This window comes from Prochlorococcus sp. MIT 0603, from assembly GCF_000760215.1.
Classification (GTDB): Bacteria; Cyanobacteriota; Cyanobacteriia; order PCC-6307; family Cyanobiaceae; genus Prochlorococcus_E.
Window position 1 is genome coordinate 54,728 of sequence record NZ_JNAW01000004.1, and the last position, 54,551, is coordinate 109,278.

General features: G+C 38.0%; 72 protein-coding genes and 4 pseudogenes (2 of these 76 running past the window's edge). 42 read left to right on the plus strand and 34 right to left on the minus strand.

The window, feature by feature from the left end:
- Positions 1–281: the end of a WD40 repeat domain-containing protein gene (locus tag EV07_RS07300; protein WP_036918993.1), read on the plus strand. It extends 790 nt beyond the left edge of the window; the window shows 281 of its 1,071 coding nt (coding positions 791–1,071); the start codon falls outside the window, past its left edge; the stop codon is at positions 279–281.
- 56 nt (positions 282–337) lie between these two features.
- Here the strand turns inward: EV07_RS07300 and EV07_RS07305 are convergent, their stop codons facing one another.
- Positions 338–1,300, minus strand: a complete 963-nt coding sequence (locus EV07_RS07305; protein ID WP_036918996.1) for an aldo/keto reductase — start codon at positions 1,298–1,300, stop codon at positions 338–340.
- Between the two features lie 88 nt (positions 1,301–1,388).
- On the opposite strand from EV07_RS07305, the gene EV07_RS07310 reads away from it, so the two are divergent.
- Positions 1,389–1,604, plus strand: a complete 216-nt coding sequence (locus EV07_RS07310) for a hypothetical protein (RefSeq protein ID WP_036918998.1) — start codon at positions 1,389–1,391, stop codon at positions 1,602–1,604.
- Between the two features lie 76 nt (positions 1,605–1,680).
- Here the strand turns inward: EV07_RS07310 and EV07_RS10140 are convergent, their stop codons facing one another.
- A complete protein-coding gene (locus EV07_RS10140; RefSeq protein ID WP_275040988.1) occupies positions 1,681–1,809 on the minus strand; it encodes a hypothetical protein in 129 nt (42 codons plus the stop codon).
- Between the two features lie 242 nt (positions 1,810–2,051).
- A complete protein-coding gene (locus EV07_RS07320; RefSeq protein ID WP_036919001.1) occupies positions 2,052–2,159 on the minus strand; it encodes a high light inducible protein in 108 nt (35 codons plus the stop codon).
- Between the two features lie 447 nt (positions 2,160–2,606).
- On the opposite strand from EV07_RS07320, the gene EV07_RS07325 reads away from it, so the two are divergent.
- Positions 2,607–2,795, plus strand: coding sequence for a hypothetical protein (locus EV07_RS07325; protein ID WP_036919004.1), 189 nt, complete (start codon positions 2,607–2,609; stop codon positions 2,793–2,795).
- A gap of 53 nt (positions 2,796–2,848) precedes the next feature.
- Positions 2,849–3,868 (plus strand): CobW family GTP-binding protein, encoded by a 1,020-nt coding sequence (locus EV07_RS07330; protein WP_052043949.1) that lies wholly within the window; start codon positions 2,849–2,851, stop codon positions 3,866–3,868.
- Between the two features lie 189 nt (positions 3,869–4,057).
- Here the strand turns inward: EV07_RS07330 and folE are convergent, their stop codons facing one another.
- Both folE and EV07_RS09945 read right to left on the minus strand, forming a co-directional pair.
- Positions 4,058–4,804 carry a GTP cyclohydrolase I gene (gene folE, locus EV07_RS07335; RefSeq protein WP_036919006.1) on the minus strand — a complete coding sequence of 249 codons (747 nt, stop codon included), beginning with the start codon at positions 4,802–4,804 and terminating at the stop codon, positions 4,058–4,060.
- Positions 4,805–5,015: 211 nt separating this feature from the next.
- Positions 5,016–5,183, minus strand: coding sequence for a hypothetical protein (locus EV07_RS09945; RefSeq protein ID WP_193742741.1), 168 nt, complete (start codon positions 5,181–5,183; stop codon positions 5,016–5,018).
- Positions 5,184–5,489: 306 nt separating this feature from the next.
- Here EV07_RS09945 and EV07_RS09440 point away from each other — a divergent pair.
- From EV07_RS09440 to EV07_RS07370, 8 genes and pseudogenes are all read left to right on the plus strand, one after another.
- Positions 5,490–5,597 (plus strand): annotated as a pseudogene (locus EV07_RS09440) (high light inducible protein); the annotation flags it as partial.
- A gap of 488 nt (positions 5,598–6,085) precedes the next feature.
- A complete protein-coding gene (locus EV07_RS10145) occupies positions 6,086–6,217 on the plus strand; it encodes a hypothetical protein (protein ID WP_275040989.1) in 132 nt (43 codons plus the stop codon).
- 39 nt (positions 6,218–6,256) lie between these two features.
- A complete protein-coding gene (locus EV07_RS07345) occupies positions 6,257–6,670 on the plus strand; it encodes a pyrimidine dimer DNA glycosylase/endonuclease V (protein ID WP_036919011.1) in 414 nt (137 codons plus the stop codon).
- Positions 6,671–6,815: 145 nt separating this feature from the next.
- Entirely contained in the window at positions 6,816–7,145 is a 330-nt protein-coding gene (locus tag EV07_RS09950) for a hypothetical protein (RefSeq protein WP_036919013.1), read from the plus strand.
- A gap of 317 nt (positions 7,146–7,462) precedes the next feature.
- Complete coding sequence (locus EV07_RS07355; RefSeq protein WP_241434028.1) at positions 7,463–7,759, plus strand: hypothetical protein; 297 nt, start codon at positions 7,463–7,465, stop codon at positions 7,757–7,759.
- Positions 7,760–8,076: 317 nt separating this feature from the next.
- Complete coding sequence (locus EV07_RS07360; RefSeq protein ID WP_036919016.1) at positions 8,077–8,457, plus strand: hypothetical protein; 381 nt, start codon at positions 8,077–8,079, stop codon at positions 8,455–8,457.
- A gap of 72 nt (positions 8,458–8,529) precedes the next feature.
- Positions 8,530–10,224, plus strand: a complete 1,695-nt coding sequence (locus EV07_RS07365) for a protein adenylyltransferase SelO (protein WP_036919018.1) — start codon at positions 8,530–8,532, stop codon at positions 10,222–10,224.
- A gap of 227 nt (positions 10,225–10,451) precedes the next feature.
- Entirely contained in the window at positions 10,452–12,263 is a 1,812-nt protein-coding gene (locus tag EV07_RS07370) for a gamma-glutamyltransferase family protein (RefSeq protein ID WP_052043948.1), read from the plus strand.
- Between the two features lie 99 nt (positions 12,264–12,362).
- Here the strand turns inward: EV07_RS07370 and EV07_RS07375 are convergent, their stop codons facing one another.
- Together EV07_RS07375 and EV07_RS09955 are read right to left on the minus strand one after the other, a co-directional pair.
- Positions 12,363–12,650: a hypothetical protein gene (locus EV07_RS07375; protein ID WP_052043947.1), complete on the minus strand. Its 288-nt coding sequence runs from the start codon at positions 12,648–12,650 to the stop codon at positions 12,363–12,365.
- A gap of 543 nt (positions 12,651–13,193) precedes the next feature.
- Positions 13,194–13,355: a hypothetical protein gene (locus EV07_RS09955; protein WP_193742739.1), complete on the minus strand. Its 162-nt coding sequence runs from the start codon at positions 13,353–13,355 to the stop codon at positions 13,194–13,196.
- 585 nt (positions 13,356–13,940) lie between these two features.
- Here EV07_RS09955 and EV07_RS09525 point away from each other — a divergent pair.
- From EV07_RS09525 to EV07_RS07385, 3 genes and pseudogenes are all read left to right on the plus strand, one after another.
- Positions 13,941–14,251: pseudogene (locus EV07_RS09525) on the plus strand (DnaB-like helicase C-terminal domain-containing protein); the annotation flags it as partial.
- Positions 14,252–14,288: 37 nt separating this feature from the next.
- Entirely contained in the window at positions 14,289–14,921 is a 633-nt protein-coding gene (locus tag EV07_RS07380; protein WP_036919020.1) for a HupE/UreJ family protein, read from the plus strand.
- 333 nt (positions 14,922–15,254) lie between these two features.
- The gene (locus EV07_RS07385; RefSeq protein WP_036919022.1) at positions 15,255–16,046 is read left to right on the plus strand and encodes an SIMPL domain-containing protein; all 792 of its coding nucleotides are present in this window, start codon (positions 15,255–15,257) and stop codon (positions 16,044–16,046) included.
- A gap of 379 nt (positions 16,047–16,425) precedes the next feature.
- Here EV07_RS07385 and EV07_RS07390 read toward each other — a convergent pair whose 3' ends face one another.
- Positions 16,426–17,373, minus strand: a complete 948-nt coding sequence (locus EV07_RS07390) for an oxidoreductase (protein WP_036919025.1) — start codon at positions 17,371–17,373, stop codon at positions 16,426–16,428.
- 86 nt (positions 17,374–17,459) lie between these two features.
- Here EV07_RS07390 and EV07_RS09960 point away from each other — a divergent pair, with 86 nt between their 5' ends.
- Positions 17,460–17,600: a hypothetical protein gene (locus EV07_RS09960; RefSeq protein WP_193742770.1), complete on the plus strand. Its 141-nt coding sequence runs from the start codon at positions 17,460–17,462 to the stop codon at positions 17,598–17,600.
- A gap of 207 nt (positions 17,601–17,807) precedes the next feature.
- On the opposite strand, the gene EV07_RS07395 is transcribed toward EV07_RS09960, so the two are convergent.
- The 4 genes from EV07_RS07395 to EV07_RS07410 all read right to left on the minus strand — a co-directional run bounded on the left by EV07_RS07395 (position 17,808) and on the right by EV07_RS07410 (position 20,358).
- The gene (locus EV07_RS07395; RefSeq protein ID WP_036919740.1) at positions 17,808–18,086 is read right to left on the minus strand and encodes a DUF3764 family protein; all 279 of its coding nucleotides are present in this window, start codon (positions 18,084–18,086) and stop codon (positions 17,808–17,810) included.
- 312 nt (positions 18,087–18,398) lie between these two features.
- Complete coding sequence (gene murA / locus EV07_RS07400) at positions 18,399–19,682, minus strand: UDP-N-acetylglucosamine 1-carboxyvinyltransferase (RefSeq protein WP_081936981.1); 1,284 nt, start codon at positions 19,680–19,682, stop codon at positions 18,399–18,401.
- A gap of 74 nt (positions 19,683–19,756) precedes the next feature.
- The gene (locus tag EV07_RS07405) at positions 19,757–20,020 is read right to left on the minus strand and encodes a hypothetical protein (RefSeq protein WP_036919031.1); all 264 of its coding nucleotides are present in this window, start codon (positions 20,018–20,020) and stop codon (positions 19,757–19,759) included.
- 2 nt (positions 20,021–20,022) lie between these two features.
- Positions 20,023–20,358: a hypothetical protein gene (locus EV07_RS07410; protein ID WP_036919034.1), complete on the minus strand. Its 336-nt coding sequence runs from the start codon at positions 20,356–20,358 to the stop codon at positions 20,023–20,025.
- A gap of 231 nt (positions 20,359–20,589) precedes the next feature.
- Between EV07_RS07410 and EV07_RS07415 the strand changes: the two genes are divergently transcribed.
- The 7 genes and pseudogenes from EV07_RS07415 to EV07_RS07425 all read left to right on the plus strand — a co-directional run bounded on the left by EV07_RS07415 (position 20,590) and on the right by EV07_RS07425 (position 24,194).
- Positions 20,590–21,171: a response regulator transcription factor gene (locus EV07_RS07415; RefSeq protein WP_036919036.1), complete on the plus strand. Its 582-nt coding sequence runs from the start codon at positions 20,590–20,592 to the stop codon at positions 21,169–21,171.
- Position 21,172: 1 nt separating this feature from the next.
- Complete coding sequence (locus EV07_RS07420; protein WP_036919038.1) at positions 21,173–22,687, plus strand: sensor histidine kinase; 1,515 nt, start codon at positions 21,173–21,175, stop codon at positions 22,685–22,687.
- A 15-nt stretch (positions 22,688–22,702) separates the two neighbouring features.
- Positions 22,703–22,879 (plus strand): annotated as a pseudogene (locus EV07_RS09460) (DnaB-like helicase C-terminal domain-containing protein); the annotation flags it as partial.
- Positions 22,839–22,985: a hypothetical protein gene (locus tag EV07_RS09965; protein WP_193742771.1), complete on the plus strand. Its 147-nt coding sequence runs from the start codon at positions 22,839–22,841 to the stop codon at positions 22,983–22,985. The pseudogene EV07_RS09460 and the gene EV07_RS09965, both read left to right, overlap by 41 nt.
- Positions 22,982–23,167: a hypothetical protein gene (locus EV07_RS09465; protein WP_036931517.1), complete on the plus strand. Its 186-nt coding sequence runs from the start codon at positions 22,982–22,984 to the stop codon at positions 23,165–23,167. Before EV07_RS09965 ends, EV07_RS09465 begins: the two co-directional genes overlap by 4 nt.
- The gene (locus tag EV07_RS09970; protein WP_193742737.1) at positions 23,168–23,332 is read left to right on the plus strand and encodes a hypothetical protein; all 165 of its coding nucleotides are present in this window, start codon (positions 23,168–23,170) and stop codon (positions 23,330–23,332) included.
- 4 nt (positions 23,333–23,336) lie between these two features.
- On the plus strand, positions 23,337–24,194 hold the full coding sequence (locus EV07_RS07425) for a PD-(D/E)XK nuclease family protein (protein ID WP_036919040.1): 858 nt from the start codon (positions 23,337–23,339) through the stop codon (positions 24,192–24,194).
- A gap of 237 nt (positions 24,195–24,431) precedes the next feature.
- Here the strand turns inward: EV07_RS07425 and arfB are convergent, their stop codons facing one another.
- From arfB to EV07_RS09975, 3 genes are read right to left on the minus strand one after another with little or no spacing between them, the layout of a single operon-like run.
- Positions 24,432–24,854: an alternative ribosome rescue aminoacyl-tRNA hydrolase ArfB gene (gene arfB, locus EV07_RS07430; RefSeq protein WP_036919043.1), complete on the minus strand. Its 423-nt coding sequence runs from the start codon at positions 24,852–24,854 to the stop codon at positions 24,432–24,434.
- 31 nt (positions 24,855–24,885) lie between these two features.
- A complete protein-coding gene (locus EV07_RS07435) occupies positions 24,886–25,752 on the minus strand; it encodes a DMT family transporter (protein WP_036919044.1) in 867 nt (288 codons plus the stop codon).
- Positions 25,753–25,755: 3 nt separating this feature from the next.
- Positions 25,756–25,905, minus strand: coding sequence for a hypothetical protein (locus EV07_RS09975; protein ID WP_193742754.1), 150 nt, complete (start codon positions 25,903–25,905; stop codon positions 25,756–25,758).
- A 516-nt stretch (positions 25,906–26,421) separates the two neighbouring features.
- Between EV07_RS09975 and EV07_RS07440 the strand changes: the two genes are divergently transcribed.
- A complete protein-coding gene (locus EV07_RS07440) occupies positions 26,422–27,609 on the plus strand; it encodes a serine hydrolase domain-containing protein (RefSeq protein WP_036919047.1) in 1,188 nt (395 codons plus the stop codon).
- Between the two features lie 188 nt (positions 27,610–27,797).
- On the opposite strand, the gene EV07_RS07445 is transcribed toward EV07_RS07440, so the two are convergent.
- The 4 genes from EV07_RS07445 to EV07_RS07465 all read right to left on the minus strand — a co-directional run bounded on the left by EV07_RS07445 (position 27,798) and on the right by EV07_RS07465 (position 29,937).
- A complete protein-coding gene (locus EV07_RS07445) occupies positions 27,798–27,977 on the minus strand; it encodes a hypothetical protein (RefSeq protein ID WP_036919050.1) in 180 nt (59 codons plus the stop codon).
- Positions 27,978–28,194: 217 nt separating this feature from the next.
- Complete coding sequence (locus tag EV07_RS07450; RefSeq protein WP_081936970.1) at positions 28,195–28,617, minus strand: DUF3804 family protein; 423 nt, start codon at positions 28,615–28,617, stop codon at positions 28,195–28,197.
- A 129-nt stretch (positions 28,618–28,746) separates the two neighbouring features.
- Complete coding sequence (locus EV07_RS07455) at positions 28,747–29,043, minus strand: DUF1330 domain-containing protein (protein WP_036919056.1); 297 nt, start codon at positions 29,041–29,043, stop codon at positions 28,747–28,749.
- A gap of 564 nt (positions 29,044–29,607) precedes the next feature.
- Positions 29,608–29,937, minus strand: a complete 330-nt coding sequence (locus tag EV07_RS07465) for a hypothetical protein (RefSeq protein ID WP_241434030.1) — start codon at positions 29,935–29,937, stop codon at positions 29,608–29,610.
- Between the two features lie 466 nt (positions 29,938–30,403).
- Here EV07_RS07465 and EV07_RS09980 point away from each other — a divergent pair, with 466 nt between their 5' ends.
- The 4 genes from EV07_RS09980 to EV07_RS07480 all read left to right on the plus strand — a co-directional run bounded on the left by EV07_RS09980 (position 30,404) and on the right by EV07_RS07480 (position 32,204).
- Entirely contained in the window at positions 30,404–30,574 is a 171-nt protein-coding gene (locus EV07_RS09980; RefSeq protein WP_193742736.1) for a hypothetical protein, read from the plus strand.
- A 143-nt stretch (positions 30,575–30,717) separates the two neighbouring features.
- Positions 30,718–30,990 (plus strand): OsmC family protein, encoded by a 273-nt coding sequence (locus tag EV07_RS10080; protein ID WP_241434031.1) that lies wholly within the window; start codon positions 30,718–30,720, stop codon positions 30,988–30,990.
- Position 30,991: 1 nt separating this feature from the next.
- Positions 30,992–31,513: a hypothetical protein gene (locus EV07_RS10085; RefSeq protein ID WP_036919062.1), complete on the plus strand. Its 522-nt coding sequence runs from the start codon at positions 30,992–30,994 to the stop codon at positions 31,511–31,513.
- Between the two features lie 148 nt (positions 31,514–31,661).
- A complete protein-coding gene (locus EV07_RS07480; RefSeq protein WP_036919063.1) occupies positions 31,662–32,204 on the plus strand; it encodes a hypothetical protein in 543 nt (180 codons plus the stop codon).
- Between the two features lie 282 nt (positions 32,205–32,486).
- Here EV07_RS07480 and EV07_RS07485 read toward each other — a convergent pair whose 3' ends face one another.
- Complete coding sequence (locus EV07_RS07485) at positions 32,487–33,002, minus strand: hypothetical protein (RefSeq protein ID WP_036919066.1); 516 nt, start codon at positions 33,000–33,002, stop codon at positions 32,487–32,489.
- Positions 33,003–33,667: 665 nt separating this feature from the next.
- On the opposite strand from EV07_RS07485, the gene EV07_RS09990 reads away from it, so the two are divergent.
- Positions 33,668–33,814, plus strand: a complete 147-nt coding sequence (locus EV07_RS09990; protein WP_193742735.1) for a hypothetical protein — start codon at positions 33,668–33,670, stop codon at positions 33,812–33,814.
- A 76-nt stretch (positions 33,815–33,890) separates the two neighbouring features.
- Here the strand turns inward: EV07_RS09990 and EV07_RS07490 are convergent, their stop codons facing one another.
- Positions 33,891–34,961 (minus strand): tetratricopeptide repeat protein, encoded by a 1,071-nt coding sequence (locus EV07_RS07490; RefSeq protein ID WP_081936971.1) that lies wholly within the window; start codon positions 34,959–34,961, stop codon positions 33,891–33,893.
- Between the two features lie 158 nt (positions 34,962–35,119).
- Here EV07_RS07490 and EV07_RS07495 point away from each other — a divergent pair, with 158 nt between their 5' ends.
- From EV07_RS07495 to EV07_RS07505, 3 genes and pseudogenes are all read left to right on the plus strand, one after another.
- The gene (locus EV07_RS07495; protein ID WP_036919070.1) at positions 35,120–35,305 is read left to right on the plus strand and encodes a hypothetical protein; all 186 of its coding nucleotides are present in this window, start codon (positions 35,120–35,122) and stop codon (positions 35,303–35,305) included.
- 71 nt (positions 35,306–35,376) lie between these two features.
- A pseudogene (gene dnaB, locus EV07_RS07500) lies at positions 35,377–36,312 on the plus strand (replicative DNA helicase); the annotation flags it as partial.
- 4 nt (positions 36,313–36,316) lie between these two features.
- Positions 36,317–37,405 (plus strand): DUF4116 domain-containing protein, encoded by a 1,089-nt coding sequence (locus EV07_RS07505; RefSeq protein WP_036919075.1) that lies wholly within the window; start codon positions 36,317–36,319, stop codon positions 37,403–37,405.
- Between the two features lie 334 nt (positions 37,406–37,739).
- Here the strand turns inward: EV07_RS07505 and EV07_RS07510 are convergent, their stop codons facing one another.
- The 6 genes from EV07_RS07510 to EV07_RS07535 all read right to left on the minus strand — a co-directional run bounded on the left by EV07_RS07510 (position 37,740) and on the right by EV07_RS07535 (position 41,435).
- Positions 37,740–38,696: a hypothetical protein gene (locus tag EV07_RS07510; RefSeq protein ID WP_036919078.1), complete on the minus strand. Its 957-nt coding sequence runs from the start codon at positions 38,694–38,696 to the stop codon at positions 37,740–37,742.
- 59 nt (positions 38,697–38,755) lie between these two features.
- Positions 38,756–39,109 (minus strand): hypothetical protein, encoded by a 354-nt coding sequence (locus EV07_RS07515; RefSeq protein ID WP_036919080.1) that lies wholly within the window; start codon positions 39,107–39,109, stop codon positions 38,756–38,758.
- A complete protein-coding gene (locus tag EV07_RS09995) occupies positions 39,102–39,941 on the minus strand; it encodes a hypothetical protein (RefSeq protein ID WP_072013344.1) in 840 nt (279 codons plus the stop codon). The genes EV07_RS07515 and EV07_RS09995 overlap by 8 nt, the downstream gene beginning before the upstream one ends.
- Complete coding sequence (locus EV07_RS07525) at positions 39,938–40,282, minus strand: hypothetical protein (RefSeq protein WP_036919082.1); 345 nt, start codon at positions 40,280–40,282, stop codon at positions 39,938–39,940. Before EV07_RS07525 ends, EV07_RS09995 begins: the two co-directional genes overlap by 4 nt.
- Positions 40,279–40,650 (minus strand): hypothetical protein, encoded by a 372-nt coding sequence (locus tag EV07_RS09285; protein WP_152557623.1) that lies wholly within the window; start codon positions 40,648–40,650, stop codon positions 40,279–40,281. The genes EV07_RS07525 and EV07_RS09285 overlap by 4 nt, the downstream gene beginning before the upstream one ends.
- Before the next feature lie 302 nt (positions 40,651–40,952).
- Positions 40,953–41,435 (minus strand): hypothetical protein, encoded by a 483-nt coding sequence (locus tag EV07_RS07535; RefSeq protein WP_036919084.1) that lies wholly within the window; start codon positions 41,433–41,435, stop codon positions 40,953–40,955.
- A gap of 259 nt (positions 41,436–41,694) precedes the next feature.
- Here EV07_RS07535 and EV07_RS07540 point away from each other — a divergent pair, with 259 nt between their 5' ends.
- Genes EV07_RS07540 through EV07_RS07550 form a run of 3 tightly spaced genes read left to right on the plus strand, consistent with a single transcriptional unit; the run spans position 41,695 to position 44,011 of the window.
- Complete coding sequence (locus EV07_RS07540) at positions 41,695–42,480, plus strand: ATPase (RefSeq protein WP_036919086.1); 786 nt, start codon at positions 41,695–41,697, stop codon at positions 42,478–42,480.
- A gap of 5 nt (positions 42,481–42,485) precedes the next feature.
- Positions 42,486–43,301, plus strand: a complete 816-nt coding sequence (locus EV07_RS07545; RefSeq protein ID WP_036919087.1) for a metallophosphoesterase family protein — start codon at positions 42,486–42,488, stop codon at positions 43,299–43,301.
- Positions 43,298–44,011 (plus strand): phosphoesterase, encoded by a 714-nt coding sequence (locus EV07_RS07550; protein ID WP_152557621.1) that lies wholly within the window; start codon positions 43,298–43,300, stop codon positions 44,009–44,011. Before EV07_RS07545 ends, EV07_RS07550 begins: the two co-directional genes overlap by 4 nt.
- Positions 44,012–44,232: 221 nt before the next feature.
- On the opposite strand, the gene EV07_RS10150 is transcribed toward EV07_RS07550, so the two are convergent.
- Together EV07_RS10150 and EV07_RS07555 are read right to left on the minus strand one after the other, a co-directional pair.
- Complete coding sequence (locus tag EV07_RS10150) at positions 44,233–44,364, minus strand: hypothetical protein (protein WP_152557619.1); 132 nt, start codon at positions 44,362–44,364, stop codon at positions 44,233–44,235.
- Between the two features lie 63 nt (positions 44,365–44,427).
- Positions 44,428–44,640 (minus strand): hypothetical protein, encoded by a 213-nt coding sequence (locus tag EV07_RS07555; RefSeq protein ID WP_036919089.1) that lies wholly within the window; start codon positions 44,638–44,640, stop codon positions 44,428–44,430.
- Between the two features lie 537 nt (positions 44,641–45,177).
- Between EV07_RS07555 and EV07_RS10000 the strand changes: the two genes are divergently transcribed.
- Together EV07_RS10000 and EV07_RS07560 are read left to right on the plus strand one after the other, a co-directional pair.
- Positions 45,178–45,351 carry a hypothetical protein gene (locus EV07_RS10000; protein WP_193742734.1) on the plus strand — a complete coding sequence of 58 codons (174 nt, stop codon included), beginning with the start codon at positions 45,178–45,180 and terminating at the stop codon, positions 45,349–45,351.
- Positions 45,352–45,508: 157 nt separating this feature from the next.
- Positions 45,509–45,916, plus strand: coding sequence for a thermonuclease family protein (locus EV07_RS07560; RefSeq protein ID WP_241434032.1), 408 nt, complete (start codon positions 45,509–45,511; stop codon positions 45,914–45,916).
- 219 nt (positions 45,917–46,135) lie between these two features.
- On the opposite strand, the gene EV07_RS07565 is transcribed toward EV07_RS07560, so the two are convergent.
- Together EV07_RS07565 and EV07_RS07570 are read right to left on the minus strand one after the other, a co-directional pair.
- Entirely contained in the window at positions 46,136–46,930 is a 795-nt protein-coding gene (locus EV07_RS07565; protein WP_036919092.1) for a hypothetical protein, read from the minus strand.
- Positions 46,931–46,964: 34 nt separating this feature from the next.
- Entirely contained in the window at positions 46,965–47,597 is a 633-nt protein-coding gene (locus tag EV07_RS07570; protein WP_036919096.1) for a hypothetical protein, read from the minus strand.
- A 240-nt stretch (positions 47,598–47,837) separates the two neighbouring features.
- Between EV07_RS07570 and arsJ the strand changes: the two genes are divergently transcribed.
- Positions 47,838–49,097 (plus strand): organoarsenical effux MFS transporter ArsJ, encoded by a 1,260-nt coding sequence (gene arsJ, locus EV07_RS07575; RefSeq protein WP_036919098.1) that lies wholly within the window; start codon positions 47,838–47,840, stop codon positions 49,095–49,097.
- Between the two features lie 186 nt (positions 49,098–49,283).
- The gene (locus EV07_RS07580; protein WP_036919100.1) at positions 49,284–49,754 is read left to right on the plus strand and encodes an EVE domain-containing protein; all 471 of its coding nucleotides are present in this window, start codon (positions 49,284–49,286) and stop codon (positions 49,752–49,754) included.
- A 26-nt stretch (positions 49,755–49,780) separates the two neighbouring features.
- Here the strand turns inward: EV07_RS07580 and EV07_RS07585 are convergent, their stop codons facing one another.
- Both EV07_RS07585 and EV07_RS07590 read right to left on the minus strand, forming a co-directional pair.
- A complete protein-coding gene (locus EV07_RS07585; RefSeq protein ID WP_036919102.1) occupies positions 49,781–50,155 on the minus strand; it encodes a DUF1818 family protein in 375 nt (124 codons plus the stop codon).
- On the minus strand, positions 50,152–50,379 hold the full coding sequence (locus EV07_RS07590; RefSeq protein WP_011125734.1) for a DNA-directed RNA polymerase subunit omega: 228 nt from the start codon (positions 50,377–50,379) through the stop codon (positions 50,152–50,154). The genes EV07_RS07585 and EV07_RS07590 overlap by 4 nt, the downstream gene beginning before the upstream one ends.
- Before the next feature lie 94 nt (positions 50,380–50,473).
- On the opposite strand from EV07_RS07590, the gene EV07_RS07595 reads away from it, so the two are divergent.
- Complete coding sequence (locus EV07_RS07595; protein WP_036919103.1) at positions 50,474–52,069, plus strand: Hsp70 family protein; 1,596 nt, start codon at positions 50,474–50,476, stop codon at positions 52,067–52,069.
- 19 nt (positions 52,070–52,088) lie between these two features.
- On the opposite strand, the gene pyrR is transcribed toward EV07_RS07595, so the two are convergent.
- Complete coding sequence (pyrR, locus tag EV07_RS07600) at positions 52,089–52,646, minus strand: bifunctional pyr operon transcriptional regulator/uracil phosphoribosyltransferase PyrR (protein WP_036919106.1); 558 nt, start codon at positions 52,644–52,646, stop codon at positions 52,089–52,091.
- Between the two features lie 150 nt (positions 52,647–52,796).
- Between pyrR and gpmI the strand changes: the two genes are divergently transcribed.
- Together gpmI and secG are read left to right on the plus strand one after the other, a co-directional pair.
- Positions 52,797–54,419 (plus strand): 2,3-bisphosphoglycerate-independent phosphoglycerate mutase, encoded by a 1,623-nt coding sequence (gene gpmI, locus EV07_RS07605; RefSeq protein WP_036919108.1) that lies wholly within the window; start codon positions 52,797–52,799, stop codon positions 54,417–54,419.
- 8 nt (positions 54,420–54,427) lie between these two features.
- On the plus strand, positions 54,428–54,551 hold the 5' portion of the coding sequence (gene secG, locus EV07_RS07610; RefSeq protein ID WP_036919110.1) for a preprotein translocase subunit SecG. The gene runs 107 nt beyond the window's last position; 124 of the gene's 231 nt are visible here — the first part of the coding sequence; the start codon lies at positions 54,428–54,430; its stop codon lies off the right edge, out of view.

The following is a 54,551-nucleotide window of genomic DNA, read 5'->3' on the forward strand; positions in this document are numbered from 1 at the left end:
TCCCTGGACAATTATCTCTTCATGCTGAATCGATTTCTAGTCTTGCGTTTTCAAATCAGGGAATGCTTCTTGCTTCAGGAGCTAGAGATGGTTCAGTTCTTGTTTGGTTTCTCAAGAGTAATGGTAATGGTGACCCACTTGGTGGAGCATTCGCAGGAGAGCTTGTCTCCGCAATTGCCTGGCGACATGATGACTGTGCTTTGGCAGCAGTAAATTCAAACGGAGGCATTAACGTTTGGAATTTCAAAATGCGTACTCAAGAGACACCTAAAGGATTTTAAGAATATAGTCCTCCTAGAAGAATGACACAGAAAAGCTTTAGCACAAAGGTAGCGTGTTAATCACTCTGAAATGGATTGTTAGGCATTCGTTCAGTGCAATCCCTACTTAAAGAATCTAATGATTGCTTTTCTTGTTTATTTAATGTCCATTTAGATGCTTTACCAGCATCTTGTGCATGTAGTGGATTACGAAGCCCGACAATCGGCATTGATTCATGTGCCCTACACCAATTCAAGGCCACTTGTGCTTGCGAAGCTCCATGTTCTATTGCGATTTTGTTTAATTCCTTTCTCAATGCAAGACTTGCAGGCAAGAGTCTTTGAAAAAGTCTCCCTCTCAAGAAAGTTGTAACTGGTCTGTTCTTCTCATTAGGAGATATTGCCAATACACCTAGTGCTAATGGACTATACGCTAATAGTTGAATATTCAGTTCTTTACACACATCTTTGATTTGCAGATACTTTTCTGGTTCAGGAGACAATAAAGAAAATTGTATCTGTAGACTCGTTAATGGAATACCTCGTATTTTGAGGCGATTATGAAACCAACGCAAACGCTTAGGCCCCATATTAGAAATACCTAACTGAAAGATAAAACCGCTTTCGCAAAGGTCACTAAGCCCATCCATCAATTGAACTTCCTGCCATGGTGCATATCTAGCTGTACTCCAATGCAATTGCACTCGATCAAGCTTCCCTTGCAACCTCGCTTTACTTGCCATAAAGGCTGACTTAAAACCCTCTCTGCCTAACCGCCATGGATATGGAGCCAGTTTTGTGGCAACTATCAAATTGCTATATTTCGAAGGTGGCAGTTTTTGTAAATACTTACCTAAAAGTTCTTCACTACGACCATTTAGAGAAGCTATTCCATACGAATCTGCTGTATCAATGAAATTTAAACCTTGATCAACTGCTTCATTGAATGTGTTCTCCAAAAGATCATCTTGTTTTTGTGGCAGGTATCCCCAAAGCACTTTGTTTCCCCAAGCCCACGTACCAAATCCTATTGAAGCCAACTTTTAATTTTACAGATACACATCAATGGTGGCATAACTCTAACCGACTAGTAAGTTGATAAGGTCACAACATGTTTAGCTTGGTGGCATGACCAGCCAAGAAACAATCGAAGAAAGAAGGAAACGCTTCAAAGCAATGAGCAGCTATGAGCGTCAAGCATTATTAAGAAAAAAGATGAAAGATGAAGGTTTAGAGGAGGGAAGTGGGGTTAAAGGGAAAGGGTTATCCTCATATGACCAACACGAAATATGGGAGCTAATTCAAGTCACAAGCTGTTTAGAACAATTGAAAGCAAAACAATGACTCCAAGTCGTATTCTTATTAGCTTGAGAGTTTCCTTGGATTTCTTGATGTACAGATTAACTATTTAGCGAGTTAATTAATAGTGAGGTGGCTTGGATTCCTCAGGAGGAAAGTATGGTTCATCCTCTTCATCAGAGCTTTGTTGCCTCCAGTATTCATCAGACGGGTCTAATGCTTCATTGTCAGGGTTGATTTTTTCATTCATAGCTTTCGGAAAATTAGCCCTAAATTCTTCTTTTAAAAATCTCTGAAAAAGATACCCCAAATAGAAAGTTAACTCTACAACCAACAGCATTTGAAAGAATGTTTCTATAAATCATTTAAATCGCTAAAAAAAAGATCCCTGCTCAAAACAGCAAGGATCTTTTTTCTCTTACGACTTACCCTTTATCTAAAAAAGAATTTGTGAAGATCTTGAAAAAAAGGCTTGAATGGATTGAATTCCATTTAGAAAATCCCTGGAATAATCTGACCAGTTACTGCGTAAGAACCAAATGCTGCTACAAAGCCAATCATTGCAGCCCAACCATTAAACTTTTCTGCTTCAGGTGTCATGTAAGTAATCAAGAATGTGACATTGAGAACATAAAGCAAATATTAAAGAAGTGTGGGTAATAATGCCTACAGTTTTGATAAGAAGTTTACGTATTATTGATTAGTTAATCTTATACCTCATAAGCTTGTCTCAATTAGCAGCAGCTTCAAAAGATATACATATCGCCTCTAAAGCACTCAAAACCCTTGCAATCAAACAGTATTTACTATAAGGCCATCACAGAACATGCCCAACCAGAAAAGCATCAGGGATAATCATGCTTAATGTTCTAATCGAATAATCCCTATCTATAAAACAAAAAGCTTATCAAGGAAATTAATAAGTAGCGTAAGCAGCCTCTGCTTAAAACGATGAATGCAAAATGACGAGCGCTAGCTTGGGCGGAGGATGGAGGGGGGTGAAAAGTTCAAAATGCTCAAAAACTTACTAGACAACAAGTGATAAAAATGATTACCATTTTAAAAGAAAAAGAACTTAGATCAATGAAAAATTCTTTTCTTTCTTGTCTTGCTGCAACCACTCTGATCATTCCGCTTAGCCTCATTGGATGCGGGTCACAGGTAGAAAATGCTCCTACTGAACAAATGGAGAAAGGTCACGATCATCACGATCATCACGATCATCACGATCATTAAAGATATAAATAGATAAAGCCTTACTTTTTAGCAAGAAACCAAAGAAGCTACCTATGGGAACCCCAGAAGGACATCTCGATAAAAGCACTCCAAAAGGAATTCCGGTAAGCATTTTGACAGGTTTTCTTGGCTCCGGCAAAACAACCCTGCTAAATCACATATTAACGAAGCAAGAAGGAATTAAAACAGCTGTATTAGTAAATGAATTTGGAGAAATAGGAATTGATAATGACTTAATCGTGAAAACTGGCGAAGATATTATTGAACTAAGTAATGGATGCATTTGCTGCACAATTAACGGAGAGTTACTTGAAGCAATAAACAGAATCCTAAAAAATAACAAGGAAATTGAATACTTAATTGTTGAAACTACAGGACTAGCAGATCCCCTGCCAGTTGCAATGACAATCAATGGTGCAAGAGAACAATTAAGATTGGATTCTATAATTACATTGATTGATGCTGAAAATTTTAGTGATGATATGCTTAGCAGCCAAATAGCAAGATCTCAAATAATATATGCTGATATATTATTAATAAACAAATGTGATCTTGTGAATGAGGATAAAATAACATTGATTGAAATGAAAATATCAGAAATAAAAAATGATCCAAGAATCTTAAAAAGCATAAAAGGAAATGTTCCATTAGGCCTTTTATTAAGTGTTGGATTGTTTGAATCTGATCGCATCGCGAAAAATCATGTTAACAAGAATCACAGCCATGAACATAATCACAGCCATGAACATGAACATAATCACAGCCATGAACATGAATTATCGATAGAAGGATTTACTTCATTTTCATTTCAATCTAATTATCCTTTCTTATTAAGAAAATTCCAAAATTTCTTAGACAATCAATTGCCATCAACTGTATACAGAGCAAAAGGAATCCTTTGTTTTGAAGAAAGTGAAATAACTCATATCTTTCATTTATCTGGGAAGAGATTTACAATTGACGATAGTGATAGGGACCGGGAAAGAAAAATTAAGCTTGTTCTAATAGGAAAGAATATTGACCACAGAGTCCTAAGAAGACAACTCGAGGATTGCATATCTCATAAAACTTAAAAGCCGTAATTCTAAATAGAAGGATTAACTTAACGATGAAAAGATTGGAAAAATCAAATAACTCAACCTAACAACTATTCTTCTATTTCGTGGGTTTAAGCCTCGTGATATTGGACCGCCAATAATTTTAGTTATTACTTAAACCACTATTGGAAGTAGTACTAATCGATGAGTTATTTACTTATAAGTCTAATAATTCTTGGCAACATTTGATTGTTGCCTAACAAGTTCAAAGAATTCCTGCTTCAGGCTTGCATCATGGCGAAAATCACCCCTAACAACTGAGTTAATCATGCTAGTATCTGGCTCTTTAACTCCTCGCCATTTCATACAATAATGCTGGGCCTTCACAATAATACCCAAACCTTTAGGTTCACATAAACGTTCGATTTCATCAGCAAGTATCATCACAGCTTCTTCTTGAATATGTGGCCTGGAAAAAACCCAATCAGCTACCCTTGCAAATTTAGAAAGTCCAATAACTTTATCTCCTGGTTTAATTCCAATCCAACAATCACCTAAGATTGGCACTAAATGATGAGAGCAGGCAGATCGAACAGTGATTGGTCCAACAGTATATATTTCATCTAAATTCTTATCATTTGGGAAACTAGTAACTTTTGGCTGTTTATAAAACCTACCTTTAAAAACTTCATTGATATACATTCTTGATACTCTTTCAGCAGTTTCTTGAGTATTGTGATCGTTCTCAATATCAATCAATAAGGTCTTAAGTAGATCTCTTACTCGTGTAGCAACTTCTTTCTCAAGCGTATCTAATTCTCCTGGCAATATATAATCAGAAATATTATCATTTGCATGAAACCGTGCACCATTAGATTGGATACGTTCACGAATTATTTCTGAGACTAATTTGCATGAAATCGTTCCCTTTACATCATCTTTAATATCTTCATTTGGTGCTGTTGAAGTCATAATCCTTGATTTAAAGAACTAAAAGCAGACAAGTCTTGTTTAAAATCGTTAAAACCCTATCACATTAGTGACGAATTAGTAGGAGAGCAATCAGTCCTTGATAGGGAGGAAAAGATCTGAGTCACGAAATATACAAGATATAACGCGTAAGCTTTAAAGAGTAATAACGACCCTCTATTTATATTCTAGCAAAAGTAGAGCAAGAAAATTCTTAGGGATCTTGGAAAGCATTACGCCATTTACCCTTATAAGGAAGCTTATAGTCCTCTTCATTCATAGGAATCCAACTCCAATCCGTGCAAATTGTTATTTGATAACCAATTACATATAAGGCAATAATCACGTTGAGCAAATTAATATGCATTATTGGAAGATCCATGTTTCGTTTCTCAATGGATCATGATGATAACCAATCTTGAATAAAACAGCGTTGGAAAAACCGAACTAAGAATTCGGAAAAATTATATTGCTGATGGGTCATCCAGCCAGCCAAGCAGCTATGCTTCACACTCCTTAATGTTTTCTGTTATATTTCGTTACATGGATCAATTCTGCGTATGGATTAATCCATCAGCTCAGTCATAGACATTGCTTTTCGAAGGCCAACAATCGTTGGGCTAATACTTCTTTTATAGGCATACCTTGTGACTGATCAAATAATCCCTGGCACTTTCTAATGAACAACTACTGGACAGTCGCAGAAAGGACTAATGGTCGCTTAGCGATGATTGGTTTATTTGCACTAATAATCAATTACGGTTTCTTTGGATGGATAATTCCTGGCATTTACTAAGTCACTGACTATAGCTTTCTATCCAAGCAAAAGTAGCCATAGGATCCTAACAGCTACTTATGCCAACTTTTTTGGTGAAGTTTTGGTTGTCTGATCAATCCACATATTCCCAAGGTTCTGACTAATTCCAAGGCGGAAGTCCATATCCTGCCTGTTACCAAATCTATCCCAAGAAAAATTAAAATGACTCAACAATTTTCTATGGTTCTAAATTCACCATTTCGTGAATTGGTTGAATTTGCTTTCTTATGTGCTGTTGGTTTCACTGCTGGGTCAATAGGAATCTTATGAGTTTCTCTGATTTACTTCTGTTGAGCTCATGGGCTGGTTTGCTTTACATCGGAGCTTTTCTTTGGAGAGATCTTTCAATCAGAAGATCTGCCAAATAATCACAACTACTTTCAACATACAAAAGACCTTACTATCAAACATTTTTTACTGCTATGTCTTTAGGGGAGTTTCAATCATCTACGGAGAATATCTCAACATTGACAGCCATTCTTTGGTGTTTTTATCCAATGGCCGTGCTTGTTGCTCTTGAGTTTCTTGCTCGTACATTCGATGACGATGACGATCAAGATGGAGGCAAGATGATTCCAATCTTGCAAGCTACTCAATAAAATAATTGATTCATCCATTGATTTTCAAAAAGTTTTTGAATGACAAGAATCAACTTGATCAATCCAAATGAATTATCTGATCAACATTTGTTGGCAGAATATAGGGAAATTTTCATGGTTGGTTCAGCACTCCAACGCTCAATAAAGTCCAAAACCTGGGAGAAAACCAAAGGGAGTCTACCCAAAGAATTCACCTTAAACATTGGACATGTGAAGTTCTTCTATAACAAGGGGAAATATCTACATAAAAGATATTTAGAGCTAATAGATGAAATGCAAAGTCGTGGTATGCGTCCAAATCCAGAACGACGTTTCAAAAAGGAGCAATGGCCAAGTGACTTATATAAAGACTGGGAGCCTAAAACAAAAGATATTCAACTGATAAGAAAAAGAATCAAAGAAAAAATCAATCAAAAGCCCACTTGGTATCGCTGGACAAATAAAAAAAGATAATTGACCAAGAGCAGACAAAAAAGCACTCGTTCTTCATCCAATAGGGGATTTTGTCCAGAGGAATTATGGCGAACAATGGTAAAGAATCAAATGTATTTACTAAGTATTTTTTAATCAAACAGCCTTTTATTTAGGCGGTTTTTTCATGCCAAACATCTCTGCCATTTTGCCAGTAAAGGCAAAAGAAACAACAGCTCCAATAAACATCAAAAAAGCAATTGCATTTGGAACTATCCCTCCATTAATCTGGGCTTCTCCTAAGCTTAGAAAGGTTATTACAACAAATACTCTTCCCCAGTTGTCAATCAAGTTCATTTATTTAGTTAATCCTGAAAACAAGAAGAACCAAGTTAAGACAATCAAGTTAAGTGAAATCGTTAAAGAGATTGCAATGACTTTGAAAGTATTTCCAACTTCCTCAGTATCTGGATTTAATTTAATCCTTTCCATGTATGCCATGTTGCCAAAAACCTAAGTAAATTTAGATCAAGCCTAAACAAAAGATGCTACCGGGGCTTTACAAAAAACCGGCTCTCAGTATTTAGTAGGATTTTCTGACACCCTTTTGACTCCAATTACTTTTTTTATTCTTTGAGTGCAACTTCCAGGTGCCAACATTCAGATCTATGTTCTAGTGCTCCCAAAGTACAAAAAACTGCTAAAACACAACCAAGATAATTTGGCAAGAATATACTGGGAGGGATCATGCTCCCAACCCATCAAACCTCAAAAGGACTAAAATCTCTCTACCTCTTTCTTTCGCAATGGCTGGAAATATTTCTTATTGGCTTAATGAAGACTGATCAATGTTTAATGCCAAAGGAATTACAGCCAATTCCCCTACCCGCTTTAATCTCTATCCAAATTTTTCAAAAAACAAAAGAAATGCGCACAAAAATGTCCCCGAGAAGAGCTTTACTTACTGCGGCAATAATGACCGTTACACCAACTCTTCTATTTGTAACTTGCTCTGAAAAGTTTTCAGCTTTCGGGGTCCTAATTGCATCTACCCTCATTAATTGGCCAGTACTTCGATGGCTTGATGATCGGCAATGGTATAGAGAATGGATAAAAGAAGAATCTAGATAATAAAATTAATTCTTTAAAAGGTATTGGTATGATCTTGCTGCCAGCTAAATCCTCATTATCTTCAAGCCAAGAGAAACAACAACTATCCCAAAAATCACTATAAAGCGCAAATGAGAAATAGTAGAAGTAAAAAGATATTTTGCGAAGTAATGTCTAACGACATTGCAATATCTCTTAAATTCTAGGCATCACAAGAGGCAAATCACCAACAAATGTGAAGGGAAACATCAAATAGCACAAAACAAAAGGGTCTAATCAATTTTCAAACCTAATAACAACAAGCTCTTTCTTGAAAATTCCACCAAACCAAATAACAAATGAATCAAGAAATCACAAATGAATATTCCAAGAAAGCTCAAGAAGATGCTGAATGGGCTTACAACAATGCAATGGAAAAGTTCTACTACTCAATGTTAGAAGTTATTTTCTTAAGGATCAAAAGTCATCTAAGTCATCAGGGATTAAAAAAAGTCATCAAGATGGATGAGATAAGGAGTAAGAATGAAAAATTGAGTGTTGAATTTAGCCAGAAAACCTGGGCTGTTTTAGCAGAATCTTGGGCAAGTTCAGAAGGTCTAGCTATGAAAAAGATCGCTGATCTTTATGAACTTGAGATAGCAGATTTTGATGTATCTAAAATTGAGAGCCTCAAGGGAAAAGCTAATACGCCACCAAGATGCGACCCAACTAGTGGATAATAGGAGCAAGAGTATAAGGTATGGGTAATGAAGCTCTCATAGCAGCTAAATATCACCAAGGCTTAAAAGCATATGAAAAACCTATTTGAAGCATCGACAATAAATACTTTCGCTGAGTTTTCACAACAGGCTGACTATTCGCTCATGGATTCACTCCAAGAGGATCCTCAAGCAACCGACAATGGCCACGATCACCTCCCTCGCCAAGTTTTCTCCGGTCATTACGTACCGGTCACACCCACGCCTATCCCAGCTCCGGAATACATCGCACACAGCAAAATCTTCTTTAACGAGCTAGGACTGAGCCATAACCTTGCCCTTGACGCACAATTCCGCAAGCTATTTTCAGGCGACACTAGCGTAGCGCGAAAGCCAATGCGTCCTATTGGTTGGGTGACTGGTTATGCTCTTTCGATCTACGGAACTGAATATATCCAACAATGTCCGTTTGGGACAGGAAATGGCTACGGCGATGGTCGAGCAATATCCGTGTTCGAAGGTCTTTTCAACGGTAGACGCTGGGAAATGCAACTGAAAGGAGGAGGCCCGACTCCATACTGCCGTGGAGCCGATGGGCGTGCCGTACTTCGTTCCAGCATGCGGGAGTTTCTGGCGCAAGACTACATGCAGGCCCTAGGAGTTCCGACTTCACGATCTCTAACGCTATATGTGTCCCGATCCGAAACAGTGCGCAGGCCCTGGTACTCCAAAGAGTCTAGTTCTATAGATCCCGACATACTCGTGGACAATCCCGTGGCTATCACAACACGAGTTGCACCATCCTTTCTACGTGTCGGGCAAATTGAGCTGTTTGCACGTCGTGCCCGTAGTAATGCACATCAGGGTGCATTGAACGAGCTACAGATGATCGTAAAGCACCTGATAGAAAGGAATTATAAGCAGGTCATTGATCCAAATCTTCCCTTCAACGATCAAGTAGTCGAGCTAGCCCAATTATTTCGCGGTCGACTCATATCATTGGTAGCCAACTGGATACGTATTGGCTACTGCCAAGGCAATTTCAATAGTGATAACTGCGCTGCGGGTGGATTCACTCTCGACTATGGGCCATTCGGATTCTGCGAAATGTTCGATCCTAAGTTCCAGCCATGGACAGGTGGTGGCAACCATTTTTCATTCTTTAATCAACCTCTTGCTGCTGAAGCAAATTATCACATGTTCTGGGCAGCCATTCGACCCCTCCTCAAAGACAACTCGGCAACAGTGGAAAGGCTGGATCAAATCCGAGAAGGCTTCACCGAAGCAATGAGTCAGGAGATCGAGGCCATGTGGGCAAAGAAGCTCGGCTTAATTAGCCATGATGCAACTCTGACAAACGAACTGCTAGAGCTCATGACCTTATCCAAAGTTGACTATACAATCTTTTTCCGAAAGCTATCTAACATTCCCGAGCAACTCTCCATCTTGAAAGAGAGCTTCTATCAGACCAGTTCAGAACAGATTGATGCACGGTGGAGTCGCTGGATCCAACTATGGAGGAATCGCATCAGGGGCAACGGTGAACTAAAAGTGACATCTGCAGCGATGAAACGCGTTAATCCCAAATACACCTGGCGTGAATGGATGATCGCACCCGCTTATGAAAAAGCTGAGCTAGGTGATTACAGCCTAATCAAAGAGCTACAGGATGTTCTCAGCAATCCCTATGACGAGCAATCATTAGAAGTGGAGATGAAGTACAACCGACTCAAACCCAAGAATTTCTTCAACATAGGAGGTATATCCCACTACAGCTGTTCATCTTGACAGAGTAAAGAAACAATTATGCTTATTCAATTCTTTACACTCGCAAATTTGTCAAAGGGAGTAGAACCAACCTCTCTGCTCGGTCTAACTATTATCTTTTGTGGGATTGTATTTACTGTAGGCTTACCCCTCTTACTAATTCTTAAAGGAAGAAAAGACTAATGAGTGTGAATGCTCTGTCACCTTGAGATTAGAAGTAATCTCAAATCCTCTCAAAACTATCTCTATTGAAATTTTTCAAACGTGCATTGAAAACATACAAACAATTCGGGCTAGCTCTTCTGTTCTCACTTCCTTTACCACTTATTGCGCAAGTTAACTGGAAGGCACCAGAAAGTATTGATAAAAAAAAGGCCAGAGTGTCATCTGCAAGAGGACAGGCTGTTGTTGTTACTGCTAATCCATTAGCAAGTGACGCAGCTCTTAAGACCTTGGAAAAGGGCGGCACCGCAATGGATGCTGTGGTTTCAGCTCAGACAGTGCTTGCTGTTGTTGAACCGCAAAGCTCAGGTTTAGGAGGTGGATCTTTTCTGTTGTATTGGGACCAGGCAAAAAAATCTTTATCCGCACTTGATGGTAGAGAATCTGCCCCAGGTCAAGTCGAAGAGGGTATTTGGACAACATCTACTGGAGAAGGAGTTCCATGGCCACAAGCGACTAGAAGCCTCTCAGCAATAGGAGTTCCAGGGACAACGGCATTGCTTTGGGAAGGTCACCGACAGTTTGGACGTTTGCCTTGGGAAGCTAATTTCAAAGAGAGTATTCAACTTGCTAAAGAGGGATTCATTCCGAGTCCTCGCTTACTTAGATCAATCTCTTTAGCACAGACATTAGGGGTTAACCATAGTCTAACTTTTAAATCTCTCTATCTCCCTAATGGATCTCTCCCAAATGAAAAGATTCCATTTCGCAACTCCAAATTGGCATCAAGCTTAAGCCGTATCGCAACGGGGGGTAGTAATGAATTTTATCGAGGGGAAATCGCCAATGAAATTATAGATAATCTCCAACTTCATCAGAAAAGCAATAAACAAGTTAAAACAATAACTTACGAGGATTTAGCAAATTATAAAGTCCAGAAGCGCAACCCTATCTGTCGCAAATACAGAACATGGAAAATCTGTTCTTTTCCACCTCCAAGCGGGGGAGGAGTTGCTGTATTACAAGCTCTTGGGACATATGAGTTTTTGACAACAAAAAGGGCCCCAGAAAAGACGATTAGCCGTTGGCACCTTCTGGCAGAATCTTTAAGGTTTGCAGATGCCGATCGTTCTCACTGGATAGGAGACCCTATTGATTGGCCAGTTCCACTCGAAGGGTTGCTAGATAAGGACTATATTGAGAATAGAGCAAATGCTATTAAGACAAGTATTACAACATTCCGCCCTTTACCAGGGAAGCCAAAAGGTAGTGAATTACTAGATTTAGCAAGTCAGCCACGCACGACCGGTGGAGGCACAACACATCTAGTAGTAGTTGATATAGATGGCAATATCGCCTCCTATACAAGTTCAGTCGAGACGGTATTCGGAAGCAGGTATTTGTCTGGAGGCATGGTCTTAAACAACCAACTAACGGACTTCTCTTTTGTATCCAACATCTCAGGGAAACCAATTGCTAATCGGATGAAAGCCAATAAGCGTCCTATGAGTTCTATGTCTCCAGTTATAGTCTTTCATGATGATCGTCCAGTTTTGGCACTTGGCTCACCAGGTGGCTGGCTTATCCCCCATTACATAACAAATGCATTAATTGGTGCTCTGGATTTAGATCTGTCGCCCATAGAAGTAGTTAGCCAAAAGTTACTATCAGTTCGCCCTGATTACACTGTGCTTGAAAAAAATGGTAACTGGTCAAAAGCCGATGCGAATATCTATAAAGAACTAACAAGTCTTAGCCACCAAATTAAATATAGTTCTTTTAGCAGTGGGCTAGCTGTAATCAAATGGCATAATGGAAGCTGGCACGGTGCTGCTGACCCAAGAAGAGAAGGGAAAGCAGTAAGCTTGCAAGTAAAGGGGAATAGGCTCGTCAAATAGCAGAGCGAGGGCGAAGCTGCTAACTAATGAAAATAATACCAGCTTTAATGTCAATCGATCTCTGCGATTCTTGCAATCCTATACTGGAAAACACTAGGCTTAAGCAGCCTTATTCTCTTCTTGTTTATCAGAAGTTTTTGGAACAAATTTTAAAAGCTGATCATCTATTTCAATTGACTCATCTAAAACTGAAGGGAAGGAAGCTTTTATCAAAAGCTGAATAAGACTCTTGATAGATACAAAAAACATCTTAGTAATCTCGAACATGTTACTAAGTTCTTCTTTAATTAGCTTCTGAAATTCTTCTTTGGTTACGTAAGTTGTAATAGTCCATCCAGTTAAACCAATGAAAAACAAGGAGAAAAGCACAGTAAGAATAGTGAGCATTATCAATGTTAATAAGGCTTCCTATTTATAACTAATTTCTATAGACATGGCAAAACAAAAAGCAAGCCAATGACTAATTAAAAATCAAAGGGCTTTGATGACAAGGGGTTCTTCAAAGTAGCTACAACCCATACTCGCAAGCTGATTCCTTCTCCACGGGAAACTTTAGCTCAATAATGGTCTCTAAAAGAAGTTAGAAATACTCTTTTGTTTTATACCGAATCATCCACAATGCAAGCCAATTCGCACTGTCTAAGTGTTGGATTTGTTAAGCACTCTAGAGTTCTTGCCATATCTACTGAGAAAGCTCTCCATCTGAAGTCCATTTAAGAATTATTCTACGCTGGTCAGGGACATTAACGACTTGTTGCGATCTTAATAAAAAGCTAGTCTCAAGGTCTTCTAATTGTTTTTTGCCGATCTTAAATCTTTTGAATATCTACAAAGTCGAGCAGTACAAGATTGAATAATTCTCTTATTTTTATTATTAAAACAAGTGATTGAGGCTCCTTTAGGACTGTGATTAAATAGGTGTGATTTTTATCATTGCTCCAACACCTCTTCATAATAAGTAGTTACACATTCAGTTAAGCATTCAATATCCTCATCATTTAATGAGCATGCTGTAATGCAATTATAATATAAATCCCTTGGATTTAATGGTTTAGGATTGGAATCTTCTTTTTCACCTTTAATGCTAGACATGGTTTCAATATCTCCAGAACGGAAGCAATTTTTATCATAAAATTTTTAATTATTACTATTAACATAAAGTACCTAAGAATATTTACCTAAATTATTTTTCAATGCGAGTGCTCTAAGCCAACCTAATCAATTCCTTCTTAAGAGCAGTTCGCGCAACAGATTTAAGAAAATTAAAATTAATCTAAAAAGATTTCCTTAAATTATTATAAGTGCAATTACCTAATCAAAATATATATAATTTAATGATTTATTTTATTTTCAGTTACAACAACATTGCTTAACTCTTCTCACTAAAAGTAGGGGTCTTATAAGAATGCTCTTTATGCTGAATAAATAAATATTTTACTCTCAGTGAAATCATTGAGTTCAGACTGCAAAAATCTCAAATAGGAAGGCTTATCACAACTTTCTAGCTTTCCTAATTAAGCTCAATTATTGCAGAGGCATAGCATATAACTATCTTTCTATCGTTGGTTACTCCTCTGTTCATGCTTTGATTCGCATACATACTAATCATTAGCAACCAATATCCTCCTCCATCGCTGGAAAGGATATAGGGATAATAGTGGAACCATATGGAGCCGTAGAATCACCAAACTTTTAAAAACAATGGTAGGAGAACTTAACGTCCCAGTCATTCCCCTTTCCCAACTAAACAGAAGACTTGAGTCTCGATCTAACAAAAGACCTTTGTTGAGTGATCTTCGTGAATAAGTCTCAATAAAAGCAATGCTGACTTCGTTATGATGATGTATCAAGATGAGTACTACAACCCTGAAACTATTGATGGAGGCATTACAGAATTCGTCGTTTGTAAGCCTTGCAATGGTCCCATTGGTACTGTAAAACTTCTATTTGAAACGCAGTACACAAGATTCAGAAATGTAACTGCGTAAAAACCACATTATTTCTCAATTCGACGAGAGTCATCCTATGATTTTTCCTTTTTTAGAACGTAAGTATTTTTTTATGGCTTTAGTTCCGTTATTTTTGTGCTCACTTCTTGTAGCTAATCCTGCCTTGGCCCATCATCCTTTTGGGATGGGCGATAGTTCTGCACTTTCAGCTTGGGAAGCTCTACTTAGCGGTGTCGGGCATCCATTGCTTGGACCTGATCATTTGCTTTTTATGCTAGGCATAGCCCTTTTGGGACTAAAAAGAACCAAGAAATGGATCTTTCCACTTTTGGCTGTTGCTTTAGCAGGAAGTGCACTAGCACAGTTACTTCCTTTACCTGGTTTATTAGCTCCATGGGCAGAAGCACTTGTCTCTTTATCTTTGGCAATAGAAGGCTTGATTATTCTGAATTTTGTGAGTTCAAAATGGCTCTTACCCATGTTTTCTTTACACGGCTTCTTGCTTGGAAGCACAATTGTTGGAGCTGAAGCTACACCTTTAATAGGTTATTTTTTAGGTCTTCTGCTTTCTCAAACAGCTTTACTATTCTTTGTTACGGCAATATCTCAAAAAAGCATTAATTGGCTAGGGGCAAATGAACGACTCTTAACTGCTGGAATATGGATAGGGATAGGCTCAGCGTTCTCCTGGGTTGCCATAGTGGACTAAAGAATTTGAATTTTAAACAAGTTTTTTTACGTCATCACTAATCAAGAGTCCACAAAAATGAGAATAGATATCAACCCTTTAAAAAATCAAGTTCAACCTTAATGCCTTAGAAAGACATCGATAAGCCTCTACCTGGTCAGCAAGAAATCATTTGTACTATTGCAAGCCTTTAATTCATAAGGCATGATCAGGAACCGGCTCAAAAATTGGCACACCTGACAAGTGTATTCGTGGTGAAATGAAAATTGATTGGTCAGCTAGGGGTTACATAAGGCCAAGAAAAAGATTTGATTTCACTTACCACTTCCTCCTCACAACTTCCACGAAATCCTCATGAAAGCCTTTTCATTTTTGAAAACCTTATCCACTAACTCCGTTCAAATATTTCGCAGAACTCCTCCTCTTGTTTTCGCAATGTCCATCCTCTCAGTAGGGGGATTCATCGGATTTACAAGTGCGACCAAAATCTTAGTGTCAGGGCTAAAACCTGCAGAGGACACAATCACTGTTACTGGAGCCAGTACAGAACGCATCGAAAGTGATATGGCAAAATGGGACATCAAGGTTCAGACCAAAGGATCTTCTCAGATTAATTCTTACCAAAACCATACGAAGTCAATGAAAAAAACAATTGACTTCCTTAATAGCTATGGCCTCAAGACGAATGACTACCAAACAATAGAATTAGGATCTGCTATTACATCAAAACAGGTTACTAAAAACAATAAAACAGGTAAAATTATTTCTACTGATTGGCTAACTAGTCAATCAATAGAGATAGAAAGCTCAGACGTCGCCAATATTAATAAAGTACATCGAAAAATAAGTAAATTACTTGGTCAAGGGATAATGGTAAAGCCTAGCAGGCCCAAATTTACCTATACAAAACTTGCTGGGAAACGAATAGATATGCTTGCCAAAGCTACTAAGGATGCTCGCATTCGTGCAGAAGCAATTGTCCGTGAGACAGGCTCAACACTTGGCAGTGTTAAGAGGGTAAATACTGGTGTTTTTCAAATCACAGTGCCTAATTCAACACGCGTTAGCAGTTGGGGCTCTTATGATACAAGCACAATCAAAAAAGACATCACTGCCGTTATGGGTGTCACTTTTGCGGTCAAATAAAAATCCCTTGACTATGTTAACCTCCATAGCGAAAAGCTATGTGATTAGAGCATTCAGCATGGCGGAGTTTCACTTAATAATAAAAACAACCGCTGGTTCTCAATTGACCGAATTAGCCAAATAAAATCTACTTCAAGGTAAATCTGGGAGGGGAGCAATAGCCCAAAAATCACAATGCCAGTAAAAAGTAGAACTTATAGCAACTCTTTATAGTCATATTGGAACCATAAGTAATCAGCTGCTTTTGGTAAACCAAATTCGGTTTATAGAGGGAGTAACAAGCATTTCATGAGTTATAAGGATCAGCATTTGTTGAAGAATCTAAGCTCGAGAGTCAGCAAAAATCAAAACTCGTCTCAAAAGTTTTGAACAAGAATAGCTATTTCTTTTTACTCAAAAGTTCTTTCCCTTTACTTATGTCAACTACATCTCCAATAAGTTCTTCACTCACTTGCCATAGCTCTTCTCTTTCATTGCTATTTAAAGCTAATGGTGCTATACGACAAAGCTTCGGATAACCTCTGAAATTGAACCTAGGTCCATATTGCTCTCCAGTTTTTGCAGTTGGTTCAGTTGCGGCAAGAAGTTGAGGGAGAGCTCCCATCCGAGAACTCTGAAACATCGGATCCATTAATTTATAGGCTAAGGCCTCTTGCCAAGATCCATTGAGTTTTACTGATGTAGATTGCAAGTTCGTTCTAGCTAAGCCCGGATGGGCAGACAACGAGGCAATATCTAAATTTGATTGCTGTAATCTATTACTCAGCTCTAAAGCAAACATAACATTCGCAAGCTTGCTTTGAGAGTACGAAGACCATCGATCATATTCTCCCCTTCCTTGAAGATCATCCAACTTAATTTTGCCCATATATTGAGCTCCAGAAGAAACAGTTACAACACGTCCCCCTTGCTGTTTAGCAATTAGTGGCAGCAACTTAAGAGTCAAAGCCATATGACTAAGATGATTGACTGCAAATTGGAGTTCAATCCCTTGTTTGCTATATGTTTCAGGAGGAGCCATTACACCAGCATTATTAATCAAAAGATCTAATTTTTTATATTTGACAGCAATTTTATCTAGTGCTTTATTTACTTTTTCTAAGTCAGCAAGATCTATCTCTAGTACATCAATTTTCCCACAATTAGTTTCATCAAGAAGTTTCTGTCGTGATCTCTCTGCTTTCTCTAATGTTCGACAAGCAAGGATTACAGTTGCACCCTTTTCAAGTAAAGCTTGTGATGTATCGAAGCCTAAACCACTATTTGCACCAGTTACAAAAGCTGTTCGGCCTTCTTGACTAGGAATTGAATTGATAGACCAAGCCATTTAATTTTCGTTAAAAGTATGAATATTAAAGTTATTCATTATCTAAACATGAAACAAGAAGATAAAAAGTTGAAGCGTTAACTGCAGTGAGCAATGCAAGCGCAGCTAGTACAGCAATTAATAAGCATTTCATGAATAATAACGATCTGCCATTTCTTGCAGCATCTTGTGGATGTGTTCGTTTTGAGCGTTGGTTTGTTCTTTTAGTTTCTCGCATGCACCTTTAACTTGCATCCATACCGCTTCCATCACCTCACGTTCTTCTGCAGTTGGTTTCCACTTAGAAGTTTCCATATGAGAGGATCGCTTAATGGATAACTATTGGTCTAACAAGGTCAGATTTCCTCATAATGAGATCGACGATTCCGTATTGCTGTAAAGCAGAAAATTTCATTAATTCAGCTTTGAATTTTTGATCTTTATTAGCAAAGTAACTAATCAGCAGTCCAAACTGACTGATCAAAGCTGGTCATATCAACATTATGAGTAGCGATCCAATCACCATTAGCTGCAAGGAACTTATCTAAATCCCCTTCCTGATGCTGATGAATAACAATCACCTCCTGAGGGTCTTCTTTATTAACACCTCTATATAACGGGTTGATGCCATGCTCTGCATGCCTTCTATTCGCTTCATCACTGTCAAAAATGGCTGACCATTCAGAAAAAGTTCCATTGAGTTTGAAGGTTACGACAGTGGTTTCCAATGACATCAAAAAAGTGCAATTGAAGTTAGCGTGACAGACTTTGAAGAATATTTCTGTGCCAGCGAACATCTCTTCAGGCTCCCCTGACAAAAGCATTTCTCAAAACTAATAGCAATAAGTTCAGGATAAGAAAAACAAGACAAGGAGGCTTCCTGCACAGGTTCCTTCAAATAGTATTAACACACTACAATTCACCCAAATCAAATGATATGACAGGCATTAACTATTCACTAATAAAAAGTGAGCCTGATTTCATACCAAGGGATTAGAAGGGATTCGAAAATCCTGTTCAAACTCTCTTCAAACTTTTAGCCAAACTCATTCAAGGTTGGTTAGAGAATTAGAATGAATTCTGGAAATATTTGCTCCAACTGCATTGAGCTTTTCCGCGAAATCTTCATAACCTCTATCGAGGTGCATCAAACCATGGATAACGCTTGTTCCATTTGCAGCAAGGCTTGCCAAGACCATTGCAGCACAAGATCTTAAGTCCCCTCCCGTAATAGAAGTTGCCTTTAAATTGTTGCTACCAATAACAAAGGCAGTATTGCCTTCTAGGAGAATCTTTGCTCCCATTCTCTGTAATTCACCAACATGCTGCATTCTATTTTCAAAAACAGTTTCTTGGATTTTTGATCTTCCGTTAACCGTAGTCATCAGAGACATAAAGGGAGCTTGTAGATCCGTGGGGAATCCTGGGAATGGACTTGTTATTAGATCGACTGCTTGAAGATTTTTTCTTGAAATGATGCTTAGAGTTTCACCTGAGTATTCGATTAAACAGCCACATTCTTGTAGCTTTAAAATGACTGCTCCTAAGTGCTCTGGAATAACGGGAGAAATAGTTAAAGAAGAACGTGTAATCGCAGCTGCGACAAGAAATGTGCCAGCCTCAATACGATCTGGCATGACCGTATAGCTACACCCATTGAGATGATCAACTCCTTCAATAGTGATCTGAGAAGTTCCTGCACCTTGAATCTTGGCACCCATCTTGTTCAACATAGTTACGAGATCATTAATCTCAGGTTCTTGTGCGGCGTTCTCGAGAATTGTCGTTCCCTGAGCAAGAGTCGCTGCCATCAAAATAGTTGCAGTTGCTCCAACACTTTTACAATTGAATTTGACAAGTGCACCGGTTAATCGTTTTCGAGGACTAATCACCTTTGCAGCAACATAATCATTCTCAATTTCCACTCTTGCTCCTAAGGCTCTCAATCCTTGGATATGCTCATCAATAGGTCTTGCACCTATTCTGCAACCACCAGGCAATGGAATTTTGACTTCTCCAAATCTCGCAAGGAGAGGACCTATACAGAAGAAACTTGCTCTAAGCGAATGAAAAGCTTCGCAAGACAAATCATTTGAGGGAAGACTTAGTCGACTGGTCATTAGCTCTAATTGATTCTTATTGCGTCTCAGCTCTACACCCATAGAGACTAATAGCTTAGACATCGCACCAACATCAGCAAGTAGAGGGACATTAGAGAGAGAAACAGACCTATCTACAAGTAACGCTGCAGCCATAAGGAGCAACGCAGAATTCTTTGCACCACTAACTCTTATATGACCAGATAAGCTTTGACTTCCTAGAACTTGCAAGCACTTACTAGATAGATGATCTTGATCGAGAGTCAAATTATTTTCAGTTTTAGGAATACTCATACAAAGGGAGGTTAAAAATAATTTTCTTGATTCAAGTTAGAGCAGTATCTTTTTTGGGAAGGCAGATCACCTGCTTCCCAACAGTCTGCAACTAAAGCAGCTTTAGTTGCAGCACAATCCTCGTGACTCGTGGTGGCTCTATAGCCAGAAGTTCCTAGATAGAGGCCAATGCGATATGGAGTAACACAGTTATTTGATACCTCTATTAATGGTTGTTCAATAAATGAAAAAGGCGCAAAGATGGAGAGCATTGCAATAAATGATTTACAGTTCATCCCTAAACTTCAGGACTCTTCAATAAAACAGATAAATCTTTAGGTGGAATCACCTCGCGCAATTGACCATGAACTTTTTCACAACAAGTATCTCTTCTTAAGAAAGGCTCATCACTTCTAACTTCAATGGAACATTCCCTTTTACTTTTATCACTCCAAGAAATTAAGACATTTACCTTGGATTTGTAATCATCATCTACGCTTTTACACTCTGCAAAGATTTGAGCAGGGGTACTGAATTCATTTGAAACATCCAATCCAACATTCGCAAGCGCCTGGGTGAAACTGCTAAACAAGCAATCACCATCAACTTCAGATAGATATTGGAAAAAAGCCATAACACAAGCGAATAAATCGCAGAAGATAGTGCCCCATCACCAGCCTGCTATCGCTTCAAGAGAGAAGCGCTTGCTTTAATAATATGCCTTAGTATACCCATCAATGGGTATACTCTGTACTCATATACTATCACCCCTGAAAAAGGGGAGGAGTGGCGCTTAACATTTTCATAAGGGCTTGGCGGATTGTTCGATTGCTGTCTATTGTTTATTTAGTCTTCCTAAGCGTTGTTGAATGTATTAATTGTCGAAGATGATCTCATTCTCTTGGATTTTTTAAGCCAAGAGCTATCTAGTCAGATCAATCCCCTAGGGGGGGTAGTCAGAAAGGCTTCTTGCCTTTTTGATGCACGTAAATTAATTTCCCAAAGCTCTCCTGACTGGATTCTGGTCGACTTACTCCTTCCAGACGGATCAGGTATTGAATTGGCGGAAGAGTTCGTTCAAATTAAATCCAACGCTAAAGTTTTAATACTTACTGCACAAGCTGATCAATATGCAATACCTGCAACTCTTTTGAAAAGCGTACATGCATTGATTAATAAGGCTGATGGTTTAGCACCATTAAGAGAGGCAGTTTGGGAGATATGTAGAGAATTTGACACCACTTTCCCTGACTTAAATAGTCTTACGCCAAGACAATTGGAATTTCTTCACCTTATTGGAGAAGGACTCGATACTGCGCAAATTGCCAAGAAATTAGATGTTAGTTTCTCTACCGCTCAGACACATAGACGACAAATTACACGAAAATTAGGAATTAAAGGTTCTGCCTTGGTAACGCTTTCAAGGAACCTACCTAAGGTTTCGTAAAATGCTGATCAATTATAAATTGAAAAAATTTGTTGGTTTAATTTCTATTAATTTACTTGCAATATCAGGATATTTTTTACTTGCATTATTGGCTAAAGAAGCTTTTGCTTGGCAATCGACAGCTATAACCTTATGGCCAGCTTCTGGATTAGCTAATGCATTATTGATATCTCATGGTTGGATAGTCCTGCCTGGTTTAGCAATTGGCAATTTTCTTGGAACAGCTTTTGATCCCAATGCAGGTTTTTCTTTTCAACCATTTATGCTACCGGTGGCTATTGCAGCTTCAGCCCAAGCAGGGTTTGTTCGATGGATGCTAATCCGCAAGAATCTTTTAAATGACCCTTTAACAAGAATTTCTAGACTAACAACCTTTCTCTTAATTATTGGGCCTTTAGGGAATTGGCCAGCAGCAGCAACATTTTTGTTCTATCGAATTGCTAATTCAAGCAATTTGAAAATCACTAATTTTGCATTACTTGATTCAAGTTACGTTAATGGCGCGTTCTTCTGGTGGCTTGGAGACTCTCTTGGCTCCTTGCTGTTAGTGCCTTTGCTTCTTTTGCTATTGCCATTCAGAAGACCCATATGGCTAGAACGACGAACTTATCTGCTTAGACCACTTTTAGCAATGATTGCATTGCTAATTACGGGATCATTCATAGAAAGAATCCTATTAGAGCGCATTGATATAACACCTCAAATGTTAGAGCCCCTTCAAGGCTTAAGACTTTTATCTACCTTTGCTTGGATTGTTGTTGCTCTTGGTGTTTTGGGATTGATTTTACAAATCTCTGGCAAATATCTAGAGCAAGAAAAACTTTTGAGTCGCTCTCGATTAGCCGGAGATGCAGCAGGAGCAGTGATCCATGAAATTGGACAACCATTAATTCGATTAAGATTAAGGCTTGAAAGAATTGTTACTTCCTTGGAAAAAAATATAAATGCACCGTCAGATTTTTCATCTTCTTATTCAGAACTGAAGAGTCAAGCGGAGCAAAGCCTAGATGAATTAAATTCTGTAGTTTTAAATACTCGATCCATTCAAGATTTAACTTTGGCAGGAATCAGGGATTCAAATTCAGCAGATTTAAAAGATGCGATAGCAACATCATCTACACAACTGCGGCAAGAGTTAGATCGTTTAGATCAAGACTTAAATATCTCCATAGAAAATGAATTGCCTCAGGTGAGTGCTGGACAGATTCAATTGCAAGCAGCTATTAGGAATCTCCTCTCCAATGCAATTAAAGCTGCTGGCGAGAATGGTGTCATTCGTATATATGTTAGATATTTCTCTAACTATGTATACTGTGAGATTGAGGATTCAGGCAGTGGATTCGATCCTCTTTGTGTTCCTGATGGGAAGAAAAGGTTTAAGTCTCATTCAAATGGAATGGGTCTTGGCTTAATGATTGTCCGAAGAGTTATAGACGATAATGGCGGAAAGATTCAATTTACTAATTCACAAGAACTTGGAGGCGCAAAAGTAAAAATTTGGCTAAAACCAAATTAGACGTAGGACTTCTTAATGGAAAGCTATGCAGATATGATCGTAATGGTTTATCGAGATGAGTATTATAACCCTGAAACAGAGGACAAGGAGATTACAGAACTCATCACTTGCAAGCCTCGCAATGGTCTAGATGATACTGTGAAACTCCTATTTGAACCGCAGCACACAAGGTTCAGGCATTTGGCAGCTTAGAAAAATGGAAATCAACAAAGCCTCAGGTTGGGAAGTTGTCCTTGCAGCTGTTAAAAAATATCGTTTCAGTTACGATTTGCAAGATTCCACTCTTCATAGCGAATGAATCCCTTTCTAGCGCTTATCGTTCCTCTATTAATTCTTGGGTTCATCTACATTCTGATCATCAACAACAAAGGTCTTCCTACTTGGATGGAACGACTATCTAATAACAGTGCGGCTATATGGACTTATGGAATCATTGCGATAACTGTTCTATCAATCCTGAAGTACTGGAGCAATAGTTAAATGACTCTTAGTCATCATAGACAACACAAAATTTATATTGCTGCAACTATGGGATATGGTCTTGGTTCAGAAGATCCAGAAGAAGTTGCTTATTACGAAAAAGTCAAGGGAGCGATGAAAAAAGGTAGAGAAACGGGGAACATGGGAATAATAAGAACCGATTGAATAAATGATCGACCTCAAACGCAATGGTAAAAAAGAACCTGTAAAAGCAACTGGGGTACGTAGTAGAGAATCGTCTTCTTACACCCCTAATCAAAAAGAAGATTTCAAGATTAGTAGAGGTCGTTTCTCTAATTTCCTCACCTGTCAAAGATGTTTCTATCTAGATCGAGTAATGGGTCTTGATCCTCCTGGGACTCCAGGTTGGACTCTGAATGAAACAACTGACTTACTACTAAAAAAAGAGTTTGATGAGTGCCGAGAAACCCATACAGCACACCGTTTATTTGCTCCTAATGGATTGAGTCATGTTATCCCATTTGATCACCCGGAAATGGATAACTGGAGGGACTCTCTTCACTATGGTTTGATGCTCAGATATAAAACCTCAAGTATTATTTTGACGGGAGGTGTTGATGATATTTGGCAGAATACAAACACTCAGCAATTGATAATTGTTGACTACAAATCTCAAGCAAAGAATGCTCGAGTGGATAAACAAGATTACTTAGATGATCCATACCATGAGGGATATAAAATCCAAATGGACTTCTATGCCTACCTTTTATCGGGGATGGGTTTTGATGTTCATCCAACGTCTTACTTCTTAGTGTGCAATGCCAAGAGAGATGAAGATGGATTCCATAAAACAATGAACTTTGACGAGTATCTAGTTCCTTACAAGTGGAATAGCAATTGGATAGAAAGCAAAGTTGATGAGATGATTACTCTGATGAACCAATACGAAATCCCAGAAGCTAATGCATGCTGTAAGAACTGTGCATATTCAGATCAGTACGCAAAAGCAGTTCATCCAGAAGGACTTAAACGAGGTCAAAGTATTCAAAGAAGTTTATTTTATTGATTTAAGAGATAATACAAATATCAAAAAATCACTTGACTGAGATCTCTCATACGCTTATTCAAACTTCCACTTCTAGCGCCACAGCACAGTCATACCATACCAAAAAAGAAATTAATTACTGGCGAATAAACAGTTAGATTTAAAATATAAACAAGGATTAGAAGCCATTAAAGAAATCCATTCACACATTTTTCATAGGAAAGTTTTAGGCATAGCTCTGTCAATGAATGCTTAACATTAATAATCTATCTTTGATTGTCTTATTCTCTTTAATTCACCTCGTTTCTTCTTTGACTCAACTCTCTTGTTTTGAGATGAACGTGTTGGAATCGTCTTCCTTCTCTTCTTTGGAGGTGACTTTAAGAGCTCTCGTATAATTGAAGCAAGTCTAGTTAAAGCTAATTGTCTATTTTGATATTGGGTTCTCTTATCCTGAACGGCTATGCAAATACAACCATTGATGAGTTTAATCTTATCTTGAGTTGACATTCTATGCTTCTGGTATGGAGTTAAAGTTCTTGATTCAGATATGTTAAAGACAATCTCAACGCGACTGTCTGTCTTATTTACGTTCTGTCCACCTGCTCCTGATGATCTTGAGAATCGCCACTCTATTTCGTTAGCTGGTATTTCTAGTTTATAGTTAATCTTTAGATTCATTTTTCTTTTCTAATTTGCTACTAACTAATTCTCAAATAAATACCATTCCGACGCCCAGTATTGTCGTTGCAGTTAATACATAAGTTTTCCAATTAATCTCCTCTCCCTCCATTCTTGCTAAGAAAAGTGCCATTACAGGAGAAGTACTTAAAAGTGTCCAACCTAATCCAATAGGCAATAATTTAAAGACATTTTGCTGTAACAAAATTCCTATATTTGTCCCCAAAAATGTTGCAAATAAAAGACTAAGCTTATTTTCCAAAGAAATCTTTCTAACTGAATAAATCAATTGTTTCCTTAGGAAAGGAAGGAAAGCAAAAATGCTTCCAAGCAATCGGATTTCTGTAGTTTGGAATGGGTTTAAATCAGAGTTTATGAGGACAATTCTTGACAAGGCTGCTGCTATCACAGCACATAATACTGAAAGAATAGCAAATATAAAGCCTTCTTTTATATCTTTATTTGATGTTATATTTTGAGTATTTATAGTTTTCTGAAAAGCTACTCCTAGCAAAGAAATACTTACTATAAAAACTCCTGACCATACCTTAATAGGAAGTATCTCTTTCAGAAAAATTGCCCCTAAAACGGTTGCAATAATGGGAGATAAAGCTTCAACAGTAAGAGTACGACGTGTACCTAATTTTTTCAAAGATATTATATAAAAAGTATCACCTACAGAAATTCCTATAATTCCACTTAAAAAAAGAATAAAAATATCTTTAAAACTAGATTGAAAGTCAAAAGTCAAGATGACCGGTAAGAATATAATAAAAGCAATTATATTTTTCGTTATATTTATTTGTGCAGCAGAAAAGTATTTAGTCTGCTGTCTCCATAAGTAACAAGCATATGTCCAAGAGCTAGCAGCTCCTAACGCAGAAATAATCCCAAACAAAACTTACTTATCTGACTCGTCTACTTGCTCTGTCTTCTCTTGATTTGCTTTGTCCTTCGAATAAGGGCAATCACCATCACCTCCCCAGCCCCAAGCAAGTACAGGAGCAGAAATCATTAAAAGAGCAAATAATACTGGAAGATTTTTTTTCACTACAGGTTCGAAATAGGTTGATCATAAAGCCTTTCTAAAATATAGCAAAATATACTTATAACTATTAGGCCCAGATCCATTCTCTCTTACCAAGGTAAGTCGTCTTCATCAATAGGACTTTCTTCATAAGTTGTTTAAGTTCCTTAAGTCTAATCAATTATTTTTCTTTGAATAAAATTTCATATTAGATTAGAGTTGGAAGATCCCTTTATTAGCAAGGCTTGTAGCAATGAAGAGAAGGGGTCTGCAATCCAATTCCAATAACGCGTGAAGGGAACCTGCATCCAACCCCTCACTCCCTAAACATTACTCCTGATTTTGGCGCTGTATATTGACTGAAAGATCTTTTGATCGTGTCTATCTTTGTTTATCAATGTTGAGAAGGCATTGCGAATCACTAACCCCAACTACTCGCTAGTAAAAAGAAAGCCTGCTCTCATGCTAGCTTCGACAAGCAATTAAGGGCGGTCCATTAAAACTTTATATACTAAAAATATAAACATCAAGAAGGGCAAAATGACCATTAATAAATTGGCAGTAAAAATATTAACAGTGGCCAGCTCAGGTCTTTTCTTACTGATCATTGCTAAATCAATTACTGCCAAACCAACCTTTCTAACAAACCTGTCAAATCGCAGACTTCAAAATTCAATCGAATCACTACGACAAGAGATGGATATCCCTGGCGCCTCAATCGCAGTAATTGATAACGGGGAGATATCCTGGGCAAAGGGTTTCGGGATAGCCGATAAAATCACTCAACGTGAGGTAACAACGTCTACCTTGTTTACCGCTAATTCAATCACCAAAGTACAAACATCTCTAGCCGTAGTAAAACTACTAGCTGATAAAGGAATCGCGTTAGATGAACCAGTAAACCGTTATCTTAAAAGCTGGAAAATCCCAGAGAATCAATTCACAGCAAAAGTGCCAGTTACTTTTAGGATGCTACTGAATCATACTGCAGCACTTACCTCACCTTATCCAGACGGTTGCTGTGGTCCTAAAGAAATTTTGCCGACGGTAAAGCAGTTTTTAAATGGTAAACCGCCTGCAACGAATCCCCCAGTAACGGTAACCAACGTACCAGGCAAAAAGTTTGCATACTGCAATGGCTGTTACTCAGTGCTTCAGCCTGCTATTGAAGACGTCGGCGACAAACCTTTCAAAAGATTGATGAACGAGTTGGTGATACAACCTGCAAAAATGATGAATAGTACTTTTGACGACGAGTTCTTCCTAGAAGACTCCTCAACAATAGCCATTCCTTACGACAGCGATGGCAGTGTGCATAAAAAAGCCCCAATGCGCAGCACTATCCTCTCCCCAGGTCTACTCTGGACAACAGCGACCGATCTAGCTCTCTTCAATTTAGCCTTCACCCGTGCACTCAAAGGAGAAGGTCCTCTAATTAATCAAAGACTAGCTGAAGCTTTAATTATTCCGAGTTCAACGCCGACACGTAGCCTAGGTTTTTTTATTGTTGACAAAAATGCTCAGGAAGATCCAAAGGGTGACTACATTTCTCACAGTGGATCAAATATTGGTTATCTCTCACTTTCTATCATCAGCAAAGACGGTAAGAAGGGTGCTGTAATTTTGATCAACAAAGGACCAAATCCTTTCACAACAACTGAAATACCTGAATATTCTTTTATCACAGACAGTTTGAAGTTGATCAGTAAATACAATCGTTGGGATTAGTAATCAAAACTTGGTTAAAATAGAATGAAGAAATGAGGGTGCGAATGTTAATCCATCCACACATCGCAATATCGCTGAGATCCCATGGCACCAAAGGAAATTAACTACTGGCCAATGAAGTGTGAGCGTCCTTCATGCCAATGGATCTCAGCTTTTGATCAAAATCCATTCGAACTTTATTCGAACTTTTAAAACGCCATTAATTGAGCATTGTGAAGTCGATTAGCCTTCTCTTTTCTGTAAACAGAGTTAGCATTCAAATCTGACTGGTCGTGATATTTACTTCCGTGAGCAGTTGCAATTAACTGAGCCTTGTGAATGCGCTCAGCTCTTTTAATTTTAGAGCGAATTAGTGGGAGAGTGTTCATGACGTTCCTCCGAAATGACAGCCCCGTTCCCTGCTGTCAAAGCATGCATCCCAGAAAAGGGACGAACGTTCTAAAACTGTAGCAACGGATACTAAATAAGCCTCTAAGCGAAGAGATAAGTGTAATATTATTGTAGCAACGGATACCGAATATTCTCTTGCTTAATTTAATGACTAAAACCAACTTATCTAAAGAAGGACTTCGAATAGGGTACAGATTAGTCCCAAGTTGACAGATCTGTATTCCCTGATGATCTTTGCATCCAAAAAATCTTCCAAGTTCCATCTACCTTTTTGAAAATCATTGAATAACTAGATAAATCATTGTTTTGCTCGCCTTTATAACTAAATGCTTCTTTCAAAGTAAAAGCAGAGAAGCCCCAGTCTGAATTTGCTTCTAAACGATGAATCTTGACTAGTTCAGAAAGCTCAACAACCAAGTCTGCGTTGTTATACATTCCAATAAGACCTTCTGCCGTAATAGGGTTACCACTTGGTCTAATAGCTAAGAAATCTTCTGTGACATTAGAGGTCAAAAAAGACTTGTTTTCAGCTCTATTTGCAAAACCTGTAATAAGAGCTTGTATCTGTTGAGAATCTGAGGGCAATGTTTTAAAAAATGTTTGCTTAAAGGATCTCACACAAGAGAGAAGCTGCCTATATCGTTTGATTTTTTTGAGCAAAAGCTCACGGCAAACGTCTTAATTTGATTAAATTACAACCCTCGTTATCTAATCATCATCTAAGCCTTGGAGTGAATGGGATATTTCTTAATGAGTTACTCCACCATCCAAAATCGTGATATTGGTATCACTGGAATTAGCCCAACGCAACTTGCTCAATTCTTGATATTCAGCACTGTTATAAGCGTCAATTGCAGCTTTTTTGGATGGGAACTCGATAATCACTGCTAATTTTCCACCTTGTCCTTCTACAGTTTTTGACTCCATATCTTTAGCAAAGACTGCTCCTCCTAATGATTCAACCCAGGGTTGAAATGCTTCAACATATTCAGCAAATGCTGGATTAGTAACGGTTGTTGTGACAATCCAAAAACCCTTGGCCATCAGAAAAAAATCAATTCAAAACAGCTTTACATACTCCTTGCAATTTGAAAATGTACGTCAGAAAATCAAATACAAAAGTCACTCGGTACGAAATCGAAGTTACAGCTCCTGAAACCTTTACAGCGAAGAGAATTGCATCAAAAGAGAGGGGTGCCTCTTGTATCCTGACTTTTAAACTTTTAGATAAAAATACGACTATATTAATTTATTTTGAACGCATAGTTATTTGGTGGGTTTGAGTACCCCAAAAAAGCCTCATACTAGCAACAATTTTTGCTAAGATCCCTTGGTATGACTAAAGAAATTAACTACTGGCTAATGAAGAGTGAGCCTGCTTTTATACCAAGGGATCTTAAGGATTAAGAAAATCCTGTTCAAACTCTGTTCAAACTTTTCCTATCTCAATGAGACTCAAATATTGCCTCTGCGATGGGTCACACAATTGAAGTTCAATTAGAAAATTGTGCAAGATTTATTCCTGATGGAACAGCTGATCTTTACGCCAAGAGAAATAAATCTGCTAAAGCCCTGTTTGAGCAGGGCTTTTTTCTGTGCAATCAAACCCTATGCGACTACTTTCTTAGCCGTGTCTTTAATTGCATCAACAGCTTTATCAACTGTTTCTTTAACAGGGTTACTTGCAGATGGAGCCAGAGCTTTCAACTCACTCTTAAGAGATTTCTCTCGCTCAAGCAAATGTGTTCTCTGCTTCTCATAAGCATCCTCTAATCGTTTTCGTTGATCAACTACTGAATCAAGCTCCTCTTGATGGTGTTGAACTTTTAATTGAGCCATCTCGCTATCAGAGATGACATAAACAGGACGATAGAAAGAAGGAGCAAGAGAGAAACGAGTAACTGAATACATCACTACGAATGCGAACAACAAATTCACTATGCGCCAAGTAGTTGTTTTTGATGGTGATATAAACCGTAGAAAATGATGCGGTATCTACACCGAACTTCGGTCTCTACGACACAACCCCCCAGTAATAACCGAAGCAAGAGATAAGCAATCACCTATGTATACAGGGAGAAAGAGTCGAGCTGAACGTTAAACGCAGCCAAAGAAAGCTGATAGAAAGAGTCGAGCTGAACGTTAAACGCAGCCAAAGAAAGCTGATAGGAAGAATAATCTATTCACTCTACCGGTTTTTCTGAAATTAGAGTCATTCAAACATATAGGGCTAATTTAAAGTAGGCATAATAAAGAGTAACTTCAGCATCTCTACTAATGAGAGACAAGAATACACTCAGGAGATAATTAAGACAATATTAAATAGACGTATAAATAGGTATAAACCCTCTTGAGCAAATGATTTAACCGTCATATATAGTCTTAGCAATCAACAAGGAGGATTATGAAGCTGGTATCACCTTTCACCATCCTTAACGGCGCAGTAAGTGACGTCTGGAGGATGCACGATTTCAATTACAATTTGCCAAAACCAGAAGCAGATAAAATTTTTAAGTGGGAAGCAGAATGCCTTAGCAATCCAACAAAAGCCAACTGCAAGTTGTATGAAGTGTAAACAAGATTATTTGTAAATATCTTGGGAACTTACATACAGAGGCTCTCCATACTCTTTCAGGGCAAACACTAACAACCGATGCACCTATAGATCACGAGGGAGAAAGTAAGAGTTTCGCACCCACTGATTTAGTCGCAACTGCGTTGGGAACGTGTTTTCTGACAGTTATGGGTATTTCAGCTAAAAGAGAAGGTTGGGATATAGGAGAGATAACAGCAGAGGTTAATAAAAAGATGACTCTAAAAGGACCCAGGGCAATTGAATCAATTTCTATTCAACTTTTCATGCCTATTGATTTATCGATAGAGAGGTTAAAAGTTCTTCAGAAAGCAACTGAAGATTGCCCGGTACTAAGAAGCCTGAAAAGCTCATTAAAGCTCACAGTCCATTGGATCACTAATAAAAGGAGGTATTAAAATGCATCTTGAATTCACCCCTATTCAAATTTTCAGAGAAACACCTCAGGTTACTTTCTTCGATGCAGGAGTAAGAGCATCGAATGGTTGCGATGTCGTTATGCATCGAGGAAGTGCGACATCTCCTCCTAATGACGAGGAATTTGAACAGTATTATGTACACCAGTTTCAAGTTGATCATAACTTAGTTATCGAAGGCAAAAGAACATTCACTTTGCTAAATCCTTCATGGGATGAACCTCATCATGTGATTTTTCTAAGGCGAGAGATGGGAGCACTGCAAATTCCTATAGGGACTTATCACAGATCAGTTTCAGGGAAAGAAGGAAGTATTGTTATCAATCAATCAATAAGAAAACAGGGCTTTGACCCTAACAAAGAGTTTATTCCTGTAAGCCTGCGAGAAAGAAAAGATTTGAGAGAGGCAAAAGCTACAGAACCTATTTTTTGGGTATACGAAAACAAGAGAATAAAAAGAATTGAGCTAAATCCATTACAACTAGAAGGCTCGCAACAATTCTAATAATGTTTCTATCTGAGCCAAATGAAGCATGCAGTTATCTCCTGCCTACATGCCAACCATCAAGCATAGCTTTATAATGAATCGTTAAAATAGATTGGTATAATAATTAGGATTATCTGGTTAGCTGTACTTCTACAAATTTAAAAAAATGCCAAAGTTTAGAGTGGTCATTTGGAAAACCCAAACAGACCCATCATTACCTCGGTACGAAACCGAAGTTACGGCTCCTGAAACCTTTACCGCGAAGAGAATTGCAGCAACAAGAGAGGGTTGCCTTGAATCTGAGTGCACACCTTTTCTAATAAACGAACCTCAATCAACATCATCTTCAGGCGGTTCTTCTACAGTCTCTGGCTCTGGCTTCAAGCCTGATCCTAATCTCATACCTAATCTAATCAATTTTGTTCAAATAGTTTTACCCTATTTAAAGTACCTTTATATAATTAATGCTATTGGAGAAGAGCAAGAAGAAAGAAAAGCCAATTTAAGAGACAATGAAAGAAGTCTTATAAAAAAACGAAAATTTTGGGTTTTTGGTGTAATTATTTTCATTTTTTCACTGATCACAGTTTTACCACTAATTCCACTATTAATTATTCATCTAGGCTATTTTTTCGGCATAAGAAAATTCTATGTTAAAACGGGAAATAAATTATTGTTAGTTTCTCTTGTTGAAAAATTTAATCGATAAATTCTGTTCGAACCTTGTTAGAACTTTTCTTCAGTTTTTAAAAGTGCCTTAGGCAGGCATAATCTCTAGATTGAGGCAACCCGCATAAGAAATATTTCCATCTAGTCCAAGCTTGAGGGACAGATATCTTTTTATTAGCTCGTATATGTGGCAATAGCGTCAAGACAATCATGGATACCTACGAAAGGATCGACATACGTAAGAGAACAAAAGAAATTACTGATATTGAGTACGGAAAGAAGACAAGCAATACAGCAGTTGTGCAGCTATATACTGATTAAATTAAGTAGTCTCATCTTCCTCAAAGAAAGAGCTGTAAAGTATCTTTCCCATAATTCTTTGTCTCTCTAAATTATATTCGGCCTCAAGTTTTTTTAATCGTTCATCCACTTCTTCCTCTACCCAAAGCTCAATAGTATCAAATGGTTCTGTCAAACAATAAGCCCAAAGCCAGATAAACTGTTCAACCATCTCTACTTTGCATTCATTCAAGTTCCCCTTTCCGTCTCTCAAGCAAGCCTCGTAATCATTCCAAACTTCTTCTTTGTCAGACTTATTGCGTTCAATAATCTCATCTTTCCACTTGTCCCAAAAAAGAAGTTTTTCGTCACTTCCACGTAGCGTAAAAGCTGCTTCCAGATGAGCAATTTCTTTTTCTTTATCACTTTTAAGGAAACGGTGTTCACTTTCAAAACCTACATTTCCGACTGAGCTCGGACCAGAAATATTAATCTCTTCCAACTCATGAAAAGTGTAAGTAGCAATAATTTCTTCATAGGCCGATTCGAATCTATTCATGAAGCCCTTTCTCTTACTGTCTTATTTAGCAAATGAATGTCCTTAAAAACATATGACTTAAGAAACCTATTCATTCTAAAGGAAGTGATCAAGTGGACACCTTAAAGGAGAAGCTAACCACCCCTTTATAAAGGGGGAGGGGAAAAGTTAACCACGCCTCTATAAAGGGAGAAGAGAGCGCTAACGGGGACTCTATACAAGGGGAGAATAAGCAACCACGCCTGTATACAGGAGGAGGAGAAGAGTAAACCACCCCTCTATACACGGAGAAGGGAGAGGTAATGGGGACTTTATACAGGGGAGGATAAGCAACCACCCCTGTATAAAGGAGGAGGGAAAAGCTAACCACCCCTGTATAAAGGAGGAGGAAAACCCATTCCACAAATACATAGTCAGAGCAATGGACCTGCCAAGTGGCCCCCTATACAGGCAGAAGGAAGACAAACATACCTACAACAATTTCCTTTACTGATGTTCGGGTGAGCGCAGCGAACGAACATCACGAAAGCACCGTCTGTATCTCCCAAACACACAAACCCCAACACTCAATATCTAAAGGTTCAACCCTGATGATTCTGCTGTCCCCTCATAGGACATTCCGCATCATCCTTGTTGAGACTGTATGGATAGATAGATAGTTAATTAATTCACAATCACTATTACCTATGACTAAAACCAACTTATCTAAAGAAGAACTTCAAAGACGTAAGGAGTTAAGAGACAGACTTCTGGAAGCAATCGATAGGAGTCAGGATGAAAATAAGACTATTTTTAATCCTTGGGATAAGAGGATTAATTACTTGGACTATTAGGACTGATTAGTCTCGGGTATAGGCAAACCTAATTGCTCTTGTCTATCCATTCTTTACCCCTCCCCATTACACCTAGCTAATTACTTAAGAACTTTTTATTTCCTAGTTTTTGTTTAGCTTTCGAAAGATTCAACTTAATTGTAGATTCCTTAGGATTGAGCTTTCTAGCTTCATTATAATCATTAATTGCTCGTTCTAACTCATCTAATTCTTCATAACAACAGGCTCTATTATTATAATAAGAGAAATTATTATCTTCTAATTCAATTAATTTGTCGTAAAATTTAAGAGCTTTGTTAAATTCTCTTTTTAATTGATAAGATAAGCCTAAATTAAAGAGAACCTTATTATTTTGATAAAGCCTATTTAGGATTTGTAACGCACCATCTATATCGCCCGATTGTCTTTTCTTTATAGCCTCTTCCTCAAATTCTTTTAACCTAATTAAAAAATAATCGTAATCAGTAATTATTTCTGCATCTTTGGTTTTATGCATTGTTCTACCAGCTAAAGAGTAAAATATATTTACCCCACCAAATCCTGCCGATTTTTCAAAGATTCTGACCTTAAATTCTTTCTCATAAAATACATAAGATCCCTGATCAGTTAACACTTCAATTTGACTAATAGGAATTAAAGATATTGTTGCTCCATCAGTACAGTGATAATTCCCTTCATTATCTGGATATTCTCCATCTTCCTGAAAGCAAATGCTCGCAACATGAACTCCCGTTTCCATGGTAACAATCTCACCACATGAAAATTCTAAAGAAATATCCATAGATGGATGGAATGCTCGAGCGGCATCACCTAGATAGTAAAAACCAGGTGGGAAAATAATATCTAATTTTCTTTTCTTTTCTTTCTCAGCTTCTTTTCTTCTTTCTATCCATGATCTTTGTACATTAATTAGGTATGGAGATAGCTCCGCTCCAATAAAATAATCTGCCAAAGCTGTATCTGAAAGTTCCGCTAGATTTTCAGGAATTTCATTATCGAAAATCGTATTAATCTCAAAATCATAGCCATTCTCAATTAATTTATATTCCCATCCAATTGATTTGACTAAATCAATCGAATCCCCTTTTAGTATAAATTTAATATCACCAGTATTTAAGATCATCAACTCGTTTTCTGGATTCCTCATAACTTATCAAGTATTTGAATTACCCCTTGGACTGGACCTAGATCTTCACCTTTATGGGGAGCGTCTCTCTCTTTTGAAAGCTGGACGGACTTAAAAGATGGCCGATTTATCCCGTTAGTGCAACCCTGTAATTAGTCCTACTTGGATGAGTCCAAGACATGTCTCAAGAGCCTGAAAACAGCCAAAATGAAGCCTATTCAGAAGTCACAATCAGGCTTCCCGAGCGTATCGTCAGACGCTTTGATGAGCTCAAGGAAGAATGGGGTCTAGAGCGCAGAGGTGCAGTGCTGGAAAGGCTTCTCGAGGAAATCTTCCAAGAAGATAAAGATAATCCAAAGAGTTAACGTGGAATCTAGGCTTAAGTATTTCTTCCTCTAGCCAGGTCAATTTTTTATGGTTTAGATGACGGTCCAGCCAAAAATATTCAATGGATCAAAAGCAGGAGAAAAGCGAGAAGGAAGAAACTGAACAACCCAAGAACTCAGAACAAACCTCATCAACAGCAGAAATACTAACCTCGGTTTTTGACGAAATAGAAAGTCGTTCTAATGGTACTTCTGTAGCAGGTATTCCAATCAATTTCTACGACCTAGATGCAATGACTCAAGGTCTACAAAGAGGGTCTTTGATTGTTATTGCTGGTAGACCTGCCATGGGCAAAACATCCTTATGTCTAAACATCGCAAAAAATGTTGCCCAGTTACACGACTTACCTGTCTGCCTCTTTGGCCTTGAAATGAGTAAAGAGTGTTATACGTATCGTCTGCTTTCAATGGAAGTTGGAATTGAAACAGGAAGGCTTAGGACAGGAAGACTTCAACAAGACGAATGGTCAATCCTTGGAAAAGGTATTGACACTCTTGGTCAACTGCCCATTTTTATTAATGACAAAGCTGCAATCACTGTTGAAGAAATACGTGCCACATGCGAAAGAATCAAGAAAGAACAAGGCAATGGCGAACTTGGGTTAGTCGTTATTGATTATGTTCAACTTATGGATGGTCAGAGATACATGGAATGTCGAGATGCAGAGCTGGGAAGAATAGTGAGTGATCTTAAAAATATGGCCACACAATTAAATGTTCCACTCCTTCTCATGTCTCAACTTAGTCGTGACATTGAACATAGAGAAAATAAACGTCCCATGCTGTGTGATCTAAGAGAAACACAATCACTAGAAAGCGATGCAGATATGGTCGTAATGATTTATCGAGATGAATACTACAACGCTGAAACAGAAGACAAAGGCATTACAGAACTCATCACCTGCAAGCATCGCAATGGTCCCATTGGTACTGTGAAACTCCTATTTGAACCGCAGTACACACGGTTTAGGAACTTAGCTGCTTAGGAAAATGGAAATTAATAAAAACTCAAGTAGGGAAGAGGTTCTTGCTGCTGTTCAAGAAGATGGTTTAGCTCTTGAGTTTGCCTCTGATGAGTTAAAAGCTGACCGTGAAGTCGTACTTGAAGCCTGTAAGGATAACGGTAATGCCCTTAGATATGTCGAAAAGGATTTAAAGCAAGATCGTGAGATCGTCCTTGCAGCTGTTAAATCACAAAAGGGTGCTATCGAAATCGGCATTAAGGAAGTAGCAAAAGAAAGCCTCAAATCAAAGGGAGATTCGGTTGAATTCAACGCTGAAGATTTGAAGCGGAACATTACACATCAAGTCATGTTTGCAAATATGACTTCTCATGGTGGAGGATTTCTGGAATTTGCCTCTGATGAATTAAAGGCTGATCGTGAAATCGTACTTGAAGCTGTGAAGTCAAATGGTTGGATGCTTGAATTTGCCTCCGATGAGTTAAGAGCTGACCGTGAAGTCGTACTTGAAGCTGTGAAGTCAAATGTTTGGGCACTCCAATTTGCTGCTGACCACTTCAAGAGAGACCGTGAAGTAGTCATAGAGGCCTGGACATCTAATAACTTTAAATTTAGATTACATGATGGGAAACTCCAGTATGCAAACATATTTTTACTCGAAGTTACCGATGACCATTTCATGGAAGACCGTGAATTCGTACTTTCAATTATTCGTGCTGAAAGAGGCTCTCTAGAATTTGTCGCTGAACATTTAAAAGATGATCGTGAACTCGTACTTGCAGCAGTCAAGACAAGTCCTTTCGAACTCGAATTTGCCACTGAGGATTTAAAGAGCGATCGTGAAGTCGTACTTGAAGCTGTTAGATCACATGGTGGTGCACTCCAATTTGCTGCTGACCATTTGAAAGCTGACCGTGAAGTCGTTCTTGAAGCCTGCAAGGTGAATGGTAATGTCCTTAAATATGTCGCTGAGCATTTAAAAAGTGATCCTGAAATCGTAGTTGCAGCTGTTAAATCAACAAATGGTAATGCACTCATGTATGTTGATGAACGCTTCAAAACCGATCCAAAATTGATCAAAATATTGCACAAATATCTGAGCAGAGATAACGACTAACGCAAGGAGCAAGGAACTCCCCCCATACACCCTTCTTTTTGTTCTCTTATAGCAATCTAGAGATAGTCATATGCAACTGAATACTCTTTAAAGAAACACGCACCAGCTTGCAGTCACTCAATGGCAGAGCATTGTGTGGATAGGTTTTGAATATTGTGTGGATAGAAAAAATACGAAAAACTCAGATCTGTTGCCGTTACTGGATTTCTCAACAGAGCCTTCTTATTAGGAATAGAGATGGTTTTCTGTCAGTTGCGATCTGTTTTATTTATTAGAAGCTCTAACAATGATTTCTCTGATCTTTTGAAACATCTAGAAGGTAGATATGAAACTTTCATTTTCTATTGGATTTTACAAGTTTTTCAAAGCTAATTCCTTCTTGATCACAGTACTTATGTAAGAACTTTAATTCACGTAAGGCATGGACCTGAAAAGTAGCAAAAGCCCAAAATATTATCGTGACAATCCAGCTCCAAGAGAAGATGATAGGAATTAATCCAAGTATGAAATAGACCCAAATACTTACGAATGTACTCTTTTCTCTTTTCTTATTAGCTAAATAACGAGGCAAAGGGAAATTAGGAACGATGCCTTTAGCCTTGTTGTAAATGTATGAATTAGCAATTCCTATGTGACCAGCTGACCAAGTTCGCATGGTTTTTTGAAGATCAACAGGAGCTAGAGCCTCACAAGAAAAAAGAATATTTCGAAACTCCTCATCAGAAATATCTTTGATTTCATTAAGAGTAGCTTGTTTAGCTTGCTCAAAAATATGTTGGTTAATTCCCTTCTCATTTGGCAATCCTTCAATTCTTTTAAGGTCTATAAGTAAACGCCATGGTTCCAAAGATAGGTTGTCTTCTACCCAGCTATTATCTACTGGTTTACCATCTATTGCATTTTCTAGTCGCTTCTTAGCCTGAATCGTATACTCCTCAGGAGACGTTACTAAAAACTCTCGACCTGGATGATTACGAGATAGATAGTTTCTTAAGTCCTCGAAGTCTCTAAAGCCTAGTTCTCCTTTCTCAAAATGATTTCTAGATTCAGATCCCATGTATTTTGCATTAACACACATGCGCCAGATATTTGTTAATTCTTTTACATCATCTGAGGCTTTATACATTCGAGAATCCCATCCTTTTGCCCCCTCTTTTAGGGCATAAATAAAACCTGTATCAGTAAGACAAATAAAATCAGATTGGTTCAAATCATTTGGAATGTATGATGTTTTCCAGTATTCAGGAGCATTATCAAAGCTTTCTTTAGATATTGTTTTTATGATTGCCATACTATTCTTTCTCTTTCTTACAGAACAGGTTCCATTTTTTTAATTTTATCTTTCATAGTTTAGCTGACTATACTATTCCCCATTTTGTACATTTTTTGAATATTTGATTTAGGACCTATTTGTTTTTCTTCCAGCCATCGCTTTATCCAAGCTGCTTGTGCTTTTTCTAGTAAATCTGCAACGGCGACACGCTCTCTGGCTTCTTGCATCTTTTGACGTTCTAATTTCTCCTTAGCCGCTCTTCTATGTTTTTTGCAACTGGCTTCTAACTCCTCTAGTTCAACAAATAACTTATCTAAATAATTCATTCGGTAATTAAATCGTTCGATAGGGTCATCAATTTTTTCTGAAGCCTCATTCAAAGCTTTCGTTATTTCTTCAGCACTTGGTCGAAAATAGAGAGGTCTAGTCATCGCTATAAAGTTTCCCGTTTGTCTCTGTTGCAAATCTAGAGAATCGCCAGGCTCTTGCTTCTCCTTTACATACATCAACATCAAACCGTTGCATTACTGACCATGTTCGACGTTGATGGGTCCCTGCTCTAACCGACACATTGCAATCATTCTCATAGTCAGCCATATAGCTGGGATTTACACCTGTACCTTCAAGTCGTTTCTTGAGACGCTTATCGTACTTATGAATAACAAGAGTGATTGCCTTAGATTCGAGTTCTTTAGCTTGCTTTTCCATAACGTCCTTGTAATAGGCAAGCAAAACTTTTTTATTCTCATGACCCATCTCTTTACCCTCAACTTGCTTACCCAGACATAAAGGTTCCCACTTGCTGTAAGGAGAATGATTTACGGATGCAATTTGAGGTGTTCCTGAAAATTCGCCCATGTCCGATCCGTAGTAGACATCTTGAGCTTCATTCATCTCAGAAGGGTTAGGTGTTTGTCCATAGGCAACCTTCTTCCCTTTGCAATCAGCAAATACCCAGAAGATATTTGCATTCTCTGGCTCTTTCACAATCCCTTCCCTAATTACATATGGAACGTATGCTTCTTTTTGGGAGAACCAGTTATAAGTAGCACTCATAACTTTTAACCTGATCCAACCTTCTTCTGTTGACTCTGGATCGGTTAATTGAAAATGGCGAGAGTGACAACCTGCTCCACAGCCATGATAAAAAGTGATGTCATCTTGAACTATTCCATTAAAGGTATTAGGTGCCGCTTCGTTGGCAAAAGCTGAAGAGCCAGTAAGTCCAAGTATCAGAGGTGCAAGCAGTAAATTTTTTATCACCCCATATCTCCACAAACTGCTCTGATCAAAAAGGGCATCCCTTTCTCAACTCCACTTCTTGATAGTGCAGGGACTAGGTAGTCATCAATAGTTGATTTCAAGCAATCCGCAATACGCCAATCATTTATGCGAGTAGGCGTATCACTTGAATATTCGACTCTGGTTCTAAATTTGTACCTAATTCCTCCGTCTATAAGTTGCTTTTCATGTAAGAACATTTTGTATGTAACACCCATTTGAAGTCCTATATAAAAAGGTTCTTCTGCTGGATCTTTGCTCTGCTTACCTTGGCACCCAACAACCAAAAGGCCTGCGATTAGTGGAAGTAGTAAGCGTTTCATTCGCAGCCTCTTTGATCTCTTACCCGATCAGCAGCACTGGGGTTGCTAAGAGAATCTGCTCTCCTCCAATCAGCACAGGCACCTGACATATCTCCTAATTTAGCCTTTGTACTCGCACGGAGGTTATACGCCATTACCCACCCTGGAAACATCTCAATCACCTTGTCGTAATCAGCAATCGCTCCTGACAAATCTCCCGACTCCCGTTTATACCAAGCGCGCTCGAAGTGAAACCATCCAACCTGCCATGGTTCCCTTGCTTGTTCTTTTTGAGGGGCAGCACGTATTACCGCAGCAGTTGTTCCAAATAACAATGGTTGTCCAATTGGAATCAGTGCTAATGCAGTTGATAGCAGTAAGCATTTCATATCTGAATTATGCAGCTTTTGCCGTTTGATTTCTTTTGGCGTAAAGATCAGCAGTACCAACAGATAAAAAACATGCGATTCTTTCTTTAGTTATTAGTAATCAAAACTTGATTGAAATAGAATAAAGAAATAGGGGTGAGAATGTTAAGCCATCCACACACCATCCACACATCGCAATATCGCTGAGATCCCATGGCACAACAGGAACCTAACTACTGGCTAATGAAGTGCGAGCCCTAAGTTATAGAAACACATTAAAAGACACTAAAACAATAATCGGTTCCAAAATATTCCCACATTAATCAAAGAAAAGAAGGGTCTAACAATGATGGTCTATACGAAAGTAAAAAGGGCCTCTCTTCGTTTTTAACTGCAGTGATCACATCTTCTCCAGTATGCCAAATCCATTGTTGTTGAGGAGACCTTCCATCAATATCAACGCTTGTTCCAACTGGAGGACCAAAACGGTGTCTTAATCCAGCCAATACTTCAGTCATATTTTCATAATCCATTTCGTAAGCAAGCTGTTTCAACCCATGATCATCCTCAACACGAACACGAAGTCTATTTACAGGTAACCCACTTATCTGAAAATCTCTGACTTCAAAAAGGTCCTTACTTGCTTCTTCCTGTACAGGGTTTAATGACGCACCTAAATGTCTTTCTACACTTTGGAGATCCATCCCCCATGTCAACCCTTCGACACAAGCATTTACAGGCATAGCCTTGAGCTGAATCAACACAAGAAGAAGAACTAAACAAATTATTTTAAAAAACCCTGCCATTTAAATGCCTTTGATCTTCCTAATTGAAAAGTAGAGGATTACTTCCACGAGGTACATCTTTTGTGCGAGATTGAACTAAAAGAAAGATAAGATCTCCTAACTGACTGGCTAATAAAGCATAAGCTTTGACTGGTGGAAAACGATTAAAAGAAATTAATAAATTCTGTTCGGGCGCTCACCTTGTCCTGATTACAGAATGAAAATGATTATCATTCCAGCTCTTTGTTAAGCTCATAATATCTTTACCATTGCCCAAAAGATGGGACAAAAATGGTTGATTTCAGGTTCGCCAGGGTGCGGGAAGACCACCTGGATACTTAACACAATCAAACGTAATCCAGGTGCTTGCGGATATTTACGTCTCGCTGAGCAGGCTAAAAACGGTCAAGAGAAATCACCTGAATCTCTAATTGATTACACATTTTTAAAAGATCAGGTTCCTCATCTAAAAGACTTATCCGGCTGTCCTGATACCTCAATTTCAAAGCACAAAGACTTACTAATTTTAATTGAGCTTTCACAATCCCAATCACCTGAGGAATTAGAAGCAGTCGGGATAAATCCTTACGTCAAGAGTCAACTCGAGTCCTTAAAGCTGCAACCTGATAGGCACCTACACTTTGGTCGAGACTCAGAGTTACCAAATAATGACACATTGGTTTTCAAAGAACTTGCATTTTGGAGCCTCAACCTTGTTAAAAGCGTATGGGATCCACAGAGTCTGAATACCTTTTGGTTTGAGCTTGTCAATGGAGCCTATGGAGATGTCTATAGAGCCAAGGGTCTCATGAACTTGCCCGATGGACAGTCTGTTTTCTTCAACTGGATTGTGAGTCAAAAAGGGTCACAGTTTCTTCCACTAAAAACAGTTTCTCCTCCTAATGGCAGGCCTGAAAGAGCATCAGGGCTTGTTATACAAGGAAAAGGACTTGATTGCATAAACATTCAGTCAACAATTAATCTCTGCCTGCTAAACGATGCCTTACTCGAAATGCATCAAATGCCTCTGAGGGATCGACAACCAGAAGCCCTCCACGCAAGTTAATCATCATGAAACATGCAGTAATCTCCTGCCTACATGCCAACCTAGCTGCTGTAAAAGCAGTACTAAATGATATTGATCAAAAAGGAATTAGCGATATCACCTGTCTTGGTGATCTAGTGGGCTATGGACCACAACCGAATGAAGTAGTAGATCTAGTACGAGAACGTGCTATTGCTAGCTGTCAAGGGTGCTGGGATGAAGATATTATTGAAGGTCTTAATGCATGCGAATGCAGCTACCCATCTCAACTAGCGGAAAAGCGTGGGCACCTAGCTCATGAGTGGGCAGCAGAGCAATTAACAGATATCAACAAAGATTTTCTAGCAAGTTTGCCAACATCAATACGTAGAGATCGCATGCTGTTTGTTCATGGTAGTCCCAATAGCCAACATGAGTATCTTCTACCTGACATGAATGCATTTGCAGCACTTGAAAGAGTTGAGAAAGCCGGAGCTGACACTTTGTTTTGCGGACACACTCATCAACCTTATGTACGTGAACTGAAAAATGGATCAATTCGAGTGCGGCTACAAAGCACGTCTAATCAGAATGCAGAAGACAAAGAAATAAACTTACCAATGCGAAAAATAGTCAACGCAGGATCAGTAGGTGAGCCTCGTCATGGCAGTACTAATGCCACCTATGTAATCCATGATGATGTTACTGGAGAAGTTGAGATCAAAGAGGTGGCCTATGACATTGGACTAACATGCCAAGCCATTATTGATGCCGGACTACCACGAATATTCGCATGGAGGCTGAGTCATGGCTTTGAATTTGCCGAGCAAGCCGAAGATGCTAGTCATGTTTGCGAACGATGATTGAGCGCTGGGCACTAGTGAGTGGTCTAAAAGGTGACCTAGAAAACTACGAGCTGATTCAACGTGATTTAAAGAAGGCTCGTGGAGTTACGGCCTTATTTGTCCTGGGAGATATGATCGGGCCAGAACGCAACTGTGATGCGTTGTTAAATCGACTACAAAACCCCCGACGTGATGAGTTACAACCTCAATGCATTTATGGCTGGTGGGAAGAGCAGCTGCTTACAGAGCAGGGATTACGTGGCGAGAAAAAGGCAGATGCTTTGCGACTAAATCAAGGAGAAGAAGCAGTAACAGCCTTATTGAATGCTGTTGATACCTATCATCTCAAGTGGCTATCATCACTTCAATTTGGCTTCATTGAATTGGACTGCGGTCTAATTCACGGAAGCTCAGCAGATATAGGAGATAACCTTACATCAGAAACCTCTCCGCTAATTCTTATTGATCGCCTTACTCGACTTGATGTAAACAGATTATTTACAGCACACAGCACTAAACAATTTCATCTTGAGCTCACTGGAGGAAGGCTCGATTCACAGGTAAAAGACTTGAATGGTGAAAGTCAACATCAGCAGAAAGTATCTAAACAAAGCATTATTGGGATTGGAGCAGGGGAGAGTTACACCATCTATGACGTTGGTAGTGATAAAACACACTTTCTTACTGCTGGTGCACAATGCAATACACCAGGCAAGGGGTTTGCATAACAATCATCATTGTGAGTAATTCTTATTCCTTTCAAATACTAATTAGATAGAGCAAAGAAATGAAGGTGAGAATGTTAAGCCATCCACACACCATCCACACACCATCCACACATCGCAATATCGCTTAGATCCCATGACATCACAGAAACCCAACTACTGGCTAATGAAAAGTGAGCCTGCCTTCATACCAATCGATCTCAGCTTTTCATCAAATAAATTCGTTAATTCTTTATAGGTATGGGCATCATCTTCCCACCACCTTGATCATCATCATCTTCAAACCAGAAAAAGATAACCACTATTCCAAAAATCGCTATAAACAATGAATAAGAGATAACCGCAAGTTCACTCATTTGTTTTTAGTTACGAATTTCGAAAGAGACTATCAGAAACAAGAAAAGGTAATGTGTCTAATTTTACAACCGCATTTTTTTAGGAGGATTTTGATTAGCAATATTCTCACTCCTATATAATTGATGTATACCTTCTAACTGATTATAAATAGCTAACAATTGAGCGCTGACATGGTCAATATTTTCAATACCGTTTAAGTCAAAAATAATCCTTTCAATTCGATTCTTTGATTCGATTAAAATATGGCACTCTCTAGTTCCTGATTCGTATAGCATTAGATTAGGTCCTCAATTTCGTAAAATATTTAATAAGAAAGCTACGAGAAATATGTCAATAGCATAATGATAATACCAATCATAGCTAATCTGCTATTAAGGATTTCGGCTTTTATAAGATTAGAGAAAGACATCGTTCTAAGCTAAAAAGTATTAAACGCTAATCAAGCTAACAAAGCGACAAAGAACATATCTGTAACTATTAATGCTCTTATCTGCAAGAAGGAGGGTGAATATAATATTCAGTATATTTTACTACAAAATTCACTCTAAAGCTGTCAGCGTTTAGGGATAAAAGCCTTCCTAAATATGATTTAGTCTCATTAAATACATCTCAGAAAGAATAAATCTATATCTTAATTTTAACCAAAAAATAATATCATGGAAGCCATTACCCTGAAAAAGCAATGTGCCATAAGAAAAGCAATTACAAGAAAATTTAAGAAAGCCAAGCCATCCGCAATTACCTTTCAAAGGGATACTTTTAAGCCTTATCTAAAAGTCAATAAATCAAATCTTAAAAAATCTCTTTAAACAATGGATGACAATCAAGACTTTGACGAAAAAAGTCCTGACCTTTATGAAGAGGTCTTAGTTTCCGAATCCTTAGATCAATACGAAGGTCTTTTGAATCGTTCCAAAAGTACTAAAGAATATCTAAAAAACATCCATCAAATATTGAGCCTTAACCACATAAAAACTAAATACTAGAATTAAGAAAGGAGGGTGAGAATATTAATCCATCCACACACCATCCACACATCGCAATATCGCTGAGAACCCATGGCACAACAGGAACCTAGCTACTGGCCAATGAAGAGCGATCCTGATCTTTTTATCAGTTATAGCAACTAATCTAGTCCATTTATTGCCTATTTCTCTTTTGAAAAAAATATCAATCATACCAATATTTTTAATATTAATAGGGTGCTCAAAGCCTCTAGACAAAGAGAGTGTAGTTATTCAAAATTGCTATGACGGAGATACTTGCACCACAATCACAGGAGAGAAGATCAGGCTTGCTTGCATCGATACTCCAGAACTAAAAGGAAAGAAAGCTAATCCAATCCCGGCCAAAGCAGCTAAAGACTATCTCAATGGATTAATTGCTGGAGAAGAAGTATTTATTAATCGGATTACAAAAGATCGCTATCAAAGAACAGTTGCTGAACTATCTCTAGATGGAATGAATATTCAAGAACATTTAGTTGATCAAGGCTTCGCGATCATCTATGAAAGATATGCAAGTCAATGCAACTGGTCAAAACAAAAGTAGATAGAGTAAAGAAAAGAGATGGAAGAATGAGGTTTCATTCCAACTCCATTCCAACCATCGAGTATCGCTAAGATTACAGGCTATGACTGAACCTAACTACTGGCTAATGAAAAGTACGCCCGACTAGCTATTACTAGGTTCTCAAGGAATCGTGATTTTTCACCCAAACTTTACCCAAACTTTACCCAAACTTTTTAGTAATTAACAGTAGCTCTAAATTTAGAGAGATGGCTTTCTTTCTTCAGCATAAGGAGTTAATTGTTTAATAATATCAAATATTGCAATACCCATAGGCATTGCAGTTCTCTGTTCCCGAGGGGTACGAGTATCTTTTGAATAAATCAATTCAACAACTCTCATGCTTGCTTCGTTTGAGTCAGTCAAACAATACCAAGTACGAGGAGAGCCACCAATAATAGTTTTAAAGACCTGACCCTTAGAATCAATTATTGAAGGTTCAAAATCAGTGGATGAATTAATAAATATTCTCTCACCTTTTTTATTTTCATAAGCCATTACAATAGAAACATCAGTAAAATGATTAACCCTATTATCATTACGTTTAGGCTGCAAATTATACCCTACTCCACTATATTTATTGGGAAACGCATAATTAGATACCAATAAATTATGCACTACAATATCCTTCATTTCTTCAAATGAATAATCTTCAACATCATTACTTCTGAGATAATTCATAAAATCTTCTATGGTTTTTTTATTGATAAATTGAGCATTAATCCTGACACTTTTCATGTCTAACTTATTTAAACCAATATAATCAGAGTCGTTAGCTAAATACTTTCTTTCTACAAAACCTTTATCACAATAAAAATATTTCTCATTTTCAGAACTTACTGAGACAGCCTTTCCTAGATTACCTCTTTTAACTTTCAATGGGTTTAAATTAATGATATTCCCACCTTTATTCAAATCTGATGAGATAAGAGGCGAAGCTGAAAATATCATCAATGCACCAGAAAGAGCTGTTAAGAATTTTTTTGAAAATGACATTGGAAATAAATGAGTTGAGTTATTAAAAAAGTTTTTATTTAACTTTTAAGTATCCGGTAAATCCATCTACGGGTTCCCCCATTCGGAAAAATGGCAATTGCCAACAACTATTTTCAGTCGAATATGTACAAGAAGTTAAGTATTCTCCCTCTGAAGTTATTATCTTGTTAAAAACTTTAAGTTCTCTCTTCTTTTCATCAAATTTCGTAATAGCTTGATACTTTGTTGAATTTTTAGTATTTTCCCATTTGTAAGTCTTACCTATCTCTATGGGACTGTATGCATAACCTGTAATATTTGATTTTTCTTCTCCAGTTAAATCTCTGTTTTTATAGGATCGACAAGTAGTGTATGGCACTCCATTATATAATGTTTCTTTAAAATATAATTTATCCATATATAATTTACCCTTTTTAGTTTTATATACGATTGTCATTGGTATGGATTTTGCAGGATCAAACATTGATCCACCTTCATCCCTTTTTCTGTAGATAGCACTTTTAAAAATTTTCCCGCATCTAATGCTGTTATTAGCTATGAAATTCTTTTTACTATTAGCTCTTTGTTTCAATTGCTTTTCAGGGTCTAATGATGAATCTTGACCTCCTCCTGAGCATCCTGACAAAATCAATGTTGCAATAATACCGATCAATTTAAAAGATTTCACTCTAAACTCTATCCCAAAATTTAAGAATTAAATATTATCTTACATCAACCTATTAATTTAATACTTTTTAAAACCTTTTATTTACCTAAATAGTAATTTATTGGATAATGAATTTATACCCAAAAAAGTTTGAATAAACCTTGTTTCAAGCTTAAAAATTCGCTGAGATCCCTTGATATGACTGACGTTAACTACTGGCTAATGAAGTGTGAGCCTTGAGTAATAGCAAGCACTTAAATAATGAAATTATCATCTCTTCAGCAATACGGGATCGTTACTACAAATTATTGGGCGTTCACTCTGACAGATGGCGCACTTCGCATGTTGGTGGTTTTTCATTTTCACCAACTTGGCTATACAGCTTTAGAGATTGCATTTCTTTTTTTGTTTTATGAGTTCTTTGGGGTCATTACTAATCTCTATGGCGGCTGGATTGGTGCTCGATATGGCCTACGACTAACTCTCTGGGCAGGCACACTTCTTCAAATCAGTGCTCTTTTGATGTTGGTTCCTGTTGCTTCAAGTTGGCCGAAATTTCTAAGCGTTAGTTATGTGATGGTTGCGCAAGCAATTAGTGGTATTGCTAAAGACCTCAACAAAATGAGTGCAAAGAGTGCAATCAAAACAGTCGTACCTGAAACCCCTGAAGAAGAACAAAAAGGAAAAAAGAAGTTGTTCAAATGGGTTGCTCTTTTAACAGGATCAAAAAATGCCCTAAAGGGGGTTGGGTTTTTCCTAGGAGGGGCATTACTAACTGGATTTGGTTTTAATAATGCTGTTGGGCTAATGGCGATTGGCTTGGCGTTGTCATTTCTTATGACATTGATCTTGCCAGGTGATATTGGACGGATGAAGGAAAAACCAATATTTAAGGACCTTTTCTCAAAATCAAAAGGAATTAACACTCTCTCGACTGCACGTTTCTTTCTCTTTGGAGCTAGAGATGTGTGGTTTGTAGTCGCATTACCTGTTTTCCTTGAGACATCACTTGATTGGAACTTCTCTGAGATTGGAGCTTTCCTAGGCCTATGGATTATTGGATACGGTTTTGTACAAGCATTGGCACCAAGTTTAAGAAATCTTTGGGGGAAGAAGTCGAGCCCAGGAATTTCAACGGTTCAATTTTGGAGTGCGTTGCTGATGGGGATACCTGGACTAATAGCCATTGCATTATGGAGACAGAATGATCCAAGCATTGCCATTACTGCTGGTTTAATTGCGTTCGGAATAGTTTTCGCAATGAATTCTTCTATTCATTCATACATGGTTTTGGCTTATACAGATGCTGAAAATGTCAGCCTCAACGTTGGCTTCTATTACATGGCAAATGCGGCAGGCAGGCTTATTGGGACGCTTCTATCAGGAGTTTTATTTGTACTGGGAGATACTCCTTATTTAGGCATGCAGATTTGTTTGTGGTGTTCCAGCTTATTTATCCTCTTCTCATGGTTGAGCAGCCTTCAGCTTCCTTCACTAAAGAACTCCGGGTGTCTTAATTAAATAGTCTCACAACCCAAGAGATCACTTCTGCACTGTCGCAGGAAATATTTTGAATAATATTTTCTATCAGTTGAGATCTGTTAGTTATTAGTAATCAAAACCTGATTGAAATAGAATAAAGAAATAGGGGTGAGAATGTTAAGCCATCCACACACCATCCACACATCGCAATATCGCTGAGAACCCATGGCATCACAGGAACCAAACTACTGGCTAATGAAGAGTGAGCCTGATGTTTATGGAATAGATGATCTTAAAAATGAAGAAGAAACACTCTGGGATGGAATTAGAAACTATCAAGCCAGAAACTTTATGAGGGATATGAAAGCAGGAGATCTCGCTTTTTTTTATCACTCAAACTGTAAGCCTCCTGGGATTATTGGGCTTATGGAAGTAATAGAGACTCGTTTAGTTGATCCAACTCAATTTGATCAAAAATCAAATTACTACGATCCAAAGTCAAAACAAGATGCTCCTAGATGGGATTGTGCAAAGTTGAAATATATCAAAAAATATAGCAAACTACTTAGTCTTAAAGATATTAGTGAAATCTTTGATCCAACGGATTTAATTCTAATTAGAAAAGGAAATAGATTATCAATTATGCCTGTAATTCCATCTGTTGCAGAAAAGTTTTTTAAGTTGTTAGACAATTGATTGATTGACATTGAATTATAAAAAAGTTACTGGGAATCCCACATAGTCCTCATTGCAGAAACTATTACCTGTGCCACGGGAATAGGCCAAAACACTTCCAAACCTCTTTTGTCAGTTCCTTCTGCAGAAAGAATTAACTTTAAGCTCCAATTCTCACTATTGCCATCTATACAGGCCCACCATGGCAAGCGTTCAATTTCAAGAAAAACTTTCTCTTCTGGCATTAGTTGACTTTTTAATTGTTCATATTGACCGATTAAATCCAATATCACACCATTAAGACTTTGCCATTCATTTGAACTCAGTTCAACCGCCCAATTCTCACCGCCAATTAATACAGGAAAACCAGTCCTTAACTCATCCCTTTCTAGTCGCCATCCAGGACCTTCCCGCTGAATCATCCTGGTAGCAAATCAGGTTGATCCTGTTCGTCACTTAATTCAATAATAGATCTTTGCACAGGCTTAACTGATGACTCCTCAAGCAATCCATCAAAATCATCAAATCGACGCTGTTTAGCCCTAAAAGCTATGCGAACAGTTGTTAAATATCTATTACTAGCTTGACGAATAAGACTTTCGCCACGCTTTGCAAGATCTTTTGAGTCAAATCCAGCTTTAATCACACAAATCTTGAAACTATATTTATTTTAATCGACAAGGCCTCCCAGGGGCCAAAATAAAGTGAACAGGAAACAATGAAATTTTTTAAGGATTCAAGTGGATAGTAATGAGAATAAATTATCAGGGACCCTTGCTATAGATCTTGGGAGTACAACGACTGTTGTTGCATTCCAAGCTGAGAATGAAGATTCTATAAAACTGCTTAACCTTCCATTAATAAGCAGATGTCCAGGTGAAGTCCCTAGCCTTATATGGCAATCATCAGATCAAAAGTCCTACTTTTTATTCGGACAAGAAGTACAAAAATTAGGTCTAACTGAAAAAAGAGATCAAAATCTCATTAACGATTTCAAACGCTGGATTGGTGCTCCAAAAGAAGACATTCCAAAACATTTTAATTTATCACCTAAAAAAGCTGGTGAGCTTTTTCTTAAAGAGATCTGGAAAAGAATTCCTTCAAATTTACAAATCAAAAAACTAGTTTTATCAGCACCTGTTGAAACATATAAGGAATATCGCAAATGGTTGAATTCAGTTTGTGATGATCTAGCAGTTCCGGAAATTGCTTTGGTCGATGAACCTACAGCAGCGGCCATTGGAGCAGGGCTACCTGGAGGTTCTACTTTATTAGTAATTGATCTAGGTGGCAGCACTATTGATATGTCGATGGTGCTAATTGAAGGGGGCGAAGGACAACCTGAGCCCATTGCACAATTAATTAGATTTGGAGGGAATGATCTTGAAGCGACAAGTAAACAAGTTTTTAGAGGTGCCAAAGTACTTGGCAAAGCTGGCCTTCGATTAGGTGGTAGAGATTTTGACAAATGGATTCTTCATTATCTTTTCCCGAAAATTAAGCCATCAGAATCACTTCTAGATACTGCCGAAAAATTAAAATGCAGGCTTAGTAATCAAGATATTTCTGAAACGAAAAAACTTTCAGAAGAAATTTTTATTAACGACCAAGAAGGAACAAAGAAATTCACTTTAATGAGGCTTGAATTCGAAGAACTTCTTCAAGAAAAAGGTTTTTTCAAAAGCATGTCAAAGCTTTTAGAACAAACTCTTGCTCAAGGCCGCTCAAATGGATTCGAAATGGCAGATCTAACTGGAGTTGTAATTGTTGGAGGTGGTTCTCAAATACCAGTTATCAAAAGATGGTTATTGAATAAAGTTGGTAAACAAAATTTGCTGCTACCACCTCCTGTAGAAGCCGTAGCAATTGGAGCAATAAAATTAACACCTGGTGTGACAATTAGAGATGTTCTCAATCGAGGAATATCACTGCGATTCTGGGACCAAAAGACAAATAGCCATATGTGGCACCCTCTTTTTCTTCCAGGCCAACCATGGCCAACAATTAAGCCTCTTGAGATTATTTTAAGTGCAAGTACACTTAATCAATTAGAAATTGAACTAAGGATTGCAGATAATCAAAGCAATCAACTTCAAAAAATACTCTATTTAAATGGGATACCGACTATTCAAGAGGAAGAAAGCACTGACAATCCAAACATACTACCTTGGTTAAATGATCCAATAATTATTAATTTAGACCCACCTGGAAAACCAGGTGAAGACTGTATAAAACTACGGTTTAGTATTGATAAGCTTTGTCAGCTTTGTGTTCAAGGGATTGATCTAAGAAATGAGAAGACAATTCTTGAAAAGGTTATTGGTTCGATTAGATGAAAATGAATTGTTTAATATCTCAAGAATCATATTTACCAAGAAAAACCCCTTCTTCACCATCAACCTTATCAAGTTTCAATTCAATAGTTTCTGTTTTTCTCGTAGGTATTTGTCGGCCATAGAAATCAGGCTGAATAGGTAGCTCTCTATGCCCAGTTCTATCAACCATTACTAAAAGCATGACTTTTTCAGGTCTTCCCCAAGCCTGAAGAGACTCTATAGCTGCTCGGACTGTTCTTCCAGTAAAAATAACATCATCTACCAAGAGAACTTGACGACCTTCCAAGCTCGAAGGGATTACAGTGGATGGTCCCATCTTGGTTCCAACTCGTACAAGGTCATCTCTATGAAAAGTAGGGTCAATAATACCTTGATCTATTGGGTGAGAAAGTTGCTTCTGTAATTCGGCTGCCAAAACCTGAGCAAGTTGAATCCCTCTTGTTGGGATGCCCAAAAGCAAAAGGTCCCTACTTTCTGGAACATTTTCAAGAATTTGAGAAGCAAGTCTTTTAAGAGTCTTAGCCAACTCTTGCTTTGAAAGTATCTCAACCCTTTCAGGGCTTGACTGATTTGTCATTGATAATTGATTTGAAGCTTATTTTATGCACATTTAGTTGATTTAATTGAATTGGGAAAAGCTAACGGAAGTTAATACAAACAATGCCCTTGACCAACAAAGAAGTAATTTAAGAAGAAAGCTAGCGAAAATAGAGCTTAAATCCTTCCAATGCCGAATAGAAGTTCTGACACTACTATGAGATCAAGTCATATAGCTCCTGTAGTTTTAACTATTCTTGATGGATGGGGATATCGAGAGGAAACAGAGAACAATGCCATCCTCAATGCTCATACCCCAATAATGGATGCTCTATGGTCTGCTTATCCTCATACACTTATTGAAGCAAGTGGGTCTGATGTTGGATTGCCAGATAATCAAATGGGTAATTCAGAAGTAGGTCATTTAACTATTGGAGCAGGAAGAATTATTCAGCAAGAGCTAGTTAGAATTAGCAATACCATTGAATTCAAAAAGCTTGACCAAATACCAAATCTATTAAGCCTTGCAGATAATTTAATTCAAAACAAAAAAACACTCCATTTAATTGGATTATGTTCAGATGGAGGAGTACATAGTCATGTCAATCATTTAAATGGGCTCTTAGAATGGGCAAAAGATAAAGGGATAGAAAAAGTCGCTGTTCATGCATTTACTGATGGTAGGGATACTCCTGCCAAGAGTTCATTGAAATATTTACAAGCCTTAAATGAGAAATTTAATTCTTTAGGGATAGGAGAACTGGCTAGTTTATGTGGAAGATATTGGTCAATGGACAGAGATAATAGATGGGAAAGGATTCAAAAGGCTCATGATTTATTAACTAATCCCGATTTCCCATTAACTCAATTATCTAGTGAAGAAATCATTAATTCTAGCTACAAAGAAAATATTACTGATGAATTCCTAGAGCCAACAAGGCTCACTAATTCTTACCTCAAAAATGGTGATGGTTTGATAATGTTCAATTTCCGTCCTGATAGGGCAAGACAATTAATCAAATCAATATCAGTAAAAACTTTTGACAAGTTTCAACGAAAACACTTCCCAGAAATTAACACGGTTACTTTTACACAATATGAGGATGATCTTCCTGTATCAGTTGCGTTTCCCCCAGAATCTCTAGACAATTTATTAGGACAAGTAATTTCTGAAAATGGATTACTTCAATATAGAACTGCTGAAACTGAAAAATATCCTCACGTAACTTATTTTTTTAATGGTGGAATAGAGAAACCTTTGCCTGGGGAAGATCGTTTTCTAGTTCCATCACCAAGAGTTGCAACTTATGATCTTTCCCCTGAGATGTCAGCAGACAAACTAACAAAGAGCTGTCAAGATGCTATTGAAAAAGGGATTTATTCCTTAATTGTCATTAATTTTGCCAACCCTGACATGGTTGGGCATACAGGTGTCCATGAAGCCACAAAAAAAGCTATAAATAAAGTAGATACTTGTATTGGGCAAATTTTAAATTCCATCGGGAAAATGAATGGAACCCTTTTAATAACAGCAGATCACGGCAATGCTGAATTAATGGAAGGGCCTGACGGAGAGCCATGGACTGCTCATACTACTAACCCAGTCCCTGTAATTCTTATAGAAGGTGAAGGACGCAAGATTTCAGGGCATGGCAATGCAGTTCAATTGAGAGAGGGCGGAGGACTGGCTGATATAGCTCCCACCTTGCTTCAATTACTCTCTCTAGAAAAACCTGATACTATGACAGGCTCATCTTTAATTGAAAGCATAAATTTACCTTCTAAAGCTTCTCTAATTACTCAACCTGCTTAACAATCACAATGCTTATTTCTATTCTTTCTTGGGTTTGGGTTTCTAGTGGCTTAATACTCATTCTACTGGTTCTTCTTCATAGCCCAAAGGGTGATGGCATGGGTGGCCTTGCTGCAAGCGGAAGCTCAATGT

Coding starts and splice junctions, on each gene's coding strand:
- EV07_RS09945 (WP_193742741.1), bottom strand. CDS start 5,183: ATGGATCTTCCAATAATGCATATTAATTTGCTCAACGTGATTATTGCC.
- EV07_RS07405 (WP_036919031.1), bottom strand. CDS start 20,020: ATGAACTGTAAATCATTTATTGCAATGCTCTCCATCTTTGCGCCTTTT.
- EV07_RS07550 (WP_152557621.1), top strand. CDS start 43,298: ATGATTGAGCGCTGGGCACTAGTGAGTGGTCTAAAAGGTGACCTAGAA.
- EV07_RS07545 (WP_036919087.1), top strand. CDS start 42,486: ATGAAACATGCAGTAATCTCCTGCCTACATGCCAACCTAGCTGCTGTA.
- EV07_RS07515 (WP_036919080.1), bottom strand. CDS start 39,109: ATGACTAGACCTCTCTATTTTCGACCAAGTGCTGAAGAAATAACGAAA.
- EV07_RS09950 (WP_036919013.1), top strand. CDS start 6,816: ATGCCAAACATCTCTGCCATTTTGCCAGTAAAGGCAAAAGAAACAACA.
- EV07_RS10085 (WP_036919062.1), top strand. CDS start 30,992: ATGCATCTTGAATTCACCCCTATTCAAATTTTCAGAGAAACACCTCAG.
- EV07_RS07480 (WP_036919063.1), top strand. CDS start 31,662: ATGCCAAAGTTTAGAGTGGTCATTTGGAAAACCCAAACAGACCCATCA.
- EV07_RS09980 (WP_193742736.1), top strand. CDS start 30,404: ATGAAGCTGGTATCACCTTTCACCATCCTTAACGGCGCAGTAAGTGAC.
- arfB (WP_036919043.1), bottom strand. CDS start 24,854: ATGAATCTAAAGATTAACTATAAACTAGAAATACCAGCTAACGAAATA.
- EV07_RS07455 (WP_036919056.1), bottom strand. CDS start 29,043: ATGGCCAAGGGTTTTTGGATTGTCACAACAACCGTTACTAATCCAGCA.
- gpmI (WP_036919108.1), top strand. CDS start 52,797: ATGCCGAATAGAAGTTCTGACACTACTATGAGATCAAGTCATATAGCT.
- EV07_RS07535 (WP_036919084.1), bottom strand. CDS start 41,435: ATGGCAGGGTTTTTTAAAATAATTTGTTTAGTTCTTCTTCTTGTGTTG.
- EV07_RS07380 (WP_036919020.1), top strand. CDS start 14,289: ATGATTTTTCCTTTTTTAGAACGTAAGTATTTTTTTATGGCTTTAGTT.
- EV07_RS07330 (WP_052043949.1), top strand. CDS start 2,849: ATGGGAACCCCAGAAGGACATCTCGATAAAAGCACTCCAAAAGGAATT.
- EV07_RS07360 (WP_036919016.1), top strand. CDS start 8,077: ATGAATCAAGAAATCACAAATGAATATTCCAAGAAAGCTCAAGAAGAT.
- EV07_RS09970 (WP_193742737.1), top strand. CDS start 23,168: ATGACTCTTAGTCATCATAGACAACACAAAATTTATATTGCTGCAACT.
- EV07_RS07510 (WP_036919078.1), bottom strand. CDS start 38,696: ATGGCAATCATAAAAACAATATCTAAAGAAAGCTTTGATAATGCTCCT.
- EV07_RS07365 (WP_036919018.1), top strand. CDS start 8,530: ATGAAAAACCTATTTGAAGCATCGACAATAAATACTTTCGCTGAGTTT.
- EV07_RS07375 (WP_052043947.1), bottom strand. CDS start 12,650: ATGCTCACTATTCTTACTGTGCTTTTCTCCTTGTTTTTCATTGGTTTA.
- EV07_RS09990 (WP_193742735.1), top strand. CDS start 33,668: ATGACTAAAACCAACTTATCTAAAGAAGAACTTCAAAGACGTAAGGAG.
- EV07_RS07390 (WP_036919025.1), bottom strand. CDS start 17,373: ATGGCTTGGTCTATCAATTCAATTCCTAGTCAAGAAGGCCGAACAGCT.
- EV07_RS07585 (WP_036919102.1), bottom strand. CDS start 50,155: ATGATTCAGCGGGAAGGTCCTGGATGGCGACTAGAAAGGGATGAGTTA.
- EV07_RS07325 (WP_036919004.1), top strand. CDS start 2,607: ATGATTACCATTTTAAAAGAAAAAGAACTTAGATCAATGAAAAATTCT.
- EV07_RS07540 (WP_036919086.1), top strand. CDS start 41,695: ATGGGACAAAAATGGTTGATTTCAGGTTCGCCAGGGTGCGGGAAGACC.
- EV07_RS07425 (WP_036919040.1), top strand. CDS start 23,337: ATGATCGACCTCAAACGCAATGGTAAAAAAGAACCTGTAAAAGCAACT.
- EV07_RS07395 (WP_036919740.1), bottom strand. CDS start 18,086: ATGTCATTGGAAACCACTGTCGTAACCTTCAAACTCAATGGAACTTTT.
- EV07_RS10150 (WP_152557619.1), bottom strand. CDS start 44,364: ATGAGTGAACTTGCGGTTATCTCTTATTCATTGTTTATAGCGATTTTT.
- EV07_RS10140 (WP_275040988.1), bottom strand. CDS start 1,809: ATGAATGAAAAAATCAACCCTGACAATGAAGCATTAGACCCGTCTGAT.
- EV07_RS07445 (WP_036919050.1), bottom strand. CDS start 27,977: ATGAACACTCTCCCACTAATTCGCTCTAAAATTAAAAGAGCTGAGCGC.
- EV07_RS07310 (WP_036918998.1), top strand. CDS start 1,389: ATGACCAGCCAAGAAACAATCGAAGAAAGAAGGAAACGCTTCAAAGCA.
- EV07_RS10000 (WP_193742734.1), top strand. CDS start 45,178: ATGGATGACAATCAAGACTTTGACGAAAAAAGTCCTGACCTTTATGAA.
- arsJ (WP_036919098.1), top strand. CDS start 47,838: ATGAAATTATCATCTCTTCAGCAATACGGGATCGTTACTACAAATTAT.
- EV07_RS09285 (WP_152557623.1), bottom strand. CDS start 40,650: ATGAAATGCTTACTGCTATCAACTGCATTAGCACTGATTCCAATTGGA.
- EV07_RS07485 (WP_036919066.1), bottom strand. CDS start 33,002: ATGAATAGATTCGAATCGGCCTATGAAGAAATTATTGCTACTTACACT.
- folE (WP_036919006.1), bottom strand. CDS start 4,804: ATGACTTCAACAGCACCAAATGAAGATATTAAAGATGATGTAAAGGGA.
- EV07_RS07440 (WP_036919047.1), top strand. CDS start 26,422: ATGACCATTAATAAATTGGCAGTAAAAATATTAACAGTGGCCAGCTCA.
- EV07_RS07495 (WP_036919070.1), top strand. CDS start 35,120: ATGTCTCAAGAGCCTGAAAACAGCCAAAATGAAGCCTATTCAGAAGTC.
- EV07_RS07420 (WP_036919038.1), top strand. CDS start 21,173: ATGCTGATCAATTATAAATTGAAAAAATTTGTTGGTTTAATTTCTATT.
- EV07_RS09955 (WP_193742739.1), bottom strand. CDS start 13,355: ATGTCTAGCATTAAAGGTGAAAAAGAAGATTCCAATCCTAAACCATTA.
- EV07_RS07580 (WP_036919100.1), top strand. CDS start 49,284: ATGGCATCACAGGAACCAAACTACTGGCTAATGAAGAGTGAGCCTGAT.
- pyrR (WP_036919106.1), bottom strand. CDS start 52,646: ATGACAAATCAGTCAAGCCCTGAAAGGGTTGAGATACTTTCAAAGCAA.
- EV07_RS07565 (WP_036919092.1), bottom strand. CDS start 46,930: ATGTCATTTTCAAAAAAATTCTTAACAGCTCTTTCTGGTGCATTGATG.
- EV07_RS07320 (WP_036919001.1), bottom strand. CDS start 2,159: ATGACACCTGAAGCAGAAAAGTTTAATGGTTGGGCTGCAATGATTGGC.
- EV07_RS07490 (WP_081936971.1), bottom strand. CDS start 34,961: ATGAGGAATCCAGAAAACGAGTTGATGATCTTAAATACTGGTGATATT.
- EV07_RS09465 (WP_036931517.1), top strand. CDS start 22,982: ATGAATCCCTTTCTAGCGCTTATCGTTCCTCTATTAATTCTTGGGTTC.
- EV07_RS07410 (WP_036919034.1), bottom strand. CDS start 20,358: ATGGCTTTTTTCCAATATCTATCTGAAGTTGATGGTGATTGCTTGTTT.
- EV07_RS07385 (WP_036919022.1), top strand. CDS start 15,255: ATGAAAGCCTTTTCATTTTTGAAAACCTTATCCACTAACTCCGTTCAA.
- EV07_RS07555 (WP_036919089.1), bottom strand. CDS start 44,640: ATGCTATACGAATCAGGAACTAGAGAGTGCCATATTTTAATCGAATCA.
- EV07_RS07505 (WP_036919075.1), top strand. CDS start 36,317: ATGGAAATTAATAAAAACTCAAGTAGGGAAGAGGTTCTTGCTGCTGTT.
- EV07_RS07525 (WP_036919082.1), bottom strand. CDS start 40,282: ATGAAACGCTTACTACTTCCACTAATCGCAGGCCTTTTGGTTGTTGGG.
- EV07_RS07345 (WP_036919011.1), top strand. CDS start 6,257: ATGACAAGAATCAACTTGATCAATCCAAATGAATTATCTGATCAACAT.
- EV07_RS07355 (WP_241434028.1), top strand. CDS start 7,463: ATGAAGACTGATCAATGTTTAATGCCAAAGGAATTACAGCCAATTCCC.